This window comes from Aeromonas sp. ASNIH2 (genome assembly GCF_002934795.1).
GTDB lineage: Bacteria > Pseudomonadota > Gammaproteobacteria > Enterobacterales > Aeromonadaceae > Aeromonas > Aeromonas caviae.
The window spans coordinates 2401545-2457702 of record NZ_CP026406.1; the positions used below are offsets into that span (position 1 = coordinate 2401545).

53 protein-coding genes (1 of these 53 running past the window's edge) are annotated in these 56158 nt (G+C 62.0%); 29 read left to right on the forward strand and 24 right to left on the reverse strand.

Going from position 1 to position 56158, the window contains the following annotated elements:
* Positions 1-88 precede the first annotated feature (88 nt).
* Positions 89-304 (forward strand): hypothetical protein, encoded by a 216-nt coding sequence (locus tag C3F36_RS11260; protein ID WP_010672501.1) that lies wholly within the window; start codon positions 89-91, stop codon positions 302-304.
* Positions 301-1632 carry a DNA recombination protein RmuC gene (gene rmuC / locus C3F36_RS11265; protein ID WP_104455087.1) on the forward strand — a complete coding sequence of 444 codons (1332 nt, stop codon included), beginning with the start codon at positions 301-303 and terminating at the stop codon, positions 1630-1632. The genes C3F36_RS11260 and rmuC overlap by 4 nt, the downstream gene beginning before the upstream one ends.
* 82 nt (positions 1633-1714) lie before the next feature.
* On the opposite strand, the gene C3F36_RS11270 is transcribed toward rmuC, so the two are convergent.
* The 5 genes from C3F36_RS11270 to def form a co-directional block, all read right to left on the reverse strand.
* Complete coding sequence (locus C3F36_RS11270; protein ID WP_010672503.1) at positions 1715-3157, reverse strand: TrkH family potassium uptake protein; 1443 nt, start codon at positions 3155-3157, stop codon at positions 1715-1717.
* Positions 3158-3250: 93 nt separating this feature from the next.
* Positions 3251-4627 carry a Trk system potassium transporter TrkA gene (gene trkA, locus C3F36_RS11275; protein ID WP_010672504.1) on the reverse strand — a complete coding sequence of 459 codons (1377 nt, stop codon included), beginning with the start codon at positions 4625-4627 and terminating at the stop codon, positions 3251-3253.
* A 74-nt stretch (positions 4628-4701) separates the two neighbouring features.
* A complete protein-coding gene (rsmB, locus tag C3F36_RS11280) occupies positions 4702-5994 on the reverse strand; it encodes a 16S rRNA (cytosine(967)-C(5))-methyltransferase RsmB (protein WP_010672505.1) in 1293 nt (430 codons plus the stop codon).
* A gap of 60 nt (positions 5995-6054) precedes the next feature.
* On the reverse strand, positions 6055-6999 hold the full coding sequence (gene fmt / locus C3F36_RS11285; RefSeq protein ID WP_010672506.1) for a methionyl-tRNA formyltransferase: 945 nt from the start codon (positions 6997-6999) through the stop codon (positions 6055-6057).
* Between the two features lie 12 nt (positions 7000-7011).
* The gene (gene def, locus C3F36_RS11290) at positions 7012-7524 is read right to left on the reverse strand and encodes a peptide deformylase (protein WP_010672507.1); all 513 of its coding nucleotides are present in this window, start codon (positions 7522-7524) and stop codon (positions 7012-7014) included.
* Between the two features lie 108 nt (positions 7525-7632).
* On the opposite strand from def, the gene C3F36_RS11295 reads away from it, so the two are divergent.
* From C3F36_RS11295 to aroE, 7 genes are all read left to right on the forward strand, one after another.
* Complete coding sequence (locus C3F36_RS11295; RefSeq protein ID WP_104455088.1) at positions 7633-8721, forward strand: LysM peptidoglycan-binding domain-containing protein; 1089 nt, start codon at positions 7633-7635, stop codon at positions 8719-8721.
* Between the two features lies 1 nt (position 8722).
* Positions 8723-9838: a DNA-processing protein DprA gene (gene dprA, locus C3F36_RS11300; RefSeq protein WP_104455089.1), complete on the forward strand. Its 1116-nt coding sequence runs from the start codon at positions 8723-8725 to the stop codon at positions 9836-9838.
* Entirely contained in the window at positions 9831-10304 is a 474-nt protein-coding gene (locus tag C3F36_RS11305; protein ID WP_010672510.1) for a DUF494 family protein, read from the forward strand. Before dprA ends, C3F36_RS11305 begins: the two co-directional genes overlap by 8 nt.
* 54 nt (positions 10305-10358) lie before the next feature.
* Positions 10359-10916: a DNA topoisomerase family protein gene (locus C3F36_RS11310; RefSeq protein WP_104455090.1), complete on the forward strand. Its 558-nt coding sequence runs from the start codon at positions 10359-10361 to the stop codon at positions 10914-10916.
* A gap of 273 nt (positions 10917-11189) precedes the next feature.
* A complete protein-coding gene (locus C3F36_RS11315) occupies positions 11190-11750 on the forward strand; it encodes a Sua5/YciO/YrdC/YwlC family protein (RefSeq protein WP_039039520.1) in 561 nt (186 codons plus the stop codon).
* A gap of 100 nt (positions 11751-11850) precedes the next feature.
* Positions 11851-12759: an oxygen-dependent coproporphyrinogen oxidase gene (gene hemF, locus C3F36_RS11320; protein ID WP_104455091.1), complete on the forward strand. Its 909-nt coding sequence runs from the start codon at positions 11851-11853 to the stop codon at positions 12757-12759.
* A gap of 102 nt (positions 12760-12861) precedes the next feature.
* Positions 12862-13683 (forward strand): shikimate dehydrogenase, encoded by an 822-nt coding sequence (aroE, locus tag C3F36_RS11325; RefSeq protein WP_041214090.1) that lies wholly within the window; start codon positions 12862-12864, stop codon positions 13681-13683.
* A 979-nt stretch (positions 13684-14662) separates the two neighbouring features.
* Here the strand turns inward: aroE and yihA are convergent.
* Complete coding sequence (gene yihA, locus C3F36_RS11335; RefSeq protein WP_104455093.1) at positions 14663-15316, reverse strand: ribosome biogenesis GTP-binding protein YihA/YsxC; 654 nt, start codon at positions 15314-15316, stop codon at positions 14663-14665.
* A 143-nt stretch (positions 15317-15459) separates the two neighbouring features.
* On the opposite strand from yihA, the gene C3F36_RS11340 reads away from it, so the two are divergent.
* From C3F36_RS11340 to hemN, 4 genes are all read left to right on the forward strand, one after another.
* On the forward strand, positions 15460-16077 hold the full coding sequence (locus C3F36_RS11340) for a c-type cytochrome (RefSeq protein WP_104455094.1): 618 nt from the start codon (positions 15460-15462) through the stop codon (positions 16075-16077).
* Positions 16078-16877: 800 nt separating this feature from the next.
* Positions 16878-17459: a Der GTPase-activating protein YihI gene (gene yihI / locus C3F36_RS11345; RefSeq protein WP_039039515.1), complete on the forward strand. Its 582-nt coding sequence runs from the start codon at positions 16878-16880 to the stop codon at positions 17457-17459.
* An 11-nt stretch (positions 17460-17470) separates the two neighbouring features.
* Positions 17471-17911 carry a DUF2489 domain-containing protein gene (locus C3F36_RS11350; protein WP_104455095.1) on the forward strand — a complete coding sequence of 147 codons (441 nt, stop codon included), beginning with the start codon at positions 17471-17473 and terminating at the stop codon, positions 17909-17911.
* 28 nt (positions 17912-17939) lie between these two features.
* Positions 17940-19313 carry an oxygen-independent coproporphyrinogen III oxidase gene (gene hemN / locus C3F36_RS11355; protein WP_104456039.1) on the forward strand — a complete coding sequence of 458 codons (1374 nt, stop codon included), beginning with the start codon at positions 17940-17942 and terminating at the stop codon, positions 19311-19313.
* Positions 19314-19380: 67 nt separating this feature from the next.
* On the opposite strand, the gene add is transcribed toward hemN, so the two are convergent.
* The 5 genes from add to glnA form a co-directional block, all read right to left on the reverse strand.
* Positions 19381-20382 carry an adenosine deaminase gene (add, locus tag C3F36_RS11360; protein WP_104455096.1) on the reverse strand — a complete coding sequence of 334 codons (1002 nt, stop codon included), beginning with the start codon at positions 20380-20382 and terminating at the stop codon, positions 19381-19383.
* A gap of 141 nt (positions 20383-20523) precedes the next feature.
* Complete coding sequence (gene glnG, locus C3F36_RS11365) at positions 20524-21942, reverse strand: nitrogen regulation protein NR(I) (protein WP_010672523.1); 1419 nt, start codon at positions 21940-21942, stop codon at positions 20524-20526.
* A 9-nt stretch (positions 21943-21951) separates the two neighbouring features.
* Positions 21952-23007 (reverse strand): nitrogen regulation protein NR(II), encoded by a 1056-nt coding sequence (glnL, locus tag C3F36_RS11370; protein WP_010672524.1) that lies wholly within the window; start codon positions 23005-23007, stop codon positions 21952-21954.
* A gap of 86 nt (positions 23008-23093) precedes the next feature.
* Complete coding sequence (locus C3F36_RS11375) at positions 23094-23663, reverse strand: DUF4124 domain-containing protein (protein WP_010672525.1); 570 nt, start codon at positions 23661-23663, stop codon at positions 23094-23096.
* Between the two features lie 192 nt (positions 23664-23855).
* Positions 23856-25265, reverse strand: coding sequence for a glutamate--ammonia ligase (gene glnA, locus C3F36_RS11380; protein ID WP_010672526.1), 1410 nt, complete (start codon positions 25263-25265; stop codon positions 23856-23858).
* Between the two features lie 350 nt (positions 25266-25615).
* Between glnA and typA the strand changes: the two genes are divergently transcribed.
* The 3 genes from typA to dtd all read left to right on the forward strand — a co-directional run bounded on the left by typA (position 25616) and on the right by dtd (position 29041).
* Entirely contained in the window at positions 25616-27427 is a 1812-nt protein-coding gene (typA, locus tag C3F36_RS11385; RefSeq protein ID WP_039039512.1) for a translational GTPase TypA, read from the forward strand.
* Between the two features lie 177 nt (positions 27428-27604).
* Positions 27605-28477 (forward strand): virulence factor BrkB family protein, encoded by an 873-nt coding sequence (locus C3F36_RS11390; RefSeq protein ID WP_039039511.1) that lies wholly within the window; start codon positions 27605-27607, stop codon positions 28475-28477.
* A gap of 126 nt (positions 28478-28603) precedes the next feature.
* The gene (gene dtd, locus C3F36_RS11395; protein ID WP_104455097.1) at positions 28604-29041 is read left to right on the forward strand and encodes a D-aminoacyl-tRNA deacylase; all 438 of its coding nucleotides are present in this window, start codon (positions 28604-28606) and stop codon (positions 29039-29041) included.
* A 72-nt stretch (positions 29042-29113) separates the two neighbouring features.
* Here dtd and C3F36_RS11400 read toward each other — a convergent pair whose 3' ends face one another.
* Complete coding sequence (locus C3F36_RS11400) at positions 29114-29794, reverse strand: methyltransferase domain-containing protein (RefSeq protein ID WP_104456040.1); 681 nt, start codon at positions 29792-29794, stop codon at positions 29114-29116.
* Positions 29795-29967: 173 nt separating this feature from the next.
* On the opposite strand from C3F36_RS11400, the gene C3F36_RS11405 reads away from it, so the two are divergent.
* On the forward strand, positions 29968-30876 hold the full coding sequence (locus tag C3F36_RS11405; protein WP_010672532.1) for a bifunctional GNAT family N-acetyltransferase/hotdog fold thioesterase: 909 nt from the start codon (positions 29968-29970) through the stop codon (positions 30874-30876).
* 46 nt (positions 30877-30922) lie between these two features.
* Here C3F36_RS11405 and C3F36_RS11410 read toward each other — a convergent pair whose 3' ends face one another.
* The 4 genes from C3F36_RS11410 to C3F36_RS11425 all read right to left on the reverse strand — a co-directional run bounded on the left by C3F36_RS11410 (position 30923) and on the right by C3F36_RS11425 (position 38347).
* Positions 30923-32983 (reverse strand): AsmA-like C-terminal region-containing protein, encoded by a 2061-nt coding sequence (locus C3F36_RS11410; protein ID WP_104455098.1) that lies wholly within the window; start codon positions 32981-32983, stop codon positions 30923-30925.
* Positions 32984-33237: 254 nt separating this feature from the next.
* Positions 33238-35307 (reverse strand): ATP-dependent DNA helicase RecG, encoded by a 2070-nt coding sequence (recG, locus tag C3F36_RS11415; protein WP_199769573.1) that lies wholly within the window; start codon positions 35305-35307, stop codon positions 33238-33240.
* A 176-nt stretch (positions 35308-35483) separates the two neighbouring features.
* Positions 35484-36833 carry a CDP-diacylglycerol--serine O-phosphatidyltransferase gene (gene pssA, locus C3F36_RS11420; RefSeq protein WP_185975490.1) on the reverse strand — a complete coding sequence of 450 codons (1350 nt, stop codon included), beginning with the start codon at positions 36831-36833 and terminating at the stop codon, positions 35484-35486.
* 152 nt (positions 36834-36985) lie between these two features.
* On the reverse strand, positions 36986-38347 hold the full coding sequence (locus C3F36_RS11425; protein ID WP_223918078.1) for a GntP family permease: 1362 nt from the start codon (positions 38345-38347) through the stop codon (positions 36986-36988).
* Positions 38348-38512: 165 nt separating this feature from the next.
* On the opposite strand from C3F36_RS11425, the gene C3F36_RS11430 reads away from it, so the two are divergent.
* The 5 genes from C3F36_RS11430 (at position 38513) to C3F36_RS23835 (ending at position 42370) form a co-directional block, all read left to right on the forward strand.
* Positions 38513-39022 (forward strand): gluconokinase, encoded by a 510-nt coding sequence (locus C3F36_RS11430; protein WP_039039504.1) that lies wholly within the window; start codon positions 38513-38515, stop codon positions 39020-39022.
* Positions 39023-39082: 60 nt separating this feature from the next.
* On the forward strand, positions 39083-40879 hold the full coding sequence (gene edd / locus C3F36_RS11435; RefSeq protein WP_039039503.1) for a phosphogluconate dehydratase: 1797 nt from the start codon (positions 39083-39085) through the stop codon (positions 40877-40879).
* 9 nt (positions 40880-40888) lie between these two features.
* Complete coding sequence (locus tag C3F36_RS11440) at positions 40889-41530, forward strand: bifunctional 4-hydroxy-2-oxoglutarate aldolase/2-dehydro-3-deoxy-phosphogluconate aldolase (protein ID WP_039039502.1); 642 nt, start codon at positions 40889-40891, stop codon at positions 41528-41530.
* Between the two features lie 138 nt (positions 41531-41668).
* Positions 41669-42196 (forward strand): cupin domain-containing protein, encoded by a 528-nt coding sequence (locus C3F36_RS11445; RefSeq protein WP_233759645.1) that lies wholly within the window; start codon positions 41669-41671, stop codon positions 42194-42196.
* Positions 42197-42199: 3 nt separating this feature from the next.
* The gene (locus C3F36_RS23835; RefSeq protein WP_234888197.1) at positions 42200-42370 is read left to right on the forward strand and encodes a helix-turn-helix domain-containing protein; all 171 of its coding nucleotides are present in this window, start codon (positions 42200-42202) and stop codon (positions 42368-42370) included.
* A 55-nt stretch (positions 42371-42425) separates the two neighbouring features.
* Here C3F36_RS23835 and C3F36_RS11450 read toward each other — a convergent pair whose 3' ends face one another.
* Positions 42426-42815, reverse strand: a complete 390-nt coding sequence (locus tag C3F36_RS11450; protein WP_104452032.1) for a nuclear transport factor 2 family protein — start codon at positions 42813-42815, stop codon at positions 42426-42428.
* 109 nt (positions 42816-42924) lie between these two features.
* Entirely contained in the window at positions 42925-43932 is a 1008-nt protein-coding gene (locus tag C3F36_RS11455; protein ID WP_039039499.1) for a substrate-binding domain-containing protein, read from the reverse strand.
* A gap of 88 nt (positions 43933-44020) precedes the next feature.
* Here C3F36_RS11455 and C3F36_RS11460 point away from each other — a divergent pair, with 88 nt between their 5' ends.
* The gene (locus tag C3F36_RS11460) at positions 44021-44671 is read left to right on the forward strand and encodes a Qnr family pentapeptide repeat protein (RefSeq protein ID WP_104455100.1); all 651 of its coding nucleotides are present in this window, start codon (positions 44021-44023) and stop codon (positions 44669-44671) included.
* A 206-nt stretch (positions 44672-44877) separates the two neighbouring features.
* Here the strand turns inward: C3F36_RS11460 and C3F36_RS11465 are convergent, their stop codons facing one another.
* Positions 44878-46281 carry a peptidoglycan DD-metalloendopeptidase family protein gene (locus tag C3F36_RS11465; RefSeq protein WP_039039497.1) on the reverse strand — a complete coding sequence of 468 codons (1404 nt, stop codon included), beginning with the start codon at positions 46279-46281 and terminating at the stop codon, positions 44878-44880.
* 9 nt (positions 46282-46290) lie between these two features.
* A complete protein-coding gene (gene gpmM, locus C3F36_RS11470) occupies positions 46291-47820 on the reverse strand; it encodes a 2,3-bisphosphoglycerate-independent phosphoglycerate mutase (protein WP_104455101.1) in 1530 nt (509 codons plus the stop codon).
* Between the two features lie 348 nt (positions 47821-48168).
* Here gpmM and C3F36_RS11475 point away from each other — a divergent pair, with 348 nt between their 5' ends.
* Genes C3F36_RS11475 through gpsA form a run of 3 tightly spaced genes read left to right on the forward strand, consistent with a single transcriptional unit; the run spans position 48169 to position 50125 of the window.
* Positions 48169-48600: a rhodanese-like domain-containing protein gene (locus C3F36_RS11475; protein WP_010672546.1), complete on the forward strand. Its 432-nt coding sequence runs from the start codon at positions 48169-48171 to the stop codon at positions 48598-48600.
* A 47-nt stretch (positions 48601-48647) separates the two neighbouring features.
* Positions 48648-49118 carry a protein-export chaperone SecB gene (gene secB / locus C3F36_RS11480; protein ID WP_010672547.1) on the forward strand — a complete coding sequence of 157 codons (471 nt, stop codon included), beginning with the start codon at positions 48648-48650 and terminating at the stop codon, positions 49116-49118.
* Positions 49119-49120: 2 nt separating this feature from the next.
* A complete protein-coding gene (gene gpsA / locus C3F36_RS11485) occupies positions 49121-50125 on the forward strand; it encodes an NAD(P)H-dependent glycerol-3-phosphate dehydrogenase (protein ID WP_069784166.1) in 1005 nt (334 codons plus the stop codon).
* Positions 50126-50194: 69 nt separating this feature from the next.
* Here gpsA and nfuA read toward each other — a convergent pair whose 3' ends face one another.
* Together nfuA and C3F36_RS11495 are read right to left on the reverse strand one after the other, a co-directional pair.
* Complete coding sequence (nfuA, locus tag C3F36_RS11490) at positions 50195-50773, reverse strand: Fe-S biogenesis protein NfuA (protein ID WP_010672549.1); 579 nt, start codon at positions 50771-50773, stop codon at positions 50195-50197.
* A 148-nt stretch (positions 50774-50921) separates the two neighbouring features.
* Complete coding sequence (locus tag C3F36_RS11495; RefSeq protein ID WP_045522393.1) at positions 50922-51650, reverse strand: ComF family protein; 729 nt, start codon at positions 51648-51650, stop codon at positions 50922-50924.
* Positions 51651-51688: 38 nt separating this feature from the next.
* Here C3F36_RS11495 and bioH point away from each other — a divergent pair, with 38 nt between their 5' ends.
* The 3 genes from bioH (at position 51689) to C3F36_RS11510 (ending at position 53525) form a co-directional block, all read left to right on the forward strand.
* Positions 51689-52453, forward strand: coding sequence for a pimeloyl-ACP methyl ester esterase BioH (gene bioH / locus C3F36_RS11500; RefSeq protein WP_041212176.1), 765 nt, complete (start codon positions 51689-51691; stop codon positions 52451-52453).
* A gap of 72 nt (positions 52454-52525) precedes the next feature.
* Complete coding sequence (locus C3F36_RS11505) at positions 52526-52759, forward strand: flagellar biosynthesis protein FlgE (RefSeq protein ID WP_103858164.1); 234 nt, start codon at positions 52526-52528, stop codon at positions 52757-52759.
* Position 52760: 1 nt separating this feature from the next.
* Positions 52761-53525 carry a putative metalloprotease CJM1_0395 family protein gene (locus C3F36_RS11510; protein ID WP_104455102.1) on the forward strand — a complete coding sequence of 255 codons (765 nt, stop codon included), beginning with the start codon at positions 52761-52763 and terminating at the stop codon, positions 53523-53525.
* Positions 53526-53583: 58 nt separating this feature from the next.
* On the opposite strand, the gene C3F36_RS11515 is transcribed toward C3F36_RS11510, so the two are convergent.
* Entirely contained in the window at positions 53584-55890 is a 2307-nt protein-coding gene (locus C3F36_RS11515; RefSeq protein ID WP_104455103.1) for a Tex family protein, read from the reverse strand.
* A gap of 267 nt (positions 55891-56157) precedes the next feature.
* On the reverse strand, position 56158 holds a 1-nt sliver of the coding sequence (gene greB / locus C3F36_RS11520) for a transcription elongation factor GreB (RefSeq protein ID WP_104455104.1). It continues 473 nt past the right edge of the window; only 1 of the gene's 474 nt is visible here; its start codon lies off the right edge, out of view; only part of the stop codon is in view: it crosses the right edge, with 1 base visible at position 56158.

A 56158-nucleotide genomic window follows, 5' to 3' on the forward strand; every position in this document is an offset into this window, starting at 1 on the left:
CAAGCCAGAGAATAGCGGCGGGCAGGATCGCAAGCTGGGTTGCCCTTGTGTAAGCTAGGCGGGTCTTTTTGCGGGATTGAATGAACTCATGTGGCTATTTCTGTGGCGTGCTTCTCTGCTCTATGTCTTCCCCCTGCTGATGTGGGCCTACTGCCATCTCAAGGGTATCGAGTTCAGTGAACTGGATACCGGGGTCAACAGCCACAAGTGGGTGGTGCTGGCGGCCTATCTGCTCTATGTGCTGATCTGGTTGCTGCTCAACCGCTATCTCGAACTCTTCCTGCGCCAGCGGGGGCGCCGATGACCCCGCTGCTGACCTGGTGGCCTGCCATGCTGGTTGGCGGGCTGGCGCTGCTGTTCGGCTGGTGGTGGGGGCGACGCAGCGGCCGTGAAGAGGCGCTGCTGCTGGAGGAGCGTTATCAGGGGTTGCAGGACCGCTGGGACGCGCTGCAGGACGAGAAGATGCTGGCTCAGCAGAAGCTGGATCAGCAGCAGACCCTGCTGCTCAAGTTCACCGCCCGTCTCAAGGAAGCCGAGGCGACCCTGCGCAGCGAGCGCATCGCCAGCGCCGAGAAGTTGCAGTTGCAGCAAGAGGCTGAACAGCGCCTCAGCCAGCAGTTCGAGAACCTCGCCAATCGTATCTTTGAACAAAATGCTGGAAACTTCCGCGAACTGAATCAGAACAGCATGGATCTCCTGCTCACTCCACTCAAGGAGCAGCTCGAGGGCTTTCGCCGCCAGGTGGGAGAGACCCACGCCCAGGAGACGGCCCAGCGCCACAACCTCAAGTTCGAGCTGGAGCGCCTTGCCGAGCTCAACGCCCGCATGACCGAAGAGGCGGCGGCGCTGACCCGGGCCCTCAAGGGCGACAGCAAGCAGCAGGGCAACTGGGGGGAGGTGGTGCTGGCGCGGATCCTCTCCGAGTGCGGCCTGCGCGAGGGGCATGAGTACCACACCCAGGTCAACATCGAGGTGGACAAGGGCAAGCGCTACCAGCCCGACGTCATCGTCCACCTGCCCCAGGAAAAGGACATCATCATCGACGCCAAGGTGTCGCTGACCGCCTATGAGCGCTGGTACAACGCCGCTGACGATCTGGAGAAGGCGGTGGCGCTCAAGGAGCACGTCGCCTCGGTGCGCAACCATATCCGCGAGCTGGGCCGCAAGGATTACCAGCAGTTGCCCGGGGTGCGCACCCTGGACTATGTGCTGATGTTCGTGGCGGTGGAGCCTGCCTTCCTCGCTGCCCTGGAAGCGGACCCTTCCCTGGTGCGCTACGGGCTGGAACACAACATCCTGCTGGTGAGCCCTACCAACCTGATGGTGGCGCTGCGCACCATAGAGAACCTGTGGCGCTACGAGCGGCAGAACCAGAACTCGCGCCAGATAGCGGAGCGGGCCGGCCGCCTCTACGAGAAGCTGCGGCTGTTCGTGGAGGAGATGCAGCAGATGGGGGGCAGCCTGCACAAGGCGCAGGAGAGCTACGACAAGGCGATGGGGCGGCTGGTCAACGGTCGTGGCAACCTGATCGCCCAGGCCGAGCGCTTTCGCGAGCTGGGGGTCGAGGTGACCAAGCCCTTGCCGGACGCGCTGGTGGACCGGGCGCTGGAGCGAGAGGAGTCGGCGGACTGAGGGGAGTCGTCATTCGCCGGGACAACGAAAAGGGCAGCCATTGGCTGCCCTTTTCGTTTCATGCAACAGCCTGGACGGCTGCTTATTGCTTCCAGAAGGAGGGGAAGAAGAGCACCGCCACCGTCAGGATCTCGAGGCGTCCCAGCAGCATGCCGAACGACAGTATCCACTTGGCCGCATCCGGCAGACTGGCGAAGTTGGTGCTGGGACCGATGACAGGCCCCATGCCCGGGCCCACGTTGGCCACGGCGGTAATGGAGCCCGAGATGGCGGTCAGGGGGTCCAGCCCGATGGCGGCGAGCAGGGCGGCGATGAGCAGGATGATGGCGAAGTAGACCAGCACGAAGGAGATCAGGGAGCGGATGATGGCGTCGTTGACCGGACGGCCGTTGTACTTCTGGGGAAACACGGCGGAGGGGTGCATCAGCTGGCGCATCTGTTTCTTGAACAGGGCGAAGGCCACCTGGACCCGGAAGATCTTGAGCCCGCCCGAGGTGGAGCCGGAGCAGGCGCCGAGTGCCAGCAGGATGATGAAGATAATGGTGGTGAGCGGGCCCCAGGTGCCGAAGTCGCCGAGTCCGAAACCCGTGGTGGTGAGCACGGAGACGATATTGAAGCTGCTAATGCGCAAGGCATCCATGAAGCCGTAGATGTCTCTCACCCAGAGATAGAAGGTGACGACCAGGGTCACCCAGACGATCAGCCAGAAGAAGCCCTGCACCTGGGCATCCTTGAACAGGCTGTTGTCACGGCGGGAGAGAGCCTGCACATAGAGCAGGAAGGGCAGGCCACCGAGGAACATGAAGAGGGTGCCTATCCAGTGCGCCGCGTGGGAGAAGTGGGACATGGATTGGTCCGAGGTGGAGTAGCCGCCGGTGCTCAGGGTCGTCATGGCGTGGTTGACCGCCTCGAACAGGTTCATGCCGCTCACCCAGTAGGCGAGGAAGCAGAGCATGGAGAGTACCAGATAGACCAGCACTATGTTGTTGGCCACCGTTTTGGCGCGGGGGGCGCTCTTGTCGGACCAATCCGAGCTCTCGGTCTGGAACAGCTTCATGCCCCCGACGTTGAGGTAGGGCAGCACCGCCACCGCCATCACGATGAAACCGACCCCGCCCAGCCACTGCAGGATGGATCGCCACAGCAGGATGCTGTGGGCCATGCCGTCCAGCCCCGACAGTACGGTGGAGCCCGTGGTGGTGACCCCCGACATGGTCTCGAAGTAGGCGTCGGCAAAGTCGATATGGGTGATGAAGACGAAGGGCAGGGCCCCGAAGACGCAGGCGACAACCCAGACCGAGGTGGTGAGGAGGAACATCTCCCGCACCCCGAGGTGAAACTCCGCCTTGCGACCGTAATGGAGGCAGAGCAGTGCGGCGCCATGGGTGATCAAGACCGACTTGAGAAATTCGACGAAACCTTCCGAACCGGTCAGCAGGGCCAGCAGGGTGGGCAGCCACATGAAGAGCGCCAGCTTGGAGAGCACCAGCCCGAGCGTGAAGACGATGGGATGCAGCTTGATCATGCAAGATAACCTGGTCGTTGATTGAAAAAAGACCCGGACCTTTCCTGAGAAAAGGGGCCGGGTCCGGATACCGTTGCCAGAGACATGGCCGGCTTACAGGAAGAAGGGACTGGGCTGGAACAGACGCTCCACTTCCGGGATGTACTTCTTGTCCACCAGGAACATCACCACGTGGTCATCCTGCTGTATCTGGGTGCGATCGTGGGCGATCAGCACCTCATCACCGCGCACCACTGCGCCTATGGTGGTGCCCGGGGGCAGCTTCAGCTCGCCCACCGTCTTGCCCACCACCTTGGAGGTGTTCTCGTCCCCGTGGGCGATCGCCTCGATGGCTTCGGCCGCCCCGCGGCGCAGGCTGTAGACGTTGGCGATGTCGGCGCGGCGCACATGGGTCAGCAGGGCAGAGATGGTGGCCTGCTGGGGGGAAATGGCGATGTCGATGGAGCCGCCCTGTACCAGGTCCACGTAGGCGCCGCGCTGGATCAGCACCATGGTCTTCTTGGCCCCCATCTTCTTGGCGAGCAGGGCCGACATGATGTTGGCCTCATCCTCGTTGGTCACCGCGATGAAGACGTCGATCTGGTCGATGTGCTCCTCCGCCAGCAGCTCCTGATCCGCCGCATCGCCGCAGAAGACGATGGTGTGTTCCAGATGCTCGGAGAGCTGCTCCGCCCGCTTCTGGTTGCGCTCGATGAGCTTGACGCTGTAGCGCTTCTCTAGCTGGCGGGCGAGGCCGGCGCCTATGTTGCCGCCGCCGACGATCATGATGCGCCGGTAGGGGCTCTCGAGGCGTTGCAGCTCCGACATCACGGCGCGGATATGGCCCGCTGCGGCCACGAAGAACACCTCGTCATCGGCTTCGATGATGGTGGTGCCCTGCGGGCGGATGGAGCGCCCCTGGCGGAAGATGGCGGCGACCCGGGTTTCGATGTTGGGCATGTGTTCCCGCAGGGTGGAGAGCGCATTGCCCACCAGGGGGCCGCCGTAATAGGCCTTGACCGCCACCAGGCCCACCTTGCCGTCGGCAAAATCCACCACCTGCAACGCCCCCGGATACTCGATCAGGCGACGCACGTAGTCGGTCACCAGCTGCTCCGGGGCGATCAGGTGGTCCACGGGGACGGATTCGGGCAGGAACAGGCGATCCCGCTCCACCAGATAGGCGGGGGAGCGAATGCGCGCCACCTTGTTCGGGGTGTTGAACAGGGAGTAGGCGACCTGGCAAGCGACCATGTTGGTCTCGTCGCTGTTGGTGACGGCGACCAGCATGTCGGCATCCTGGGCGCCGGCTTCGCGCAGCACCCTGGGATGGGCGCCGTGGCCGTTCACCACCCGCAGGTCGAATTTGTCCTGCAGTTCGCGCAGGCGCTCGCTGTCGGTGTCGACGATGGTGATGTCGTTGTTCTCGCCGGCGAGGTTCTCGGCCAGGGTGCCACCCACCTGACCTGCGCCCAGAATGATGATTTTCATAAGGCCATCTTACTCAAGGTTGTTGCTTCGTAATGAGGCGGCCCGTCACCGGGCCTGCCATCCGCCGGTTCGGCCTACAGCTTGATGAGCTTGGCATAGTAGAAGCCGTCCATCTCCGCCTCGCCGGGCAGGAACTGGCGACCCGGACAGGCCGGGGTGTCTTCTGCATGCAACGGCACCAGGCGGGCATCCGGGGTATCGGCCAGGAAGGCGCGGATCTGCTCCCGGTTCTCTTCCGGCAACACGGAGCAGGTGGCGTAGAGCAGGGTGCCGCCTTGCTTCAGCTTGCCCCAGAGGGCATCGAGAATGCGGCGTTGCAGCTCGGCCAGCTCGCGGATGTCCTGATCCCGGCGCAACCACTTGATGTCGGGGTGACGGCGGATGACGCCGGTGGCGGAGCAGGGGGCATCCAGCAGGATGCGGTCGAACTGCCCCTGTGGCCACCACAGATCCGGCGTGCTGGCATCACCGTGGATCACTTGGGCCTGAAGGCCGATACGATCCAGGTTCTCCTGCACCCGCTTGAGGCGGTTGTCGTCTGCGTCGACGGCAACCACGCCGGCAAGGGCCGGCTGGCGTTCCAGCAGGTGGGCGGTTTTGCCGCCGGGGGCGGCGCAGGCGTCCAGCACCCACTCGCCCGGCTGGGGATCGAGCAGGGCGGCGGCCTGCTGGGCTGCTCCGTCCTGCACCGAGCAGTCACCCTGCTCGAAGCCGGGCAGCTTGGTCACGTCGCAGGGGCGCTCCAGCAGGATGCAATCTTCCCCTTCCACACCGGCCATGGCCGGGATGCCCGCCTCGCTCATGCGGGCCAGCATGGCCTCACGGCTCTGGCGCTGGCTGTTGTTGCGGATCCACATGGGCGGGCGCTGGTTGTTCGCCTCCATGATGAACTCCCAGTCATCGGGATAGGCCTGACGCAGGCGCTTGGTGAGCCATTCGGGGTGGCCGAGGCGGACGCTGGGGACGCGGTCGATGCGCAGCAGGATCACTTCGGCGCTGCGCTGGAAGTTGCGCAGTACGCCGTTGATGAGGCCGCGCAGGGAAGAACCCTTGAGCAGCTTGACGGCGTTGACGGTCTCGGCCACGGCGGCGTGAGCCGGAATGCGGGTATAGATGAGCTGGTAGAGGCCGACCAGGATGAGGTAGTGGAAGATGCGGCTCTTGTTCTTGAGCGGCTTGTCCATCATCTCGCTTACCGCCGCATCGAGGCGGGGCAGCCAGCGCAGGGTGCCGTAGCAGAGTTCTTGCAGGAGGGCGCGATCGCGAGGGGCGACTTTCTCCTGGGCAGCAGGCAGAACGGCGGAGAGAGATTGACCCTGATCCAGCACCTGTTGAATGACGAGAGCAGCCTGTGCGCGTGTTTTCATAGCGTTACCTTAGATGCACAAGTCGGGGCCAGGGCCCCGCTTGTGTCAATTCAATCCAGATCAAATCAGTTGCGTGCCAGGTTCAAACCAGTCGCGGCGAGAGTTGAGCAGATCCGAAACGGACATGGCCTTCTTGCCGGGAGGTTGCAGGGTCAGCAGGCGCAGCACGCCCTGACCGGTGGCAACCTCGATCCCCTGTTTGTCGGCCTTGAGCAGGGTGCCGGCTGCCTGGCCGTGATCCTGTGCGACGACCTCGGCCTGCCACACCTTGACGGTCTGTCCGGCAACGTCGAACCAGCTGATGGGCCAGGGGTTGAAGGCACGGATGCAGCGTTCGATGGCAACGGCGTCCATCGACCAGTCGATGCGGGCCTCTTCCTTGGAGAGCTTCTCGGCGTAGTTGGCCAGCGCATCGTCCTGGGGCTCGGCAGCGGTGTCGCCGGCAGCCATGGCGTCCAGGGTATCGACCAGTGCCTGCGGGCCCAGACCGGCCAGCTTGTCATAGAGGCTGGCAGAGGTCTCATCACTGGCGATGGGGCAGGTTACCTTGCGGATCATGGCGCCGGTATCCAGCCCCACGTCCATCTGCATGATGGTGACGCCGGTTTCGGCATCCCCCGCCCAGATGGAGCGTTGAATCGGGGCGGCACCGCGCCAGCGCGGCAGCAGGGAGCCGTGGACGTTGATGCAGCCCAGACGCGGCGTATCGAGCACCGCCTTGGGGAGGATGAGGCCATAAGCCACGACGACCATCAGATCGGCACCCAGAGCGGCCAGTTCGGTCTGCGCCGCTTCATTGCGCAGGGAGGCAGGCTGGTAGACCGGCAGATCGTGGGCCAGCGCCAGCTCCTTGACCGGGCTGGCGGTGAGCTTCTGGCCGCGACCGGCGGGCTTGTCCGGCTGGGTATAAACGGCGACGACCTCGTGGCCGGAAGACAACAACGCCGCCAGATGACGGGCGGCGAAGTCGGGGGTACCGGCAAAAATCAGTTTCAGCTTGTTCAATGGAGCGGATCCTCAGAGGACTTTGCGATCTTCACGGGCCATCTTTTCCAGCTTCTGACGAATGCGCTGGCGCTTGAGCGGGGACAAGTAATCCACAAACAGCTTGCCGACCAGATGATCCATCTCATGTTGTATGCAGATGGCGAGCAGATCGTCCGCTTCCAGCTCGAAGGTGTTGCCGTGGCGATCTTGCGCCCTGACCTTGACCCACTCGGCGCGCGGAACCAGAGCACGGTTGCCGGGCACGGAGAGGCAGCCCTCTTCGATGCCGGTGCTGCCGGACTGCTCCAGGATCTCCGGATTGATCAACACCAGCTGTTCTTCGCGGTTCTCGGAGACATCGATGACGATGATGCGCTGATGAATGTCGACCTGGGTCGCAGCCAGGCCGATGCCTTCCTCCGCGTACATGGTTTCGAACATATCATCTACAATGTGTTGTAACTCGGGTGTAAAGGCTTCGACAGGGGCCGCGACTGTGCGCAGACGCTCATCGGGGAAACGCAATACATCTAGAATGGCCATAATTTTTTCTTTAGTTTCATATAAACGCAGTCAATATTGACGTAATTCTAGTCATTTACGCCGACAAAAAACAGCAACACTTTGCGTGCAGAAGTAACAGGGAGTGTTATGTATCTGAAGCAAATCGTCGTCGCCTGCCTGGCGACAGCCCTGGCCGGTGGCGCCATGGCACAGCAGTTGACGCTCAAATCCGGTTACCCCGAGACTTATGTGGTGCAGAAAGGGGACACCCTCTGGGACATCTCGGGCCAGTATCTGGCCGAACCCTGGCTCTGGCCACGCCTCTGGAACATCAATCCGCAGATCGCCAATCCCCACTGGATCTATCCCGGTGACGTGCTGCACCTGAGCTGGGTCAATGGTGAGCCTCGGCTCGGCAAAGCCAGTCAGGGGGGCAAACAGGTCATCCGTCTCTCGCCCAAGAACCGCTATGAAAACAAGGCCAATCCCATACCGACCCTGCCTCTGAGCGAGATAGCGCCCTTCCTGCAGACCGACCACATTCTGGCCAACAGCCAGCAGAGCAAGGACCTGCCCTATGTGCTCGGCAACAATGACAAGCATGTCGGGATGCTGGAGGGCGACATTCTCTATGTGAAAGGAGCCCTGAACCCGGGCCAGAGTTATGGCCTCTATCGCCCGGGGGTGGCATACAAGGACAAGCATACTGGCGAGTCGCTCGGTCAGGAGGCGATTTTTGTCGGCACGGTGCGGGCAGAGGAGTACCTTGCCCACGACACCACCAAAGTGACGCTGACCCATAACCGGCGTGAGGTGTATCAGGGTGACAAGGTGATGCCGCTGCCGCCGCAGGAGAGCATTTCTGTCGTGTTCATGCCAAATGCGGCACCCTCCATTTCCCCCGGCTATGTTATCGAGCTGCCGAGCAAGGTACACGGTGGGGGCAAATTTGATGTGGTACTCATCAACAAGGGGGAGCGTGATCAGGTGGCCCCGGGCGATGTGCTCGAGATCCTGCGCCCGGGAGCCGAGATGGTGGACAAGAATGGCAAGGTGTCATACCGGGAATATTCATCCGTCTATGACAAGGCGTTCTATTCTGCCGGCAAGTCATCGCTGCCTGCCGAGGCCGTTGCCAGAGTCATGCTGTTCAAGGTCTACGACAAATTGAGTTACGGTCTTATCCTGCAGAGCCAGGATCTGGTCGGCTCTGGTTATCAGGTCAGTAATTTCTGACGTGTCCTTGCCACTGGAGCGGTTGTCGCTATGGCTGACGCTGGATGCCGTTACAGGCATAGGCCCGGTCACCGCCGCTCGCCTGTTGGCTCATGTGGGTGGTGACATCACAACTCTGTTTGACTCAGACGATGGCGCCCTGCGAGCTCTTGGTCTGCAGAGTGCCCAGATTCAGCAGATGAGATGGCCTCTTCCTGTCGTGGAGCAGGGATTGAGCTGGGCCGCCGAGCCCGGCAATCACCTCCTCTGTCCCGATGACCCCGCATATCCTGCCCTGCTTAAAGAGATTTCCGGCGCCCCGCTCTTGCTCTACTGCCGCGGGAACGTCTCATCCCTCTCCCTGCCACAGTTGGCGATGGTGGGTACCCGCCACCCCACCTATGCCGGCAAAGACAATGCGACACGCTTGTGTGCCGAGTTGGTGGGCTGTGGTCTGGCGATCACCTCCGGCCTCGCGTTGGGCATCGATGGCGTCTGCCATCAGCAGGCGCTGGCATCGGGCGGAATCACCCTGGCGGTGCTGGGATCCGGTCTGGATTGTCTCTACCCCAAGCGTCATCAGGGGTTGGCGATGCAGATCCTCGAGCAGGAAGGTCTGCTTGTCTCCGAGTTGGCGCCCCAGCAAGGCCCCCTGGCTGAACACTTCCCTCGCCGCAACCGTATCATCAGTGGTCTGTCGCTGGGGACACTGGTGGTGGAAGCGGCAGAACAGAGTGGTTCGCTCATTACGGCCCGTTATGCGCTGGAGCAGGGCCGCGAGGTCTTTGCCGTTCCCGGCGCCCCGCAAAATGCACAGGCAGCAGGGTGCAACCGTCTGCTTCAACAGGGTGCCAAGCTGGTCTTGAATGCCGCCGATATCCTGGAAGAGTTTCCAAGGCTGGTCTTGCCCCCTGGACCCGCCAACGGTTCTTCCGAGGCGCAGCATAATAGCGAATTGCCTTATGCCGATTTGTTGGATAACGTAGATTATGAGACCACGAGCGTGGATACCGTTGCCGAACGGGCCCGGCTTCCTGTCGATGTCGTACTGGGCAGGTTGGTAGAGCTGGAGCTGGTTGGTGCAGTGATGGCGGTAGCCGGTGGATACGTCAGAGCGAGGAGGGCGAATCATGTTTGATGTATTGATGTACCTTTTCGAGACCTACATCCACAGCGATGCAGATGTGATGGTCGAGCAGGATGAACTCACCGACGAACTGAGCCGGGCCGGTTTCGACAAGGACGAGATCGAGAAAGCGCTCAACTGGCTGGAGCGACTGGCCAACCTGCACGACAGCGAGCGGGAAGTCTATGTCACCGCAAGCCAGCAGGGCTCTATGCGGATCTATGCGCCGCAGGAGCTTGTTCGCCTCAGTACTGAATGTCGCGGTTTCCTGCTGTTCCTGGAGCAGGCGCAAGTGCTGAATGCCGAAACCCGTGAAATCTGCATCGAAAGGTTGCTCGAGCTGGACAAGCCGGACATCGAGCTGGACGATCTGAAGTGGGTCGTCATGATGGTGCTGTTCAATGTGCCAGGCAGTGAAAACGCCTACCAGCAGATGGAAGAGCTGGTGTTTGACGAGTCGGACGGCGTCATCCACTGACAGCCCGGTGCCGCGCTGGTAGAATTCAGGCCATCTGGATTTCAAGGCGCGGCCATGTCAAAGATCGATCACCACCTCTTCTCTGCCCACGAACATGCATTCGAGAGCGAGCCGTGCCCGCAGTGTGGTGCTGAACTGGTGATCCGCCAGGGCAAGCACGGTCCCTTCCTTGGTTGTTCAGCCTATCCCGCTTGCGATTACATTCGCTCCCTCACCCCCTCTGGCCGCGATATAGAGAAAGTGCTCGAGGGGTCGTCCTGTCCGGATTGTGGCCATCCACTGGCCATCAAGAAGGGTCGTTACGGTCTGTTTGTGGGATGTACCCAGTACCCGGCCTGTCAGCATATCGAATCCCTTCAGGAGAGTGACGATACCCAAATCCTCTGCCCGGAGTGTGGCAAGGGGCACCTCATCAGCCGAACCTCCCGCTATGGCAAGCAGTTCTACTCTTGCGACGGCTACCCCCATTGCAAATATGTGGTGAATGACAAGCCGGTTCCCATGCCCTGTCCCGAGTGTGGCTGGGGCATCATGATCGAGAAGAAGGTGCGGGGAAACCTGCGCTGGGTCTGCCCGCAAAAGAAATGCTCCCACCAGATTGAGCGGGTATAATCTCGCCGCCCGTGATCAGGCAGGCGGATTGCTGGTCAGCGTGAGGTTGTGAGCCGATGCGCATCGCCCAAGTCGCCCTGCTCCTGATCGCCATCTCAAGCTCCCTGCGGTTGCTCGGTTCACTGATGCACGCAAGCGTCTGAACCGAAATGCATGACTGAAGAGGAGCAGGGATATAGCCCATATCGCAGCAGTGATGGCCCCGATGCCGTCATGGCGGTTCAACATATAATCCAGTGATGAGAGGCGGCAGCGTGGCTGTCGCATGTGCTTATGCCAAATGAATTTGAACAAGCGGTTGCCGCCCTTCAAGGAGAAGGGGTTATCGCCTATGCCACCGAAGCCGTGTTTGGTCTGGGGTGTGATCCTGATTCCGAAGCCGCCGTGCAGCGGCTGCTGGCCATCAAGCAGCGGCCGGTGGAGAAGGGATTGATCCTGATCGCGGCAGATCTGGCGCAATTGCAGGACTACATCGACCTGAGCCAGCTCAGCGATGAGCAGCTTGCTCGCGTGCAGGCGAGCTGGCCTGGTCCCTTCACCTGGATCATGCCCGCTCGCGCGACGACGCCGTCCTGGTTGACCGGTCAGTTCGAGACCCTGGCGGTGCGGGTCACAGGCCATCCCCAGGTGCAAGGGCTTTGCCGGGCATTTGGCAAACCGCTGGTGTCCACCAGTGCCAATCTCACCGGTGAGGAACCCGCTCGCCGGGTAGCTGATATTGGCGATCTGCTGGCAAGCCAGCTGGCTTACATTCTGCCCGGCGAAGTCGGGGGGCAAGCCAACCCGTCCGAAATCAAGGACGCCCGCACCGGGGCCATCATTCGCCCATCCTGAGTTGGGCACGGCCCGGTTTCATGCAGGTTGTGCGATGAGGTCATGACAATACGAGAAGTGCAGGCAGTGCATGCATGATGCCTGTCTGACAGGAGATAAAATGAGCAAACCGGATGTGGCCCAGGTAAAAGCCTTCCTGCTGCAATTGCAGGATGATATCTGCCGTGGCCTGGAGCAGGCCGATGGATGCGGGCGCTTTGTGGAAGATGCCTGGAGTCGCGAAGGTGGTGGTGGCGGTAGAACACGGGTGCTGCGCCAGGGGGCGGTGATCGAGCAAGGTGGGGTCAACTTCTCCCATGTCTATGGCGATGCCATGCCGGCATCCGCGACCGCACATCGTCCCGAACTGGCTGGCCGCAGGTTTGAGGCCATGGGGGTGTCGCTGGTGATCCACCCGCATAATCCCTATGTACCGACCAGCCATGCGAATGTGCGGTTCTTCATCGCCGAGAAAGAGGGGGAGGAGCCGATCTGGTGGTTTGGTGGCGGCTTCGACCTGACGCCCTTCTATCCGTTCGAAGAGGACGTGAGGCATTGGCACCAGGTCTCCCATGAGCTCTGTCAGCCGTTCGGCACCGACATTTATCCCGAGTTCAAATCCTGGTGCGATCGTTACTTCTTCCTCAAGCATCGGGGCGAGACGCGCGGGGTGGGTGGTCTTTTCTTCGATGACTTGAACCGCTGGCCCTTTGCCGACTGCTTTGCCTTCATGCGTGCAGTGGGTGAGGGTTACCTGGCGGCCTACTTGCCGATTGTCGAGCGACGGAAGGAGGTTGCTTATGGGGAGCGGGAACGGGCGTTCCAGCTTTATCGCCGTGGCCGCTACGTGGAGTTCAATCTGGTCTACGACCGCGGGACCCTGTTCGGACTGCAGACGGGGGGGCGCACCGAATCCATCCTGATGTCGATGCCGCCGCTGGCGCGCTGGGAGTACGACTGGCAGCCGGAGGCTGGCAGCCCGGAGGCATTGCTCTATAGCGACTACCTCAAACCGCGCGAGTGGTTGTGACCAGAGGGGCCATGATGGCCTCTTCTTATTGCCGATATTCGGCTTGTTCCTTCATGAGAAAACCCGTTAAATCGGGATATTGCTCTCAAAAGGAACGCCTTGATGGATCGTTATCTGGTTTTTGGCCACCCCGTGCGCCACAGCAAATCTCCCTTCATTCATACCCTGTTTGCCAGGCAGACCCAGCAAGAGCTGGAGTATGGTCTGGCAGAACCTGCTGTCGATGAGTTTGCCAGCGCTCTGAACCACTTCTTCGCCGAAGGAGGGAAGGGGTGCAACGTGACCGTGCCTTTCAAGGAGCAAGCCTTCGTGCTGGTGGAGCGGCTGAGCCCCAGGGCCAAGCGGGCGGGAGCGGTCAACACCATCAAACTGACAGATGATGGTGTGCTGCTGGGTGACAATACCGACGGCGCCGGGCTGGTCGCCGATCTCAAGGCTCACGGAGTGAACCTTGCCGGTAGCAGGATCCTGCTTCTGGGGGCCGGTGGCGCAGCTCGTGGTGCCCTGGCCCCCCTGCTGGCGGAAGCGCCGGGCGAGATCGTCGTGGTCAACCGTACCCATGCCAAGGCGGAACAGCTGGCTGTGGAGTTCAGGGATCTGGGCAGCATCACTGCTCAATCCTATGAACAGCTGGTGGGGCCGTTCGATCTCATCATCAATTCCACCTCAGCGAGTCTGCAAGGAGAGTTGCCACCTTTGGCGCCAACCCTCATCCACCCGGACATCGCGATCTACGACATGATGTATGGCGCAACGGACACAGCCTTCATCGGCTGGGCCAAACAACATGGCGCGCGCCATACCATGGATGGATTGGGCATGCTGGTCGAGCAGGCTGCTGAGGCCTTTACCGTATGGCGAGGGATCCGGCCCGGCACCAAGCAGGTATTGAGAGAGTTGCAGCGCAATCTGGGCGTCGTGTGAACCAGCTTGTGCGTTCTATTGGGCTGTCGGCAGGTCTGATGTAGAGATTCTGCATCTCTGGATAAGGGCTCCCTCGTGATGCGGCACGGCACGTGTGATGTGAAACGGTCGTTCTGCGGTGGGTGTGTGGCAGAACAGGTGCCATTTTTATAAAACCATTGCATAACAATAAGTTACTTTTACTTTGCCGTCTCTCGCAGAATTTTTTTGAGTTTTTTCTCAAAGCAGCGGAACTTCTGTAACGGACTGCTGACTAACTGGATAGTTGAGGAAGTGCTAGCTAGTCACCTTTATAACTCCCCGGTATTCGTACTGGGGATTTTTTTATCTGCATGAAAATTATGAATATTTTTTTCCTTCCCTATCTTTGAAACTAAATTACATAAATTACTTTCACTTTCTGCTGCTTTGCTGTACAGTTGTCGGCGTAGGGTACAGAGGTAAGATGTTCTATCTTTCAGACCTTTTATTTCACGTAATTGAATGTGGCTGAATAGCAGCCCCGATGAGTCATCGTCGGGGCGTTTTTTTATGAGCAACATTTAGAGTAAATGCTTTAATTGTTGCCGTTCTTTGTTAGAATGAAGGCGTTTCTTGAGGAAAACCAATCGTCTTTGTTCTCGAGAACTCGCTTTTTCCCAAATTTTTGAACTCTTTTCTTCAGGCCGGTTTGCAATGGCAAGACCGGCCTCATTTTTATCCCTATATTGCCTCATCGTGTAATTAAATTTCAGTTTCGTTTGTTACAGCCTTCAATTTTGATTTTTTACTCGATATCCATGAAAACGGTATCATGTTGATGATTAGTTAATTCTTTTCGCGTCGAATATGCTATCAGTATGATTTAAATATATTTTTTGAGGTTATTCTTCAGAGATGGCGAAGGCGGGGAGGAAGGGCTCGGAGATGGGGGGATCATGAAAGCCTTTCAATCAGCGGAGGTCCAACTCCGCCAATTGCAGCCAGGGAGAGGAGTCGTTTACTCCTCGTTCTGATGATCTTCGTCGTCTGCCTGGGCGTTGTCTGCTTCGGATAGATACCAGCCGCTTAGGGTCTGGGCCAGCTTCTCGACGCCGATATTGGTCAGAGAAGAGAATGCTTCAACCTGGATCTGCGGGCCCAGTTCTGCCACCGCCTGACGAACCTTGATCACCTGGTTGTTGCGGGGCCCCGGGCTTAACTTGTCCGCCTTGGTCAGCAACAGCATCACCGGCAGTTCACGGTGTGAACTCCATTCCAGCATGTTCATGTCGGTTTCCTTGAGCGGATGGCGGATGTCCATCAGGATCACCAGCCCTTTCAGGGACTCCCGTCGCTGCAGGTATTCAGCCAGTGACTTTTGCCACTTGAGCTTCATTTCCAGCGGAACCTGGGCATATCCATAGCCAGGCAAGTCAACCAGGCGTTTGCCCGGTTCCAGCTCAAACAGGTTGATCAGCTGAGTACGGCCAGGGGTCTTACTGGTTCGCGCCAGGTTCTTGTGTTTGGTCAAGGTATTCAATGCAGACGACTTGCCAGCGTTGGAACGACCGGCAAACGCAATCTCGATACCCCCATCATTTGGCAGGTGGCGGATGTCGGGTGCGCTGGTCACAAAATGCACCTTATTGAAATTCAGAGTTTGTGTATCCAACGTAAATTCCCCATAGAGATAGAGGGTTATAGAGTTACTTTTTTGTGAAATAGTGTAAAATGGCGTCGCTTGAACGCGTTTATTTTAACATGCCTTCAGCGGCATGGGATCTGGAAGCCTAATAACGAGAAAGTTGGAACGCCATGAAGAACCTAGTCATTACACTTGCTCTGATGGTTGGCGTAACTGGGATGGCACAAGCCAAGGGCGATGCCGCTGCGGGACAAACCAAGGCTGCCGTCTGTGCGGCCTGTCATGGACCGGACGGCAACAGCCCAGTCGACATGTATCCCAAGATTGCTGGTCAGCACGCATCATATATCAAAAAACAATTAGTTGAACTGAAGGCTGCAGCTTCTGGCCAAACTGGTCGGGTTGCGCCCGTCATGGGACCCATGGCGTTGCCGTTGTCCGAGCAGGATATGGACGACCTTGCCGCTTATTTCTCCAGCCAGAAGGTGACGCCGTTTGCCGTGCCCGATGATGTGGTTGCCGCAGGCAAGGCGCTTTATATGGGGGGAGACATGGAGCGAGGCCTGGCTGCCTGTACCGCCTGTCATGGTCCACGGGGTTCCGGCGTCGAGCAAGCGAAGTATCCCAGCCTGTCAGGGCAGCATCCCGCCTATATCAAGGCCCAGCTCACCGCTTTTCGTTCGGCGACCCGCGACAACGATCCCAATGGCATGATGCGGGATGTGGCCAAGAAGCTGACGGATCAGGACATCGAGGCGCTCTCCAAGTATGTGGCGGGGCTTCACTGATATAGACTGTTAGTTATCTTGTTGAAAAGAACAGGGAACCATTGTGTTCCCTGTTCTTTTTTGAGGTTGTAGCGATCGCCCGTAAACAGCCTGCATTGCTGTAAGAGATCTTCTATATACGGGGCTGGTCGTGTCTGAAAGATTGCTCACGTATATTATTTTATTTTTTGTTTTTCAATGAATTAAGAAATAGAACATTACTTTGTACCAGTTCGAAATGTGCTTTGGTTGATTGAGTCATCCAGCGAAGAAGTTACAGTAGGCAATCAGGATTGGCCGGAGAGAGGGAGCAAGACCCGTCTTCGGTTTGACAGGATGTCTGCTCGGAGCATGCGATGAGCAATAGATGCAAAAAGCCAGGATGGTGACCGCCAGGGATGAACGGGGCTGCGGGAGGCAACCACCCCGATGGGAGGCAGGATGTCGCCGGTTTGGGTTAGACAAACAAACACACGCACACTCAGGACTGGTCAATAAGGATCAGGATGACCCAACGAAATGATGCGCCGTGGTTCGCCCAGGGATAAGGCGATTGGCTACCAGGGAATGGAACTCGCATGATGGAAAAAGGCAGCTTCGGCTGCCTTTTTTCTATTGGGTCATTAACCCGCCAAGACATTCTGTGTCAAAATACCAGCAACATGCCCAGAGGATGCCGATCCTGCGGTGTTCAGCGGCCCAAAGTGGTCGAATTGGTGCGGGATCCCACTCTTGTTCCATATTTACTGTTCCCCGCTTCAGCATCCTCCCCGGACGACACGCTCCGGGGGTTTCCATTCAGTTATTTGTCGGAGTCATTCATGTCGGCCAAACAACCCAACCGCAAGCCTACCGGCAAGCGCAAAGAATCAGATGCCAGTGCCCAGGAAGGTCGTGAGCGCAAGCGCGCCGCCAAGCGCAAGGGCCTGAAGGCGGGCTCCCGCCAACAGGTCGAGCAGGCGGGCAAAAAGAGCGGCTCCAAGCAGGCCAAGGATCCACGCATCGGCTCTCGCAAGCCCATCGCGCTGATTGCCGACGAGAAGGGCAGCAAGCCGGTGGCGACCAAGCCTGCGAAAGAGAAGCGGGTGGTGATGACCCCCGAGCAGGAGCTGGCGTCCATCGAGAATGATGATCGCCTCAATGCCTTGCTGGATCGTCTGGATGCCGGTGAAACCCTGGAGGCCGCAGAGCAGGCATGGGTCGATCAGCGGGTTGACCGTTATCAGGAGCTGATGGACGAGCTCGGTATCATCGACAACGACGATGACGAAGATGGCGACATGGATTTTGATGATGCCGATTTTGATGAGCCGAGTCAGCCTGCCTCCGAAGAGGAGTTGTGGGAGCGTTTCTCTCAGGCGGACTACCAGCCTGAAGCCAAACCCGAGCCGAAGAAAAAGTGATGAGTGGATGGATGCAGGCCGCCCTGTTGGGTGGCCTGATTTTGCTGGGGCTTGCCGTCTATGCCGGCGCCCTGATGGCGCGCCTCAAACGCCAGCAAGAGATGCAGCAGCACGCCATTGCGGCCCGCAACGAGCGGATCCTGGAGAGTGTCAGGGTGATCGCCCACGCGGTACGAGATGGTCAGTGCGACTACTCAGAAGGCGCCATCCGGCTGACCAATCTGCTGGATGCCTTGCAAATAAAGGGGGGCCGCGCCTTTGCCACCGAGTTCCCGGGGCTCTACGGCCTCTATGAGAAGGTGAAGGAGATGCCGACCCATGAGGCGAGGCGGGCACTCAAGCGCAATGAAGTGATGAAGATGGATCTCGAACGCAGCGGCTACGAGGCCGAGCTGGAGGCGCAGATCCTTGAGGATGTCGCCAGACTGAAGGATTTTCAGTTAAGCCGGTGATCCAATGACAAAGACAGAGGAAGCAAGCGTGCAAGCAGAACAGATTGTGTGGGATCAGGCCCTGATCGAAAAATACAACTACAGTGGTCCGCGTTACACCTCCTATCCCACTGCGCTGGAGTTTAACGAGGGGTTCGGCTATCCGGACTTTGTCCAGGCAGCGGGCCAGTATCCTGCACGCAATCTGTCGCTCTACGTGCATATCCCCTTCTGTCACAAGCTCTGCTACTACTGCGGCTGCAACAAGGTCATTACCCGGCACCAGCACAAGGCAGATCAATACCTCGACTACCTCGAACAGGAGATCAAGGCCCAGGCCCCCCTGTTCAAGGAGAGACTGGTCACCCAGCTGCACTGGGGTGGCGGCACACCCACCTATCTGAGCGAACCCCAGACTCGTCGCCTGATGGCCATGTTGCGGGAGCACTTCCACTTCTCCGAGGAGGGGGAGATCAGCATCGAGGTGGATCCCCGCGAGATCGAATTGTCCATGCTGGATGTGCTGCGGGAGCTCGGTTTCAACCGCATCAGCCTTGGCGTTCAGGACTTCAACAAGGCGGTCCAGGTTGCGGTCAATCGGGAGCAGGACAACGACTTCATCCGCGCCATGCTGGTTCGTGCCCGCGAGCTGGGGTTTCGCTCCACCAATCTGGATCTCATCTACGGTCTGCCGCACCAGAACCGGGAGAGCTTCCATCACACCCTGGAAGAGGTGCTCAAGACCGACCCGGCTCGCCTCTCCATCTTCAATTATGCCCACCTGCCGAGCCGTTTTGCCGCCCAGCACAAGCTGAAAGAAGCGGACATGCCGGCGCCGCAGGAGAAGCTGGCCATGCTGCAGGACACCATTGCCTTCCTGACCGGCCAGGGTTATCAGTTCATCGGCATGGACCACTTTGCCAAGCCCGATGACGAGCTGGCCGTCGCCCAGCGCGAGGGCAAGCTGCATCGCAACTTCCAGGGCTATACCACCCAGGGGGATTGCGATCTGCTGGGGCTGGGGGTCTCTTCCATCAGCATGATGGGGGATGCCTATTCCCAGAACCAGAAGGATCTCAAAACCTACTACGCCCAGGTCGAGTCACTGGGCCATGCCCAGTGGAAGGGGTGCTCCCTCAATCGGGACGATCTGATCCGTCGTGAGGTGATCAAGCGCCTCATCTGCGATTTTTCCCTGAACTTCGCCGCTGTGGAGCAGGCCCACGACCTGGTGTTCAAGGAGTATTTTGCCGAGGATCTCAAGCTGTTGCAGACCTTCATCGACGACGGTCTGGTGCGCATGACCGAAGAGGGGCTGGAGGTGGTCTCCACCGGTCAGCTGCTGATCCGCAACATCTGCATGTGCTTCGATGTCTACCTGCGCAACAAGGCGCGCCAGCAGCAGTTCTCCCGGGTGATCTAGGCCGGGCAATGTCGTTGGACAATAAAAAACCGCCTTTCGGCGGTTTTTTATTGGGTTTTACCCCTGCTCAGCGTTGAGCCGCACGGGCACTCAGCTCGGCCTTCTCGGCTTCGCTCAGGAAGGCCAGGGTCAGGCCGTTCTGCTGGGCGGTGCGGACCTCGCTCACCGTCATGCCGGCAGCCGGGGCCGCCACCTCGTATTCATGGGGCAGGTCGATCCCCTCCACCGCCGGATCGTCGGTATTGAGGCAGGCCAGCACGCCGGCTGCCAGGAACTGGCGGATCGGGTGATCGGCCAGACTCGCCACCGTGGTGGTCTGGAGGTTGGAGGTGAGGCAGGACTCGATGCCGATGCGGTGTTCGGCCAGATAGGCCATCAGGGCCGGATCCTGGATGGCCTTGACCCCGTGGCCGATGCGCTCGGCTCCCAGCTCGCGAATGGCCTGCCACATGCTCTCGGGGCCGGCGGCTTCACCGGCGTGCACGGTGACCCGCATTCCTGCATCCCGCACCCGGCGGAAGTGGTCGGTGAAGAGATCGCCCGGGAAGCCCAGTTCGTCGCCGGCCAGATCGATGGCGACCAGGCGATCGCGATGAGCCAGACAGGCATCCAGCTCCTGCTTGCACTGCTCGGTGCCGAAGGTACGGCTCATGATGCCGATGAGATTGGTCTTGATGCCGAAGTCACGGCTGCCTGCGGCCACGCCGTCGATGATGGCTTCGACCACACCCTGGGGGTGCAGTTTGTGGGTCATCGCCATGTAGGCCGGGCTGAAACGCAGCTCGGCATAGTCGATCCCGGCACGCAGCAGATCTTCCACGTTTTCGTAGGCGACCCGGCGGCAGGCATCGTAGTCGGCCAGCACGGCCACGCCCCAGTCCAGTTTCTTAAGGAAGGCCACCAGACTCGGCTCGTTCTCGACGATCTGCACGTGCGGGCGCAGGGCCTCCAGTTCATCGGCTGGCAGTCGGATGTTGTGCTGACGTCCCAGCTCGAGAATGGTCTGCGGGCGGATGTTGCCATCCAGATGGCGATGCAGGTCGGTCAGGGGGAGGGATCTGTCAATCATGGAGCACCTTCTGCGAGTCGGGTTGGAAAGCCTGCCATTCTAGGCGGGGCGCCTGAAAAAGATACCCCGTTTGCAAGCAAACGGGGTGTGATTGGTCAGGCTTTCCCTCAAGGCGTGATGGGAATCGTTTTTCCCGCAGGCTCAGGGAATGTCGAGCTCCTTGAGCTTGCGGGTCAGGGTATTGCGGCCCCAGCCGAGCAGGCGGGCAGCCTCCTGCTTGTGACCGTGGGTGTGATCCAGTGCCGTCTCCAGCATGATCCGTTCGAACTGGGGCATGGCATCCGCCAGGATATCGGTCTCCCCCAGCGCCAGCTTGGCGGCCACCCAGTCCTGCAACTGCTGCTGCCAGCCACCGGTCAGGGCGGGCTGGCCCGGCTCGGCGGTGCTGGTGATGGGCGTCAGCAGCTCGGTGGGCAGATCGCCTACCAGCACCTCCTGGCCCGAGGCCATCACCGTCAGCCAGCGGCAGACGTTCTCCAGCTGGCGCACGTTGCCCGGCCAGGGGAGGCGGCTGATGTAGGTCTGGGTATCCGGGTGCAGGCTCTTGGCCTCCACGTTCAGCTCCTTGGCGGCTCGCAGCAGGAAGTGCTGGGCCAGCTGGGGGATGTCCTCCCGGCGCTCCTTGAGGGCCGGAATATGGATGCGGATGACGTTGAGGCGGTGGAACAGGTCTTCCCGAAACTCGCCGTCGGCGACCCGCTTCTCCAGATTCTGGTGGGTGGCGGCAATGATCCGCACATCCACCTGCACCGGTTGGTGGCCGCCAACCCGGTAGAACTGCCCGTCCGCCAGTACCCGCAGCAACCGTGTCTGCACGTCCAGCGGCATGTCGCCTATTTCGTCGAGAAACAGGGTGCCGCCATCGGCCTGTTCGAAGCGGCCGTGACGAATGTTGTTGGCGCCGGTGAAGGCTCCCTTCTCATGACCGAACAGCTCAGATTCGATGAGATCTTTCGGGATGGCCGCCATGTTGAGGGCGATGAAGTTCTTGTGGGCCCGGGGGCTGTGCTTGTGCAGGGCATGGGCAACCAGCTCCTTGCCGGTACCGCTCTGGCCGTTGATGAGCACCGAGATGCTGGAGCGCGACAGCCGGCCGATGGCGCGGAACACCTCCTGCATGGCAGGGGCTTCGCCGATGATCTCCGGGGTGGTGGTGGCTTCCTGCTGGCGAGCCTTGCGCTTGGTACGTTGCTCCTTGAGGTGGTTCTCGGCCCGGCGTACCAGGGTGACCGCCTCGTCGATGTCGAACGGCTTGGGCAGGTATTCGAAGGCACCGCGCTGGTAGGCGTTGACCGCGCTGTCGAGGTCCGAGTGGGCCGTCATGATGATGATGGGCAGATCGGCCTGGCGGCGATGGATCTGCTCCAGCAGGCTCAGGCCGTCGATGCCCGGCATGCGGATATCCGAGAGGATCACGTCCGGTGAGCGCATCTCCAGTGAACTCAGCAGGGCTTCGCCGTCGGCGAAACTTTCGCATTCGAAGCCTTCGCTGCCAAGGGTGCGCTCCAGAACCCACCGGATGGAGCTGTCGTCATCGACGATCCACACTTTTGCTGTCATGAGGTTCCCTTATTTGCGAAGTGGTAGATAAATGGTGAATTCGGTGTGGCCCGGCCAGCTGATGCAGTCGATGCGACCCTTGTGCTGATCGATCAGGTTTTGGGCGATGGAGAGGCCCAGGCCCGTTCCCCCTTCCTTGCCGGTGATCATGGGGTAGAAGAGGGTGTCGCGAATGGCGTCGGGAATGCCGGGGCCGTTGTCGATGATCTTGATTTCGGCCGCCAGGCGATAGCGCTGGCCATGGATGGTGATCTGGAAGGCGGTGCGCGTCTTGATGCGGATGAGGCCGTCCTGATCCCCAAGGGCCTCGGCGGCGTTGCGCACTATGTTCAGGAACGCCTGTTGCAGCTGGTCCGATTCCATCTCGAATTCGGGGATGCTGGGGTCGTAGTCCCGCTCGATGCGGATCTGCGGCGGCAGCTCCAGGTCCACCAGACGGCGCACCTGCTCCAGCACGGAGTGAACGTTGTGCATCTGGTGACGGCCGGGACGCTGGGGGCCGAGCAACCTGTCGACCAGCACCCGTAGGCGATCGGCCTGCTCGATGATGATGCCGGTGTATTCACGCAAGGCCGGGTCGGGCAACTCCTTTTGCAGCAGTTGGGCCGCGCCGCGCAATCCCCCCAGGGGGTTCTTGATTTCGTGCGCCAGGCCGCGCACCAGCTCCTTGGCGGCCTGCTGCTGGGCGTGTTGCTGCAGCTCCTGGCTGATCTTCTTCTGCTGATCGATCTTGCGCAGTTCTACCACCATCAGTCGCTGTTCATGATCGGCCATGGGACTGACGCTGATCTCCACCAGCCTGGGCTCCCCCTCCACCACCAGGGTGACTTCGCTGTCGGTGAAGCCCTGCCCCGAAATGAGGCACTGTTTGAAACGCTGCAGATCGAGAGAGATGTGTTCCAGCAGGTGGGGCAGTTCGATGCCGATCAGTCGTCGTTCGCTGAGGGAAAGCAGCTGCTCTGCCGCCGGGTTGACGAATTGAATGCAGAGACGTTCATCCATGAGAATGACGGCGGTCAGCAGATTGTCCAAGAGTGTCTTGGCGTTGTCCGAGCGGGTTGGCACAGGTTTCTCCCTAAAACGGTGCTGTACACCTAGAATGCACCAATATAGTGCATCAAGTTTACCCGCATCGGTGCGTCACATCACCCCTAATTGGCCTTGGGGGCGGCTCTGGGAGCCTGATTCACCGACGCCCTGTGCAGGTAAAAGGTGGTTGGCTTAGATTTAGCAAGGATCGTACCGTCTTTGGCGAGCAACTCGAGCCGTGCCTCATAGGCGCCTCTATCGAGGTTTTCCACCCGTATGGCCAGGCTGTTGTGAACCAGGGGCACCGCCTTGCCGTTCAGGATCAGGCGCACATCGTATTGCACCGGGACCTGGGGAGAGATCTCGCCCTGGAAGACGATGTTGCCGGTATTGTCGCGCAATGTGCTGCCCGGTTCCGGAGAGATGAGATCGATCTCCAGGGGAGCCGCTTCCAGGGCTTTCCTGGCATCGACACCGGTCAGGCTGTTGAAGTTGTCCACCTGGACCGAGTGGGGGGCTGTGCCGATGAGCGGCGAGACCCGCAGGTCCACCTCTTTTGCGCTCTTGCCGGGAGGAGGGGCATCGGTGTAGTGGGTCACCCCCTGGGGATCGACCCAGGAGTAGACGCGGGCGGCCTGTGCGGAACAGGAGGCCATCAGCAGGAGGCTCAGCAGCCAGGGTACAGTGTTCATCCATCTCTCCTTGACGGGGTTCACCTTAATCCTATCAGAGAAAAACCACGGGGTCGGGGTGTGAACAGCCGAGGGTGGTACGGCTCCGTGAATGGGATCATCTTTCTGCACGATCGTGCCCGTTCGGCGGTATTTCCGTTGCCAGAATGAAAAAAAACCCGCCAGATGGCGGGTTTGTCATGGGAAAGCGGATTAGACGGAGTAGTACAGCTCGAACTCCAGCGGGTGCGGGGTCATGCGCACGCGGTCAACATCCTGCTGTTTCAGTTCCAGGTAGGAGTTGATGAAGTCATCGCTGAACACGCCACCACGGGTCAGGAACTCACGGTCTGCATCCAGTGCGGACAGCGCTTCGTCCAGGGAACCGGCAACGGTCGGTACTTCGGCGGCTTCTTCCGGCGGCAGATCGTACAGGTTCTTGTCCATGGCATCGCCCGGATGGATCTTGTTGATGATACCGTCCAGACCGGCCATCAGCTGGGCAGCGAAGGCCAGGTACGGGTTGGCAGCCGGATCCGGGAAGCGTACTTCGATGCGGCGGGCTTTCGGGCTCGGCACGACCGGGATACGGATGGAGGCAGAGCGGTTGCGGGCGGAGTAGGCCAGCATGACCGGTGCTTCATAGCCCGGCACCAGACGCTTGTAGGAGTTGGTGGTCGGGTTGGCGAAGGCGTTGATGGCCTTGGCGTGCTTGATGATGCCGCCGATGTAGTGCAGCGCCATCTCGGACAGACCGCCATACAGGTCGCCTGCGAACAGGTTGACGCCGTCTTTGGCCAGGGACTGGTGGCAGTGCATGCCGGAGCCGTTGTCGCCAAACATGGGTTTCGGCATGAAGGTGACGGTCTTGTTGTAGGCGTGGGCCACGTTGTGGATCACGTACTTCAGGACCTGTACTTCGTCAGCCTTCAGGGTGAGGGTGTTGAAGCGGGTTGCGATCTCGTTCTGACCGGCGGTCGCCACTTCGTGGTGGTGAGCTTCGACGACCTGGCCCATCTCTTCCAGCACCAGGCACATGGCGGCACGGATGTCCTGGGAGGAGTCAACCGGGGCAACCGGGAAGTAACCACCCTTGACGAATGGACGGTGACCCTTGTTGCCGTGCTCGTAGTCGGTACCGGAGTTCCAGGCAGCTTCTTCGGATTCGATCTTCACGAAGCTGTGGCCCATGGTGTTGGAGAAGGTGATGTTGTCGAACATGAAGAATTCCGGCTCTGGCCCGAACAGCACGGTGTCAGCGATGCCGCTGGACTTCAGGAAATCTTCGGCACGCTTGGCGATGGAGCGCGGATCGCGGTCATAGCCTTGCATGGTGGCGGGTTCAAGCACGTCACAGACGATGTTCAGAGTGGTCTCTTCGGTGAACGGGTCCAGTTTGGCGGAAGCCGGGTCCGGCATCAGCACCATGTCAGACTCGTTGATGCCCTTCCAGCCGCCGATGGAGGAACCATCGAACATCTTGCCGTCTTCGAAGAAGTCTTCGTCAACCTGGTGGGAAGGGATGGATACGTGCTGCTCTTTACCCTTGGTGTCGGTAAAACGCAGATCAACAAACTTGACTTCGTGTTCCTGGATCAGGGCCAAAACGTTCTGGGCTGACATGCTAAGTAACCTCCGGTGTTAAAACTCTTTGGGTGAATGCGTCGTCACATTCACATAAGCCAGTATCGTGCCAAGTTTGTGACAGCTTGATTTCAGGGCACTTGCACCGTTTCAGGCTGTCGCGAAACCCGTTCTCATGCCGGTTGCTGCATTAAAGTGGTGCAACCTTGGATCGTTTTGGTGCACCGAGATGGTGCGCCAGCGTATCCAGGCCATCTAAGCAGCCTTTTGCTGCGGGGTCCATGATCCTGATCCTTTGTTGTGCGTGAATGTGTTGCAATTCTGCTAGGCAGATCACAAAGGCGAGAGTACAATTAGCGCCCAATTTTACCCGGTGATTTGAGGCGAGAATGTTAGAGAATTTACGCAATATTGCGATTATTGCGCACGTTGACCACGGCAAAACGACTCTGGTTGATAAGCTGCTGCAGCAATCCGGCACTCTGGATCGCACCAGCGAAGGTCAGGAACGGATCATGGACTCCAATGATCTGGAACGGGAACGTGGCATCACCATTCTCGCCAAGAACACTGCGATCCGTTGGAACGACTACCGCATCAACATCGTGGATACCCCGGGTCACGCCGACTTCGGTGGTGAAGTTGAGCGTGTGCTCTCCATGGTTGACTCCGTGCTGCTGCTGGTCGACGCCGTTGACGGCCCGATGCCGCAGACCCGTTTCGTGACCCAGAAGGCGTTCGCCCAGGGTCTGAAGCCCATCGTGGTCATCAACAAGATCGACCGTCCGGGTGCTCGTCCTGACTGGGTAATGGATCAGGTCTTCGATCTGTTCGACAACCTGGGTGCCACCGATGAGCAACTGGACTTCAAGGTTGTTTACGCCTCTGCACTGAACGGTTGGGCCACCCTGGATCAGGACGTCCCATCCGAGAACATGGAACCTCTGTTCCAGGCCATCGTCGACAACGTGGAAGCCCCGAAGGGCGACGTTGACGGTGCCTTCCAGATGCAGATCTCCCAGCTGGACTACAACTCCTACGTGGGCGTCATCGGTATCGGCCGCATCACTCGTGGTCGCGTCAAGACCAACCAGCAGGTCACCATCGTCGGTGCCAACGGCAAACCGCGTACCGGCAAGGTCGGTCAGGTGCTGGGCTACCTGGGCCTGTCCCGCACCGAAGTGACCGACGCGCAAGCGGGCGACATCATCGCCATCACCGGTCTGGGCGAGCTGAAGATCTCCGACACCATCTGTGACAACAGTGCCGTCGAAGCCCTGCCGCCGCTCTCCGTGGACGAGCCGACCGTGAACATGACCTTCCAGGTCAACACCTCGCCGTTCGCCGGTAAAGAAGGCAAGTTCGTCACCTCCCGCAACATTCTGGAGCGTCTGAACCAGGAACTGGTCCACAACGTGGCCCTGCGCGTGGAAGAGACCGAAGATCCGGACAAGTTCCGCGTCTCCGGCCGTGGTGAACTGCACCTCTCCATCCTGATCGAAAACATGCGTCGCGAAGGTTACGAACTGGCGGTATCCCGTCCGGAAGTTATCCTGCGTACCGTGGATGGCGAACTGCAAGAACCGTTCGAAACCGTTACTGTGGACGTGGAAGAAGCGCATCAGGGTTCCGTGATGGAGCAGCTCGGCCTGCGTAAAGGCGAGATGACCAACATGACCCCGGATGGCAAGGGTCGCGTCCGTCTGGACTTCATCATCCCGAGCCGTGGCCTGATCGGCTTCCAGACCGAGTTCCTGACCATGACCTCTGGTACCGGTCTGCTGTATCACACCTTCGACCACTACGGTCCGCACAAGGGTGGCAGCATCGGTGAACGTCAGAACGGCGTGCTGATCTCCAACGCCACCGGCAAGGCTCTGACCTTCGCCCTGTTCGGTCTGCAAGACCGTGGTCGTCTGTTCATCGGTCACGCGACCGAAGTGTACGAAGGCCAGGTGATCGGGATCCACTCCCGCTCCAACGACCTGACCGTCAACTGCCTGAAAGGCAAGCAGCTGACCAACATGCGTGCCTCCGGTACCGATGAAGCCCAGGTGCTGACTCCGCCGATCCGCATGACCCTGGAGCAGGCTCTCGAGTTCATCGACAACGACGAGCTGGTCGAGATTACCCCGAAAGCCATCCGTATCCGCAAGAAACTGCTGACCGAACTGGATCGCAAGCGCGCCGGTCGTGCTTGATCGATAGCTGTTCATCGACAGACCAAAGAGAGGCCTTAAGGCCTCTTTTTTTATGGGCTCGACATGAGGGCGCATGGTGCCTGAGCTCGATGGAGGCGCATCCGGCCGGTCTGCGGGTGGCCAAATGACCACCCTATCTGACACAATGTCTGCATGATCACGCTTACGAGAAACAAGATGCAGCAGCAGATCCGCGGCCGTCTGGCCCATGCACTCTCCTTCTTGCGCCACGATGGTGCCCACTTCGCCCAGTTTGTCTGGGGCCGTTTCCAGCAGGACAGATTGACGGTGACCGCCGGTTACCTGGCCTATGTCACCCTGCTCTCCCTGGTGCCCATGATCGCCGTGGTGTTCGGCATGATGTCGGCCTTTCCGGTGTTCCAGAGCCTGAAGCAGGCGATGGAGCAGTTCGTCTATCACAACTTCGTCCCCACCGCCGGCGAGATGCTCAAGGAGTACATCGACGGCTTCGTGGCCAACGCCACCAACACCACGGCCGTCGGTATCGGTGCCCTGATCGTGGTGGCCCTGATGCTCATCTCGGCCATCGACAAGAACCTCAACTACATCTGGCGGTCCACCCGAAGCCGGCCCTTGGCCCAGGCATTCGCCATGTACTGGATGATCCTGACCCTGGGCCCCGTGCTCATCGGTGCCAGCATCGCCATCTCCTCCTACATTCTCTCGCTCAGGTTGTTCGCGGCTGACAGCCTGTTCGGTATCGGCTATCTGCTGCTGCGCAGCCTGCCGTTCCTCTTCTCCGTGCTCACCTTCCTGCTGATCTATACCGTGGTGCCCAACTGCCGCGTGCGGCTGACCCACGCCTTCATCGGTGCCCTGGTGGCGGCCACCCTGTTCGAGCTGGCCAAGCGCGGCTTTGCCATCTACATCACCAACTTCCCCTCCTACCAGGCCATCTATGGCGCCCTGGCGACCATTCCCATCCTGTTCGTCTGGGTGTATCTGAGCTGGCTGGTGGTGTTGCTGGGGGCCGAGACCACCGCCTGCCTCGGGGAGTACGAGAAGCCCGGTGCAGAGGAGCTGGCCTGACGTCGGCCGGCCATCACACCGGATCCCGCCACAAAGGCGTTGGCCCGGGCAGGGCATTTATTGGTAGCATCGACGACCGCTCATCCCGCAGGATGGGCGGTCGTGCTGTTTTGAGAGGAGAGGGATGTGATTGCACTGATTCAGCGGGTCAGCGAGGCCTGCGTAACGGTAGAGGGAGAGGTGACCGGGGCCATCGGCCAGGGGTTGCTGGTGCTGCTCGGGGTGGAGCAGGGGGATGACGAGGCCAAGGCGGACAAGCTGCTGCACAAGGTGAGCGGCTATCGCATCTTCTCTGACGAGAACGGCAAGATGAACCTCAACGTGAGCCAGGTGAGCGGCAGCCTGCTGGTGGTCTCCCAGTTCACCCTGGCGGCGGATACCGGCAAGGGGATGAGACCCAGCTTCTCCGGTGGCGCCCATCCCGCAGATGCCGAGCGACTCTATGAGTACTTCGTGGCTCGCGCCAGGGAGAGCGGCGTGCCGACCGAAACCGGCCGCTTCGCCGCCGACATGAAGGTCAGGCTGCTCAATGACGGCCCCGTCACCTTCTGGCTGCAGATATAAGGGTGACGGGCAGGGCAGGCCAGGCCTCACCGGGGGAGACTGGGAGCGATGCCTGCACACTTCGCAGGTTCTTCACCCTGCCGGTGCTCGCCCGCCCTGGCCATGCTGACGGGTCGCGTGCAGGATGACGTTGCGGTAGCCGGGCACGTCGTGGACGTGGGTCGGGCCTATCCACTCCTCTGCCAGTCGCAGAGCCTGTGCCTGTTCGAGCCGGGTGCGGGGCAGCAGATTGATGATGAGGGTTCCGCTCAGGCGGCTGGCCAGCGCCTGATAGAGCGGAGCCTGGAAGAGCAGCAGGGGGTTGCCGTCCTGGCTGAACAAATCCAGCAGCACCAGATCGTAGCTCTCCTGGCTCTGGTGCAGGAAGTGCAGCGCATCGGCGTGATGCAGCCGAGGCGAGCCCCCTGATGAGGGGAGGAAGAACTGCTGGAACAGGGTGAGGATCTCGGCATCCAGATCCACGCAGTCGTGGTGGGCATCGGGCCAGCGTGCCGCCAGGTGACGGGTGAGATCCCCTCCGCCCAACCCCAGCTCCAGGATCCGGCTTGCCTGCTTTGGCAACTGCTCCGCGATGCTCCGTTGATGAGGCAGACAGAGGCGGGCCGGCTGGTTGAGGCTCATGGCGGATTGCACCACGCCGTCCATTTCCAGCCAGCGATGACGGACATTTTCAAGCACCGAAACGCGGCGTTCGGGTTTGGCACTGAGGTGCAATAAGTGATCGGCTTGGTACGCTTGCAGATTGAAGTCCATGAATTTGCACGGCAAGATGGCTTTCGACCAGTGTAACTCAAGGATGTTGTTATGTACCGGGTGGTCACCCCCCAAACGGCAGCCTAGCTGGATACCTACTACAGGCTGCGCCGGGAGAAATGGTTGCGTCAGTTCTTCCATCTGCCAGTCGGCGCACACTCAAGGATCGCTTTATGTACCGGGTAGTCACCCCAGAAACACCAGCGGAGCTGGATGCTTACTATCAGTTGCGCTGGGAACTACTGCGCAAACCCTTCAATCTGCCCCTTGGCTCCGAGCGTGACGAGTACGATACCGTCGCCATTCATCGGCTGATGCTCTCACCCGACGGAACGCCCATCGCCGTGGGTCGCCTCTTTGTGGGCGGCGATGAAGCCCAAATCCGCTTTATGGCGCTGCGACCCGAATTTCGCGGCCAGGGGCTGGGCGCCCGCATGGTGGAAGATCTCGAGCAGCTTGCCCGCGACGAGAAGGTGAAACGGCTGGTGATGAACGCCCGCCAGGAGGCGGTGGAGTTCTATCGCCGCTGCGGCTTCCTCGAGGTAGGGGAAGGCCCCGTCTCCTTCGGTCGCATCCCTCACCGCCAGATGATCAAGTCCCTGAGTCCCATGCAGACCATCCAGTACCGTCCGGAGTGGTGCCAGGATCTCACTACCCGCTGGTCGCGGGGTATTCCCATCAGCGAGAAGATGGGGGTGCACATCACCCACTACGATGGCCAGACCTTCCATCTCAAGGCCAACCTGGCGGCCAATCTCAACGTCCACGACACCATGTTCGCCGGCAGTATTTACAGCCAGTGCGTGCTGGCGGGCTGGGGTCTCATCTGGTTGCAGCTCAAGGAGGCAGGGCTGGGAGGGGATACCGTGCTGGCCGAGGGCAACATCAAGTATTACCGGCCGGTGAGCGAAGAGCCGGAGGCGCGGGTGGCCCGGGAGGGCATGCCCGCCGTGCTCGAGCCGCTGAGGGGCGGAGAATCCGCCAAGTTCAGCCTGCGGGTGCAGCTGTTCAGCGGCCGCAAGCTGGCGGTGGAGTTTGTCGGTCAGTATGTGGTACTGCCCATCAAGCGCGGCGCACGCTGATCCCTGATGTTTACAGCAACAAGGCCTCTTCGCGAGGCCTTGTTCGTTATTGGGCGGCGGGTGGCCGTGGGCGCCAGAGCGGGCCGCTTCGTCCCTGGGCGGGGTAGCGCACACCCGCCTCCCAGCCACAGGCGTCCTGTCCCGTGGGGAAACTCCAGCCCAGGTCGGGCGCATTGAGGGGGCCGCGCCAGCGGGCGAGCAGCTCGGCGCAGCGCCCCTTGTTCAGGACCCCGAGGTCGAGCTGCCACTGGTCTGCGGCCAGGTCGACACCCCCTTGCAGCGCCAGCAGGTGGGTGATGGTGGAGGCGCCACCTTGCTCGATCCGCACCTTGCCCTGCTCCGCCCTGGCATCCAGCCTGATCTGATAGAAGGGGGTGTCTCCGCGTTGCATCGCCTGCCACAGCGTCTGCGGTGTCAGATCGGGGGGGGTCTGCTCCCTGAACCAGTCATCCAGCAAGGGGTCGATGCCGACCTTGTCCCAGAAGGGATCCTTGCTCTCCAGGCTCAGGCTGCCCTGAAGGGTCCGGCGCCAGTTGGCCGTCTGCTCGCCGGGCTGCCCGTTGAGGTCGGCCTGCAGATCTGCCGCCAGATCCACCTTGCCCGCGAAGGAGACGGGGGAGTGCAGCAACTTGCCCCACTGCTCCAGATCCAGCTGCTTGCCCTGCAACTGCAGGCGGCTCTCCTGCCCGGGCGTCCTGCCCCACTGGGCGCTCAGGTTGAGGGAGCCCTCGTCGGGCAGGGAGGTGACGAGGGTGTTGAGCTGCCAGGAGTTGGGGGTCAGCTCGCCATCCAGGGTGCCGTTGCGGGCACTGAGACCGTCCCACACCAGCTCGAACCACTTGCTCTCGATGCGGGCGCGTCCCAGCAGGGGGCTTGGCTGGTTGCCCCGCAGGGCGAGATCGTTCAGGTAGAGTTGCCAGCCGGTCAGGGAGAGGGGCAGAGTGTCGTCGAAAGAGAGCACCTTGAGCTTGTCGAAGGCCAGTTTGCGGATGTCGATCTGTTGCGGGCGCCAGCCCTGCCAATCCTGCCACCACCCCTGGGGCAAACTGATGTCCATGCCGCTCAGGGCCAGATCCTTCAGGGTGAGCTTCTGCTGCTGGGTGTCGAGGGCCAGCTCGACGTTGAACTCCCCTTCGTATGCCTTGCCCCGCAGCTCGGCATCCAGCTGCCGGGGGGAGAAGGCAAGCTTGCCCTCGACGGCCTCAAGCTGGAACAGGCCGCGGCCCATGTCGCCCAGGGTGCCCGCCAGATAGCCGCTGGGCTGGCTGCCCGCCTGCCAGTCGAAGGCGGTGAGCTGGCCGTTGAAGTTGTTGAGGGAGAGCTCCTGATCGATGGCATTGATGCTCACCTGGGCAAGTTGACCCCTGTCCAGGGTGATGCGGCGCAGGGGGAACTCGCCAGGGGGTATGTCACCAAGCTCGAGGCGCATGGCGCGGGCCTTGAGATCGTGCAGTTGCAGGCTGCGCTCTGGCCAGTTCAGCACCATGCCGGTCTCGAGCAGGCCGTCGAACAGGTTGGTGGTCAGTCTGTCGGTGCTGAGCACCTGCCCCTCCAGCCGCCCCTTGAGGCTGAGACGGGCCAGGGTGAACATGGGGCTCTCCAGCTGGTTGATGCCCAGGGTGAGGTTGGCCTGGGGCTGGCGTCTTGGGTCGATCAGTTCCCAGTCACTCAGGGACGCACTGAGGCCGCGCAGGGTCAGGGCCTCGCTCTGCAGGCTCAGGTTGTCGATGGTGCTGTCGCTGATGGTGAGGGAGTGAACCGGCAGGCTTGGCAACTGGTTGGGGAGCGGCAGCTTGATGACGGGACGGATGAGGTCCAGGTGGGCGATGCGCACATCCCGGTTCAACCAGTCGATGTGCTCGATCTCCAGATAGAGTTTTTCCAGCTGTACCGCATCCCCATAGCGCACCTGCTCCGCCAGCAGGGTGTAGGGGTGCAGCGGATTGAACACCAGTCGGCCTATGGTGACGGGCACCCCGGTCTGCTGGCTGAGCCAGTTGGCGATGGGGCCTTTGGCGCGCTCGGCATCGAACAGGCCGAGACCGACCCAGACAAAGAGCAGCAGGAAGGCAAAGGTGTAGAGCAGGCCGCGGAGCCAGGAATTCATCAGTGCTTTCCTCCTGTTTCTGTTGCTTGGTCAGGCATTCGAGTAGTGATCCCGTAGACCGAGCCAGCATCGTATCAAGGGTTCGACATGGCTCGGGTGTTTATTCATCAGGCAAGGTGACCCTCTTCTGCATCTGCCTTGGTCAAGCATTGGAGTAGTGGTCCCGCAGGCCCAGCCAGCGGCGGATCAGGGGCTCGACATGAGCCGGGTGTTTGTCCATCAGGCAAGGTGACCCTCTTCTGCATCTGCCTTGGTCAAGCATTGGAGTAGTGGTCTCGCAGGCCCAGCCAGCGGCGGATCAGGGGCTCGACATGAGCCGGGTGTTTGTCCATCAGGAAGCGCGCCATCTTCTGCACCTGAGGGATGAGCGGCTGGTCGCGCACCAGATCGGCGATCTTGAGATCGGCCAGGCCGGTCTGGCGGGTACCGAGCAGCTCGCCTGGGCCGCGCAGTTCCAGATCCCGCTGGGCGATGAGAAAGCCGTCATTGGTCTCCCGCAGTACCCCGAGGCGGCTCTGGGCGGTCTTGGACAAGGGGGCATGATAGAGCAGCACGCAGTGAGAGGCCACCGACCCCCGCCCGACCCGGCCGCGCAGCTGGTGCAACTGGGCCAGCCCCAGTCGCTCCGGGTTTTCGATGATCATCAGGCTGGCATTGGGCACGTCCACCCCCACCTCGATGACGGTGGTGGCGACCAGCAGTTGCAGTATGCCCGCCTTGAACTCCTCCATCACCCGCTGTTTCTCGACGGGGCGCATCCGGCCGTGTACCAAGCCGATGTGCAGGCCGGGCAGCAGGGTTTGCAGCTCGGCGGCGGTGTCTTCGGCGGCCTGGCACTCCAGCACCTCCGACTCCTCGATCAGGGTGCAGACCCAGTAGGCCTGTTTGCCCTCCTCGCAGGCGAGCCTCACCCGCTCGATCACGTCCTGGCGGCGACTGTCCGGCAGGGCGACCGTGGTAATGGGAGTGCGGCCCGGCGGCAGCTCGTCGATGATGGAGGTGTCGAGGTCGGCATAGGCGGTCATCGCCAGGGTGCGGGGGATGGGAGTGGCGGTCATGATGAGCTGATGGGGATGCACCCCTTCCCGCTCTCCTTTTTCTCGCAGGGCGAGACGCTGATGCACGCCGAACCTGTGCTGTTCATCGATGATGACCAGGGCGAGGCGCTGGAATACCACCTGCTCCTGGAAGATGGCATGGGTGCCCACCACCATCTTGACGCTGCCGTCCGCGATGGCGGCCAGCGCCTCTTCCCGCGCCTTGCCCTTCTGCTTGCCCGCCAGCCAGCCCACCTTGATGCCGAGCGGATCCAGCCACCTGGCGAAGTTGATGGCGTGCTGTTCGGCCAGCAGCTCGGTCGGCGCCATCAGCCCCACCTGGCAGCCGTTGCCGATGGCCTGCAGGGCGGCCAGCGCCGCGACCAGCGTTTTACCTGAGCCCACGTCCCCCTGCACCAGCCGCATCATGGGGTGGCCCTGCTGCAGATCCCGGCCGATCTCCGCCACCACCCGGCTCTGGGCGCCGGTGGGGGTGAACGGCAGGGCGCCGAGCAGCTGCCGGACCAGCTCGGGAGCGGGTTTGAGGGCACGGGCCAGCTGGGTCTGTGCCTGGGCGCGCACCTTCAAGACCGAGAGGTTGTGGGCCAGCAGCTCTTCCAGTATCAGCCGCTGCTGTGCTGGGTGCTGGCCGCTCTCGAGCAGGGCCAGCGCCACCGAGGGAGGCGGGCGGTGCAGCAGCTTCAGGGCGGCGGCAAGATCGATCTGCTGGGGATAGAGGCCGGCAGGCAGCAGCTCCTCGACCCCGTAGAGGTCGAGCTGGGCCAGGGCCTGATCCGTGAGGCTGCGCAGGGTGAGCTGGCGCAGCCCCTCTGTGGTGGGGTAGACGGGGGTGAGGGCCTCTTCGGTCTGGCCGGCCTGCTCCTCGCCGAGCAGCTTGTACTCGGGGTGGGCCATCTCCAGGCCGTACTTGCCGGGACGGGTCTCGCCGAAGCAGCGGATAAGGCGGCCCTGGGCCAGGCTGTTTTTCTGGGCGGCGGTGAAATTGAAGAAGCGAAGGGTCAGGCTGCCGGTGCCGTCGCTGATACGGCACACCAGCATGCGGCGGCGCCCCATCACCAGCTGGGTGTCCTGGATCTCGCCCTCGACGGCACCGTGCAGGCCGGGCGGCAGATCGCCGATGGGCCACACCTGGGTGCGGTCCTCGTAGCGCAGGGGGAGGTGGAACAGCAGATCCTGTACCGTGGCCAGCCCCAGCCGCTCGAGCTTCTCCAGCATCTTGCTGCCGACACCCTTGAGGCTGTCGAGAGAGATTTTATCCAATTTCATCAATTAGATGCCCGAAAACACTGTAAATATGTCCAGATGATAGGGGTTGTTGCGGCCTCGATGCAAGCCGCGTTGTGCCGTTCCGGGCTGGTGGGCAAGGGAGCGGGGGGAGGGCCATCCATGAAAAAGGCCTGCCGGAAACGGCAGGCCTTTTCACTGACGGGGCGCCCTGGCGGTCAGATGATGCGCTTGAGCAGGAGGTGAGCCTTGACCCTGTGGATCCGGGCCAGCAGCTTGCGCACCTGATCCGGGTAATCCTTGATCTGCTCTATCTGGTCGAAGTGACTGATGCGGCGGGTGTGGGCCAGGATGTTCTCCCGCTCCGCACTGAACTGCTCGCGCAGGTGATGGTGCTGGTCGTGTACCAGCAGGCCGTTCTCCAGATCCAGCGCCCAGGCTCGGGGATTGAGGTTGTTGCCGGTGAGCAGGGCCCACTCCTCATCCACGAAGATCCCCTTGAGGTGATAGGAGTTCTTCTCGCAGCACCAGAGCATGAGGTTGAGCCGGCCGTTGTCGATGTAGTGCTGGTTGCGCTCGGCAAACTTGCGCAGATTGGTCTCGTAGAGATAGGGCAGGCCGCCGATGGTGGAGAACTTCTCCTCCGGCGGGATGAAGAAGTCGTTGGCGGTCTTGTCGCCCACGACGATGGTCACCTTGCAGCCGCGTCTGAGCAGCCCTTCCACGTCCTTGTTCAACTCCTTGGGGGGGTTGAAGTAGGGGGTGCAGATGAAGATCTCCCGCTCGGTAGCCCGCACCAGGTTGCGGATCATCCGGTTGAGCTGGTTGCCTCGCTTGCCCAGGCCCACCATGGGGGTCACGGCGACCTCCCGGGCGTTGGCAGGGATGCTCTCGAAGCGGTACTGGCTGGTGCGCAGGCGCTGCTTGAAGCGGCGGATCTGCCCTTTGAGCTGCTTGGCGCCAGGGATGCCGGTGCGATCCAGCCGTTGGACGGCCTCGCTGCCGAGGAAGACGTCATCCACGTAGTTGACCATGCTGCGGGTCAGCGCCGGGCTGTGGATCTGGTGATAGCGATCGAAGCGGTAGCGCTCCTGCTGGTGCAGGTAGATGTCGTTGAGGCTGGCGCCGGAGTAGAGCAGGGTGTCGTCGAAGATGAAGCCCTTGAGGTGCAGCACCCCGAGCAGCTCGCGGCCCTTGACCGGCACGCCGTAGATCTCGATCTGGTGTTGGTGGCTGGCGGCCATGGCCTGGTACATCAGGTGGTTGCCTCCCTGCTTGCCCTTGCCGATCAGGCCGCGCTGGGCGCGGTGGAAGTCGACGAATACCTTGATGTCGAGGGCGGGGTTGCGCTGCTTGGCGGCATAGAGGGCGGAGAGGATCTCCCGTCCCGCCTCGTCATCCTGCAGGTAGAGGGCGATCAGGTAGATGCGCTGGGTCGCATGGGCGATGAGCGACAGGATCCGGCTCTTGAAGTCCTTGGCGCTGCTGAGCACCTGAAACTGATCCGCGGCGACCGCGATCTGGGGTAAGCGGGTCAGCAACTGTCGATAATGTGCCGATGAATGCATAGAGAAGCCTGAAATCACGGGATGAAGCGTTCCACTCGGGGCGAAGAATAGGCAATTCTAGCAATCTGTGGCGATGGGCCCAAGCAAGAATCCGTAAAAAGTCGGTGCAGAGTCACATCGGGGCCGACGGATGTGGCCCCGATGTGTTTCCGTCAGAGGATGGCGCTGGCCGTGGCCACGATGAGGAAGGCGATGGTGCCGAGCAGCGTCTCCATCACGGTCCAGGTCTTGAGGGTGGTCTTCTCGTCCATGTTCAGGAAGCGGCTGACCAGCCAGAAACCGGAGTCGTTGAAGTGGGAGAGTACGGTCGCGCCCCCGGCGATGGCGATGACGATGAAGGTCAGGTCCAGCTCGCTCAGGCCGGTGGTGGCGGCCACGGTCGGCGCCATCAGGGCGGCGGTAGTGGTCAGGGCCACGGTGGCGGAACCCTGGGCGACCCGCAGCGCGGCGGACACCAGGAAGGCTGCCAGGATCACCGGCATGCCGGTATCGGAGAGGACGTCGGCCAGCGCGGTGCCGATGCCGCTCGCCCGCAATACGCCGCCGAACATGCCGCCGGCACCGGTGACCAGGATGACGGCGCAGACCGGGGCCAGGGCGTCGTTGCAGAACTTCTCGAGCTGCACCTTGCCCTGGCTCTGGCGGAACATCCAGAGGGCGTACAGCACAGTGATGAGCAGGGCGACCGGGGTCTTGCCGACCATGCGCAGCACGTTGACCCAGTCCGCACCCTTGTCGATGACGCCCATGACGCTCAGGGTATTGAGGCCGGTATCCATGAAGATGAGCACCAGCGGCAGCAGCAGGATGGAGATCACCTGGCCGAAGCTCGGCGCCTTGTCGGAGAGCTGCTCGGCACTGGCAGTGAAGCTCGGGGGCAGGGGCAGCTCAAACTTCTTGCCGGACCAGAGCCCGAACAGGTAAGCACCCAGATACCAGGTGGGCAGCGCGACCAGCAGGCCCACGATGGTGAGCAGACCGATGTTGGCACCCAGCAGCTCGCTGGCGGCCACCGGGCCCGGGTGGGGCGGCAGGAAGGCGTGCATCACCGCAAAGGCACCGGCGGAGGGCAGGGCATACTTGAGGACGGAGCCGCCGAACTGCTTCGCCACGCTGAAGATGATGGGCAGCATGACGATGAGACCGGCGTCGAAGAAGATCGGGAAGCCGAACAGCAGGGAGGCCACACCCAGCGCGAAGGGGGCGCGGTGGGAGCCGAAGCGGTTGATCAGGGTATCGGCCAGTACCTTGGCGCCCCCCGTCATCTCCAGGATCCGGCCTATCATGGCGCCGAGGCCGACCAGCAGCGCGACCGAGGCCAGGGTGCCGCCGAAACCGGTCAGCATGGTGGGGATCACCTGGTCATAGGTGACCCCGGTGGCCAGGGCCGTCAGCATGCTGACCAGGGTCAATGCCACGAAGGCATGTACCTTGAATCGCATGATCAGCACCAGCAACATGACAATGGCTCCGCCCGCTACCGAGAGCAGATAGGCGACATCGGGTGTGTTCATTGCTCCGTCCATAAAATTGTCCTCAAATGGTTCTAGTTGTTGTTCTGCACATTTCTGTGCTGCACTTCACATTGCGAAACGTTACCGGTAACATGTTACCGGTAACGTGGTAGCTTAGAACCCATCAGGCGAACGTTTTTTGAAAAGTGAGAGAGAGGTCAAATAATGGCGGGCAAGTGCATTATCGTGATGGGTGTGTGTGGCAGCGGCAAGTCCAGCATCGGCCTCAAGGTGGCCAATGCCCTGGGGGCCAAGTTCATCGACGGCGATGATCTGCACCCTCGCGCGAACATCCAGAAGATGGCGGCGGGCAACCCGCTCAACGATGAAGACAGAGCCCCCTGGCTGGAGCGGATCCGCGATGCGGCCTACAGCCTGGAGCGTAAGAACGAGCTCGGTGTCATCGTCTGCTCGGCCCTCAAGAAGCAGTACCGCGACCAGATCCGCGAGGGCAATGACTCGGTGAGTTTCCTGTTTCTGGATGGCAGCCAGTCCCTCATTCTCGAACGGATGCGGGCACGGCAGGGCCATTTCATGCGCGAAGCCATGGTACAAAGCCAGTTTGATACCCTGGAGCGACCGGATGGCGAGCCCGGCGTGTTTCGCATCGATATCGACGGGACCTTCGAACAGGTGGTCGACCGTGCCGTCACCGCGCTGACGCAGGCGCAATGAGCCATGTCGCGCGCCCGGCTGAGGCCGACCGCGCCCGTATATAGAGTTGGAGAGAAAGCTATGACCCATCCCGTGATCACCCAGGTGACCAACCGCATCCGCGAGCGCAGCACCGCCCGCCGTGCCCGCTTCCTGGCCCGCATCCAGCGCCAGGCCGATCAGGGCAAGACCCGCGCCTCCCTCTCCTGCGGCAACCTGGCCCACGCCGTGGCCGCCTCGAGCTGTGACGAGAAGGGGCGGATCCTCGACATGACCCGCGCCAACGTGGCCATCGTCACCGCCTACAACGACATGCTGAGTGCCCATCAGCCCTATCAGGGCTACCCGGACATCATCAAGGGCGCCCTGGCGGAGCTCGGCCACAGTGCCCAGGTTGCCGGCGGCGTACCCGCCATGTGCGACGGCGTGACCCAGGGTCAGCCGGGGATGGACATGTCCCTCTTCTCCCGGGATCTCATCGCCCAGGCCACCGCGGTCTCCCTCTCCCACAACACCTTCGACGCCACCCTGCTGCTCGGTATCTGCGACAAGATTGCCCCGGGCCAGATCATGGGGGCGCTTTCCCACGCCCACCTGCCCACCGCCTTCGTGCCTGCCGGCCCCATGGCGAGCGGCATCAGCAACGACGAGAAGGTGAAGGTGCGCCAGCAGTACGCTGCCGGTGAAGTGGGCCGCGACGCCCTGCTCAAGATGGAGTGCGGCGCCTACCACGCGGCGGGCACCTGCACCTTCTACGGCACCGCCAACACCAACCAGCTGGTGTTCGAAGCCATGGGCCTGATGCTGCCGGGCTCCGCCTTCGTACATCCGCACAGCGAGCTGCGCCACGCCCTCACCGAGGAAGCGGCCCGCCGCATCAGCGCCATGATCCCGGGCTCCCCGGCCTATCGCCCCCTGAGTGCGGTGATCGACGAGCGCGCCCTGGTCAACGGCCTGGTGGCCCTGCTCGCCTCCGGCGGCAGCACCAACCACAGCATTCACATGGTGGCGCTGGCCCGCGCCGCCGGGCTGGAGCTGACCTGGGACGACCTGAGCGATCTCTCCGACGTGGTGCCGCTCCTGGTGCGCATGTACCCGAACGGCCCGGCGGACGTCAACGCCTTCGAACAGGCGGGGGGCGTGCCCGGCCTGATGCGTCGTCTGGCCGAAGAGGGGCTGATCCACATGGATGCAACCCCGGTCTTCGGCGAGATGCAGGACTACCTCAGCCGTCCGGCACTGGTGGATGGCAAGCTGGTGTGGCAACCGGTGGGCGAGAGCGCGGATCCGAGCGTGCTCTCCCCCTCTGGCAGCGAGTTCCAGGCCACCGGCGGCACCAAGCTGCTGGCGGGCAACCTGGGCCGCGCCGTGGTCAAGGTTTCCGCCGTCGCGCCCGAGTATCGGGTCATCGAGGCCCCGGCCCGGGTCTTCTCCTCCCAGCATGCGGTGGAGGCGGCCTACAAGGCTGGTGAGTTGAACCAGGACGCCGTCATCGTGGTGCGCCACAACGGCCCGGCCGCCAACGGCATGCCGGAGCTGCACAAGCTGATGCCGGTGCTTGGCAACCTGCAGAAGGCGGGTCACAAGGTGGCCCTGGTCACCGACGGCCGCCTCTCCGGCGCCTCCGGCAAGATCCCGGCCGCCATCCACGTCACCCCGGAAGCCCTGCACGGCGGGGCCATCGGCCTGCTCGCCGATGGCGACCTGCTGCGGGTGGATGCCGAGTCTGGCCGCCTCGACTGCCTGACCGATTTGAGCGGCCGTACCCAGGCCGAGATCGACCTCACCCTGGAACAAGAGGGGTGGGGCCGTGAACTGTTCAGCGTGATGCGTCGCGCGGTATCGAGCGCCGAGTGCGGCGCCACCATCTTTGACTAAGGAAGAGCTATGCAGAACTGGAAAGTGACCCCTGCCGAGGTGTTTGCCGCCTCCCCCCTGGTACCCGTGATGGTCATCAACGACCTGGAGCAGGCCCTGCCGATGGCCAAGGCCCTGCTGGATGGCGGCATCTCGGTGTTCGAGATCACCCTGCGCACCCCGGTGGCGCTGGACGCCATCGCCCTCATCGCCAAGGCGATGCCGGATGCCATGGTCGGTGCCGGTACCGTGCTCAACTGCGCGCAGTTTGATGCCGCCGTCGCTGCCGGTGCCCGCTTCGTCATCTCCCCGGGCATGACCCCGGCCCTGCTGGCCCACGCGGCCAAGAGCACGGCGCCGCTGATCCCGGGCGTGGCCACCCCGTCCGAGGTGATGCAGGCGCTGGAAGCGGGCTACGACCACCTCAAATTCTTCCCGGCCGAGGCGAACGGCGGCACCAAGGCACTCTCCGCCATCGCGGCGCCCCTGCCCCAGGTGAAATTCTGCCCCACCGGCGGCATCGGCCCGAAAAACGTGGCCGACTACCTGGCGCTGAAATGTGTGGCCACCGTCGGCGGCTCCTGGATGCTGCCGGCAGACGCCGTCAAGAGCGGCAACTGGGAGGAGGTGACCCGCCTCTCCCGGGAAGCGGTTGAATTGGTTAAACGCTAAGCAAATATCGTTTAGAAAAATTAAACAGGCCACCCCCGGGTGGCCTGCTGTTTTTCCGCCCCCGGAGGGGGTGGGCCGTTTGCTTCCGGCCTCGCCCTGGCTTAAGGTCGGGGGCCGCCCCTCTCCCCTGGAGCCTTCATGTCCTGTCTGCATCCATCCTACCCGCAAGGGCACTTCACCGCGCTGCACTGCCACCCCCATGCCCAATACTGCTATCTGCACGACGGGGGCGGCATCATCACGGGGCGAGGGGAGGGAGAACTGCTGGTGGCGGGCCAGATCTGCTTTATTCCGGCGGGGTGGGAGCACGAGTTTCGCGTGCTGCGCCGCTCCCGACTCTCCCTCCTCTATGTGCCGACGCCGGCCCGTACCGCCTTCGGCCCCTTGCAGGCCAGCCCGCTGCTGGCGGGCCTCTTCGCCCGCCTGTCCGAGCTGGCCGAGGAGGAGGTGAAAGGGGCCTATCTGACGGTGCTTGGCCAGGAGCTGGAGCGCGCCGACCCGCTCGCGGCGCGCATTCCCCTCGCCGGGGCGCTGGACCCGCGCCTGCTGCGGGTGCTGGACAGGGTGTGCCAGGCACCCGCCATCCATCTGACGCTGACGGCGCTGACGGCGCTGGCGGCAGATTGCGGCGCCTCGGTGCGTACCCTCAACCGGCTCTTCCTCTAGCAGCTGGGGTGCAGCTTTCGCCAGTGGCGGGAGCAGGTGGTGCTGGGACGGGCGCGCCAGTTGCAGCACCGGGGGCTCACGCTGGCCCAGATCGCCGATCGGCTCGGCTACGAGGATCCCGGCGCCTTGTCCCGCGCCCTCCAGCGCCTTGCCCGGCGCGAACCGGCGGCCTGAGGGCGCATTATCTGCCTTCCTGCCCGCCATGGCGGTGTCTGCGGGTTGCCGGCAGTCAGCGCCGCGAGCCGATATCCGCATCCTCCTTGCTGCCTGCCAGCAGACAGGTCACCTCGTCGGTGTGGCAGATCCGATCGCCGCGAAAGGTGAAGAGGCCGCTCACCTTGCAGACCAGGGTGCCGCCGTCCTGGCGGGTGGCCCGCACCACATGGGTCGAGTGCACCCGCTCCCCCTGCGCCAGGGTGGCGACAAACTCGATGCTCGCCCCGGCCAGATGGCGGCGCAGTGTGGCGATGTGCTGGTGAAACGCCGGGTAGTCGAGCCGCTCGCCGTTCACCTCCTGGCAGTAGTCGGGGGTGAACCAGGCGTTGAGCTCCGCCAGGGGGAAGGCGGGATCGCAGATGACGCGCTGCAGGCAGGCTTTCAATCGTTCGGTGTGGTGCATGGTCTGCTCCTGACAGGGTGGATGGAGGAGCCAGCATAGGCCAGGGGAGGCGAGGGGAGAGGGGAGAAGGCGCCATCATGGCGGTCGAACGCGCCATGATGGCCGGGGATCAGCCGAGGCTTTCCCCCTCATAGAGGGAGAAGCCGATGTCCTTGCACCTGGTCGCCAGCGGCTGGCCGCCGAGGCGGGCTAGCAGCATGATGGCGGCTTCGCGACCTATGGTCTCGCGGGGGGTGACGATACTGGCGAGCTTGGGGGTCATGGCGTGGCCGATGTCGAGGGCGTTGCTGCCGGCAATGGCCACCTGCTGGGGCACCGGGATCCACCTGGCCTGGCATTGCAGCAGGGCCCCCACCGCCAGGTCGTCGTTGGTGCAGAACAGGCCGTCGAGGTCGGGGAAGCGCGCCATGGCCTGGGCCAGTAGCTCTCCCCCCAGGGTGAAGCTGGAGGATTGCTCCGTCAGCAGGTGCTGGCCGGTCAGACCGAAATCGGCCATCGCCTGGTAGTAGCCTTCCATTCGCAGCTGGGTGCGCACGTCGAGCCGGGCGCCGAGGTAGATCACCTTGCGCCGTCCCCGGCGCAGCATCTCTGTTACCATGGCCCGGGCGGCGGCCCGGTGATCCATGCCCACCACCATGTCGATGGGGGAGAGGGGCAGATCCATGGTCTCCACCACCGGGATGCCGGCGGTGGCGATCATCTTGCGGGTGCGCTCGGTGTGCTGGGTGTCCGAGAGGATGAGCCCGTCCACGTTGTAGGAGAGGAGGGAGGCGACCTGCTCCTCCTCCCGCTCCGGGCTGTAGCCGTAGTGGGCGAGCAGGGTCTGGTAGCCGGCGGGCCGGGTCACCGCCTCGATGCCGTGGATCACCGCTGAGAAGACCTGGTTGGAGAGGGAGGGGATCAGGATGCCGATCGCCTTGCTGGTGGCGTTCGACAGCATGTCCGGCGCCCGGTTCGGGATGTAGCCGAGCTCCTCCACCGCGGCGGCGATGCGCTCGCGGGTCCCTTCGGCCACGGCGGACGGGTCGCGCAGGTAGCGGCTGACGGTCATCTTGGTGACACCGGTCAGGTCGGCAATGTCCTGCAGGGTAGGGCGGCGCTTGCGGGTGTCGTTCATCTGGGGATCCGGCAAAAAATGTTACACGTAACATTACCGTTTTTGCACGGCAATGTCAGCATATGACGCCATCAACAGGGGCCAGGGGATGATCAAGGGCAGGTGTTTCGAGGGGGTCCACTTCGAGCAGCAAGAGGTGGAGGGGGAGCAGTTCCAGGGGTGCCGCTTCATCGGCTGTCACTTCTCCTGGCTCGATCTCGGGGAGAGCCGTTTCGTCGACTGCAGCTTCTATGACAGGGAACGGGAGCTGGGATGCCTGTTTCAGGGCTGCGATCTGAGGGAGGCGAGCTTCCTGCGCTGCGATCTCACCCTGGCAGACTTCGGCCGCAGCCAGTGTCTTGGGCTGGAGATGCGCGACTGCCAGGCCATGGGGATCAACTTCGCCCATGCCAGCTTCGCCAACCGGATCACCGCCAAAAGCTACTTCTGCGAAGCCCACCTCACCGGCAACAACTTCAGCTACGCCAACTTCGAAAGCTGCCTGCTGGAGCGGTGCGAGCTTGCCGGCAACCGCTGGCAGGGGGCCAACCTGCTGGGCGCCTCCCTGGCGGGCTCGGATCTCAGTGGCTCCGAGTTCGGGCAAATCGACTGGACCAGCTTCAACCTGCAAGGCTGCGATCTGCGCCAGTGCGATCTGCCCGGCCTGGATCTGCGCCGGGTCAACCTCGCCGGGGTGCAGATCACTGAAGATCAGCAGCAGGGGCTGCTGGAGCAGATCGGGCTGGTGGTCTTCCCCTGAGCGGGGTGGAAAAGAGGTAAGTTTTCATCATCGGGGCGGGCGGTGTGGTGCCTCCCCTGCCAAGCAAAAAGTCTGAGCGATGCAGACTTTTTGTCAGGTGAAGTGGTAAACGACGCGGTGTTGCTGTCTTTTGCTCCCTGCTCCCCTCGCGGGAGAAGGGCTGGAGATGAGGTAGCGGACTCCACTCGGGCACCGCCAAGGCGGGCTTAGCGTCTGGCCAGCCACTTGGTCGGGTTGATGGCCTCGCCCTGATAGCGGATCTCGAAGTAGAGGCCGGAGCGCTCCTGTCCGCCGCTGTCGCCGACCAGGGCCACGGGCTCACCCTGCTCCACCTTTTGTCCCACCTGTCGCAGCAGCGACTGATTGTGGCCGTAGAGGCTCATGTAACCCTTGCCGTGGTCGATGACCAGCAGCATGCCGAAGCCGTCGAGCCAGTCGGCGTAGACCACCTGTCCCGGTGCCACCGCCTTGACCTGGGTCCCTTCGCTGGCGCCGATCAGGGTGCCCTTCCACTTCAGCTCGGCGGTACGTGGCGAGCCGTAGGAGATGAGGATGGGGCCCTGCACCGGCCAGCGCAGGTTGCCACCCGTGCTCAGACCGCCGTAGCCGTTGCTGCTTGCCTTGGCGCTGTTGCGGGCGGCTGCTTGCTGCTGCGCCACCTTGGCCTGCTGTTCGGCGACGCGTTGCTGCTGGGCCGCCAGCCGCTGCTGTTCGCCGACCTGGCGCTGTTGGGCGGCGATCCGCTGCTGCTCCTCGATGCGTTTCTGTTCGGCTGCCAGGCGCTGGGCCTCCAGACGGCGCTGGCGCTCCTGCTCGGCCTTGATCTTGGCGAGGCGCTCCCGCTCGGCCCGTTCGCGGCGTTCCTTTTCTTCCTGCTGACGACGCAGCTCTTCCAGCCGCGCCTTGAGCGCCTTCTCCGCCTTGACCAGCTTGTCGAGCTTCTGCTCGTCGGCCTGCACCGATTGCTGCAACTGGTTGCGCACCTTGGCACGGCTCTGCTGGCTGGCCAGCAGGCTCTGGTGATGCTCCTGCTGCTCGCCGAGCAGGGTCTGGAGGCGGTTCTCGGTCTCCCTGGTGGCCTGCTGGTTCTTGGCCAGCTTGTCACGGGTGGCGCGCAGGGCTTCGATGGCCTCGATACGGGCCTTGTTGAGGTAGTCGAAATAGTCGAGGGCGCGGCTCAGTTTGGCCGGATCCTGCTGGTTGAGCAGCAGTTTGAGGTAATCGTGGTTGCCCGCCTGGAAGGCGCTTTCCGCCTGCTTGGCCAGCAACTGCTTCTGGTGTTTTGCTTGCTGCTCCAGTGCCAGCTTGTCTTGCTGCAGGGACGCCAGCTTCTGCTGGTTCTGCCGGAGTTGCTGTCTGGTCTGCTCGAGTTTGGCGGCGGCAGCCGAAATGGCCTGCTCGTCAGCCTTGAGCTGGGTGTTGAGCTTGGCAAGCTCCTGCTTACTGAGCTTGAGGGTCTGTTGCTGTTCCTTGATCTGGGACTGCATGGCCCCCAACTGCTGGTTCGCAGCCTGGGCTGTGCCGGTACCGCCGATCAGGCAAAAAAACAGCGCGCCGGCCAACAGGCCGACGCGACTGGTTTTCTGTGAAATAATTTCGCATCCCCGCATGGGGCAGGATTATTTCAGAATCATCAGGGGCTTGCCAGTCATTTCCGGCGGCACCGGCAGACCCATCAGGGTCAGCATGGTGGGGGCCAGATCGGACAGTTTGCCACCTTCGGCGACCTCGGCTTTACGACCGAAGTAGATGAGGGGAACCGGCAGATTGGTGTGGGCGGTGTGGGCCTGACCAGTCTCTTCGTCCATCATCTTCTCGGCGTTGCCATGGTCGGCGGTGATGAGGCACTCGCCACCCACTTCCGCCAGGGCGTCGGTGACGCGACCGATGCAGTGGTCGACCGCTTCACAGGCTTTGACGGCCGCATCGAACACGCCGGTGTGGCCAACCATGTCGCCGTTCGGGTAGTTGCAGATGATGACGTCGTACTTGCCGCTCTTGATGGCCTCAACCAGCTTGTCGGTCAGCTCTTCGGAGCTCATCTCCGGCTGCAGGTCATAGGTAGCCACTTTCGGGCTCGCCACGATTTCGCGATCTTCGCCGCTGAAGCAGGCCTCTTCGCCACCGTTGAAGAAGAAGGTGACGTGGGCGTACTTCTCGGTCTCGGAGATGCGCAGCTGGGTCTTGCCCTGCTTGGCCAGCCACTCACCCAGGGTATTGACCAGGGCGGTGGGCGGATAGGCGCAGGCGGTTTTGATGTCGGCCGCGTATTCGGTCAGCATCACGAAGTGCAGGGCCGGGGTGGCGGTGCGGGCGAAGCCGGTGAAGTCGGTATCGACAAAGGCGCGGGTGATCTCGCGGGCGCGGTCGGCACGGAAGTTCATGAAGATCAGCGCATCGCCGTCGATCATCGGTACAGCGTCGCCGATGCGGGTGGCTTTGACGAACTCGTCGTTCTCGTCGCGGGCATAGGCGGCGGCCAGCGCGTCGGTGGCGTTGTCGGCGGTGAATTCGCCCTTGCCCAAGGTCATCAGATCATAGGCCTGCTGTACGCGATCCCAGCGGTTGTCGCGGTCCATGGCGTAGTAGCGGCCGATCATGGAGGCGAAACGGCCCTTGCCCAGTTTGGCAAACAGGGCGTCGAACAGCTCGATGGAGGACTGGGCACTGCGCGGCGGCACGTCGCGGCCATCCAGGAAGGCGTGGAAGTAGATCTTCTCGGCGCCACGCTTGGCGGCCATCTCGATCATGCCCATGATGTGCTCTTCGTGGCTGTGTACGCCACCCGGGGACATCAGACCCATGATGTGCACGGCCTTGCCCTTGGTCACGGCGGCGTCGACAGCCTTGCCGATCTCGACGTTCTGGAAGAAGACGCCTTCCTGGATGTCCTTGGAGATGCGGGTCAGCTCCTGATAGACGACACGACCGGCACCGATGTTGGTGTGGCCCACTTCGGAGTTGCCCATCTGGCCGTCCGGCAGACCCACGTCCAGGCCGGAGCCGGAGATCAGGGTGCTGGTGTAGTCACGGGCCAGGCGATCCAGGTTGGGGGTCTTGGCGGCAGCGACGGCGTTGTACTCTTGCTTGGTGCTGTAGCCCCAACCGTCCATAATGACCAGAACCAGCGGTTTCTTAGCTGTTGACATAAGGCTATGTCCTCTCGGATAGGAATGAATTGCGGGAAGTGAAACTAGCGTAATATTACTACATCTGCCGAAATAGTCACCTGATAGCCAAGTCCCTATCCAGCCTCGGTTTTTAACTGTTATCCCGCTGTTTTAGGCATGTTGCCGGCTTGTCTGCCGCGGTGGGTTTTCCTCTGTTTCCCTCCTCTTTTCGACATGGCTCAGCCTCTCGTCCGGCCCGGTTGGAGGAGGAAGAATCGGGGGCAATCCCTGATGGGAGCTTGCTCTCGCTTTGCCGCCAAGATGGCTGATCTTATGCAGGGCCCCATGTATACTCGGGCCCTTGTCTTGGTCCCTGGATAGTAGAAGATGCAAGAGTATTTGGATTTCGCGGCCCGCAACCCGCTGCTGACCGCAGCCTGGCTGGGCCTGGCAGGCACCCTGGTGTATACCACTGTGCGTGCTCGTTTTTCTCCGGTGAAGGCGGTCAACAACCACGCCGCCACCCTGCTTATCAACCGTGAAAATGCCACCGTCGTGGACATCCGCAGTCAGGATGAATTTGCCAAGGGCCATCTGGCCGGGGCCCATCACCTGCCGCTCGCCCAGATCCAGGCGAATAATCTGGGTCCGGTTGAAAAGCACAAGGATGCCCCCATCATAGTGGTGTGCGAGTCGGGGATGACCGCTGGTGGCGCGGGTCGCCAACTGAGCAAGGCCGGTTTCAAGCAGGTGTATGTGCTCAGCGGTGGCATGGCCCAATGGCGTGCAGACAATCTGCCGGTGACCAAAAAACGCTGATTTAAGGGCCTGCGCCCACTCATTATCTTAAAAAGGAATCAAACGAAATGGCTGACGAAATCAACAACCAGGAAGTGCAACCGGAATTCCACATCCAGCGTGTCTACACCAAGGATGTCTCCTTCGAAGCCCCGAATACTCCGCACATCTTCCAGAAAGAGTGGCAGCCGGACGTCAAGCTGGACATGGACACCAAGACCAATGTCCTGGCCGACAGCGTCTATGAAGTGGTGCTGACCCTGACTGTCACCTGCAAGCTGGAAACCGAGACCGCCTTCCTGTGCGAAGTGCAGCAGGCCGGCATCTTCACCATCGGCAACCTGCCGGAGCCGCAACTGGCCCACTGCCTGGCGGCCTTCTGCCCGAACATCCTGTTCCCGTATGCCCGCGAAGCGGTGTCCAACCTGGTGAGCAAGGGTTCCTTCCCGCAACTGAACCTGGCTCCGGTCAACTTCGACGCCCTGTTCGCCCAGCACATGGCGCAGGTACAGGCCCAGCAGGCGACTGCGGAAGCCTGATAATGGCCGACCAGATCACAATCTCGGTCCTGGGGGCGGGGTCTTATGGCTCCGCCCTTGCCATTTCTCTGGCGCGCAATGGTCATCCGACCCTGCTGTGGGGTCACGACCCTGCCCATGTCGCCGAGCTGGAACAGGATCGCTGCAACAAGGCATTCTTGCCGGATGTCCCCTTCCCGGCCGATCTGCAACTGACGTCGGATCTACAGGCGGCGGTGCAAGCCGCTCCCGTGCTGCTGCTGGTGGTGCCGAGCCATGTGTTCGGCCAGGTACTGGCCCGGGTCAAACCCTTCCTGCGCCCGGATACCCGGATCGCCTGGGCCACCAAGGGGCTGGAGCCGGACAGCGGCCGTCTGCTGCAAGAGGTGGCGCGGGAGGTGCTGGGGGATGCCATTCCACTGGCGGTCATCTCGGGCCCGACCTTCGCCCGCGAGCTGGCTGCCGGTCTGCCGACCGCCATCTCGGTGGCCTCGACCCACGACGACTTTGCCGACGATCTCTCCCACCTGCTGCACTGCGGCCGCTCGTTCCGGGTCTATACCAATCCGGACTTCATCGGTCTGCAGCTGGGCGGGGCGGTCAAGAACGTCATCGCCATCGGTGCCGGTCTCTCTGACGGACTCGGCTTTGGCGCCAACGCCAGAACCGCGCTCATCACTCGGGGTCTGGTGGAGATGCAGCGCCTCGGCGCCGCCCTCGGGGCCGATGCCAAGACCTTCATGGGGATGGCGGGGCTCGGGGATCTGGTGTTGACCTGTACCGACAACCAGTCGCGCAACCGCCGTTTTGGTCTGGCGCTGGGAGCGGGCAAGTCGGTTGACACCGCCATGGCCGAGATAGGCCAGGTGGTGGAAGGCTATCGCAACACCAAGGAAGTACATCTGCTGGCGGCCCGCTGTGGCGTCGAGATGCCCATCTGCGAACAGATCTTCAAGGTGCTCTACGAGGGCAAGAATCCGAAAGAGGCGGCCATCGCCCTGCTGTCGCGAGACAAGAAGGACGAGTGATCTGCCAGCCGCAGAATGCAAAAGGCCCCGCCAGCTGGCGGGGCCTTTTCTTTGCCGCAAGGGGGCAAATCAGTAGTAGGAGTGGTCGCCGCGCTGGTGCTCGGTGGCATCCTTGACGCCGTTGAGCTCGCCCGGGAATTTCTCCAGCAACTGCTTCTCGATCCCCTCTTTCAGGGTGTAGTCGACCATGGAGCAACCGTTGCAACCGCCGCCAAACTGCAGGATGGCCAGTTTGTCGTCGGTCAGCTCGACCAGGGTGACCTTGCCGCCGTGACCGGCCAGCATGGGGTTCACCTCGGACATCAACACGTACTCGATACGGTCGATCAGCGGGGCGTCATCGGCCACCTTGCGCATCTTGGCGTTCGGGGCTTTCAGGGTGAGCTGGGAGCCCATCTGATCGGTGACGAAATCGATGGTGGCATCCACCAGGAAGGGGGCGCTCAGGGGATCGACCAGGCAGTCGAAGCCGCTGAACGGCAGGTGCTGATCTTCCGGATCGACCGCGTCGGGTGGGCAATAGGATACGCCGCACTCGGCATTCTGGGTTCCCGGATTGACCACAAACACCCGGATGTTGGTGCCATCAGGCTGCTTCTCCAGCAACTTGCGGAAGTGGGCCTGGGCGGTGTCGGAAATGCTGATCATCACTATCCTCATAAACCTGAGTGTACGACTAGGGTATTCATGATAACTCGCTTGGCGGGGCTTGGGTAGCGTGCCGATGGCGAGCCTGTGAGCCCGGGCGTATCGGAATCATGCCGCCAGCGGACTCCCGGGCCGGATCCCTGCCCGGTTATTTCAGGTGTCGGAGGGTACGGCAGATGGCCCACACCTCTACCGTGGTGACGCCGTGCTCATGGAGCAACCGGGTGAGTTGACCTGCGGTGGCGCCCGTGGTGACCACATCGTCGAGCAGTGCCACATGCCGGTAGTGGTGAGGTTCTATTTCGAAGGCGCCACGCAGATTGCGTCGCCGCTGGCCGGCACTGAGCCGGGTCTGTTGCGGGGTCGACCTTGTCCGGCGCAGTACGCGGGTGTCGCAAGGAATGCCGGTGAGTGCGCTCAGGGCATGGCCGATTTCTTCTGCCTGATTGAAGCCGCGCCACCACTGGCGCCACCAGTGCAGGGGAACCGGAATGATGACCTGCGGCGGACTGGCGAGGTCCAGATGGTCTGCCAGCAGGCGGGCAAGCAGCGGCGCGAGCAGGATCTGACCGGAATACTTCAACCGGGGGATGAGCTGGGCATAAGGTGCCTGATAATCGCCGATCACCTGCAAACGCTCCCAGGGGGCGGGTCTGCGCTGGCATCGTCCGCACAGCAGTTCGCTCTCGCGATGTTGCTCCGGCAGCGGTGCTGCACACATCAGGCATCGTCTGTCGTGTTGGCGCTGGGCGTGGCGGCACCAGGAGCACAACAAAGGCGTCTCGTCACAGGGCTGGCGACAGAGCAGGCACAGACCGAGCCAGTCGGACTGGGTGCCAAGGATCGGACTTGCTTTGGCGAGCAGCCGCTTTAACATGCAGGCTCCAAGCAGATAAACAGGGATCTTGAGTCTAGATGAGCGTATCGGTTGAGCGGTTTGGCCAGGGCCCGGACCTGGTGTTGTTGCATGGCTGGGGCATGAACGGGGCCGTCTGGCACGGTATTGCCCAAGAACTGGCTGCCCACTATCGGCTGCATCTGGTGGACCTGCCCGGCTTTGGCAACAGCCCCCTGCAAGCAGGAACAGACTACACCCTGCCCTGGCTGGCAGAGCAGGTGGCGGCCATATTGCCTGAAAAATGCCATCTGCTCGGCTGGTCCCTCGGTGGTCTGGTGGCGAGTCAGTTGGCGCTGACCATGCCTGAACGCCTTCACTCTCTCATTACCGTAGCCAGTTCTCCCTGCTTCATGGCCCGCGACGAGTGGCCCGGGATTGCCCCCAAGGTGCTGGCGGGGTTCAACCAGATGCTGGCCGGCGACTTCATGCAGACCATAGAGCGCTTCCTCGCGATCCAGGCCATGGGCAGCGAGCACGCCAGAAACGACATTCGCCAGTTGCGTCACTGGCTGGCGGAGCGACCCGCTCCCCGGCTTGCGGCCTTGGAGGCTGGTCTGGGCCTGCTGGCCGAGGTCGATCTGCGGGATGAACTGATCGGCCTGGATCTGCCCTGGCTGCGTCTTTACGGCAGGCTGGATACCCTGGTGCCGAAGGCCGCCATTCCCTTGCTGGATGCGCGTTACCCTGCCAGCCACAGTCTGGTGCTGGAGAAGGCATCCCATGCCCCCTTCATCTCCCATCCAGAGCAGTTCATCACCCTCCTGCGGCAGTTCATTGACTGAGATTTGAGCGGCAGGCTTCAATAACTCGTCAGGTTGATGGATAATTAGCCAACCCTATAGAGGAGTGTGCCAATGCGTATCGAATCAGCCATGACGGCGGGCGTGAAGGGGTTCCAACGGGCCGAGCAGTTAGCGGGCCAGGCGTCCAGCCAGATCGCCCGTCTCAATACGCCAGCGGGTGATCAGGTGCAGTTGCCGGATGAACTGGTGAATCTCAAGGTGGCCGAGCTGCATGCCGGGGCATCCGCCAAGGTGATCCAGACGGCCAGCGACATGCTGGGCACCCTGATCGATATCCGGGTGTGACATGAACATCAACGTCAGTCTGCCGACCATCATTCCGAATCAACTGCAGCCGCAGACGGAATCGGCGCAGACTGACAACCGCCGTGCAGAACTGGTGCCCCCCAGCCGCCAGAGCGAAGCGTCCAACGCCGAGTCCGGTGTCGGTTCCCAGAAAGAGAGATCCCGGGCCGCCCAGGCCAATCCCGCCACCCCATCCTCGTCCACGAAAGAGAACGGCCAGACCGGCCCCGTGATGGTGGCGCACCGTTTTGTCGAGGCAACGGGGGAGGAGGGGGAGCGTCGACAACGTCAGGAGGGTGAACAGCAGGAGCAGCAAAAGCAGCAGCAGCGTCAGGTGGCTGCGCTGGTCGAACGGGATCTCGAAGTTCGCAAGCATGAGCAGGCTCACCAGGCAGCCGGCGGCGAGCATGCGGGGAGCCCTACCTACCAGTTTTCCCGTGGGCCGGATGGCAAGCGTTATGCCACCGGGGGGGAGGTGGTCATCGACATGGGGACCATTCCCGGGGATCCCGCCGCGACCATCGCCAAGATGCAGCAGGTGCGTGCCGCCGCACTGGCTCCCGATGAACCATCATCACAAGACATGAGTGTGGCCCGTGCCGCCTCTGGCAAGGAGGCACAGGCCCGCAAGGATCTGATGACCCTCAGGCAGGAAACCACAGGCCCGCTCGGTGCTTATATGGACAATCGAAACCAGGTGATTGCCAGGCACTATCAGCAAGCGGTGAGGCCAGCCTCCCCGCATAGCCTGAGTCAGGACGTTTGATCCCGCTCCGTGCAGGCATGAAAAAGCCCCTTTCGGGGCTTTTTTGCATTCTGGGGGCTTATTTCTTCAGTTTCGACAGGGCAGCCGCGAAGGCGTTGCCCATGGCACCCTCGGTCGGAGCGCTCTGACGGGGCGCCTGTTTCGGTCGGGCGTTGCCGGTGTGACGCGGCTCGGCCGGTTTGCGTGCAGGCTGGCCGGCTTTTTCATCCAGACGCATGGTCAGACTGATGCGTTTGCGCGGTACGTCGACTTCCAGCACCTTGACCCGGACGATGTCACCGGCCTTGACCACCTCGCGGGGATCCTTGACGAAGCGATCGGTGAGGGAAGAAATGTGCACCAGCCCGTCCTGATGGACGCCGATGTCGACGAAGGCGCCGAAGTTGGTGACGTTGGTGACCACACCCTCCAGCACCATCTCGGGCACCAGATCGCTGATTTTCTCCACCCCTTCCTTGAAGGTGGCGGTCTTGAACTCGGGACGCGGGTCGCGGCCAGGCTTGTCCAGTTCGCCGATGATGTCGGTGACGGTAGGCACCCCGAACTGCTCGTCGGTGTAGTCGGTGGGCTTGAGGGTGCGCAGCAGGCTGCTGTTGCCGAGCAGGCTGTCCACGGTCTGCTCCAGCTTGGCGAGGATCCGCTCCACCACCGGGTAGGATTCCGGGTGCACCGCCGAGCCGTCCAGCGGGTTGCTGCCGCCCCGAATGCGCAGGAAGCCGGCGCACTGCTCGAATGCCTTGGGCCCGAGTCGGCTTACTTTCAGCAGCTGCTGACGATGCTGGAAGGCGCCGTTCTCGTCGCGGTAGGCGACGATGTTCTGGGCCAGGGTCTGGGAGAGGCCGGAAACCCGGTTGAGCAGGGCGACCGAGGCGGTATTCACATCCACCCCCACCGCGTTCACGCAATCCTCGACCACCGCGTCGAGGCGGCGGGCCAGCTGGCTCTGGCCGACGTCGTGCTGGTACTGGCCCACACCTATGCTCTTGGGATCGATCTTGACCAGCTCTGCCAGGGGATCCTGGAGACGGCGGGCGATGGAGACAGCGCCACGAATGGAGACGTCGAGATCCGGGAATTCCTGGGAGGCGAGCTCGGAGGCGGAGTAGACCGATGCCCCCGCTTCACTGACCACGATTTTCTGCGCCTTGGTGGCCGGGTAGCGCTCGAACAGATCGCTCACCAGGCGGTCGGTTTCCCGGGATGCGGTGCCGTTGCCGATGCTGATGAGCTCGACCTTGTGCTTCTGGCACAGCTCGTTCAGGGTCTTGAGGCTCTGATCCACATGACGCTTGGGTTCGAACGGATAGATGGTCGCGGTATCGACCAGCTTGCCGGTGGCATCCACCACCGCCACCTTGACCCCGGTGCGGATGCCGGGATCCAGCCCCATGGTGCAGCGCATGCCAGCCGGTGCCGCCATCAGCAGATCCTTGAGGTTCATGGCGAACACCTTGATCGCTTCCTCCTCTGCTGACTCGCGGATGCGGCCGATCAGCTCGGTTTCCATCTGCAAGGAGAGCTTGATCTTCCAGGTCCAGCTCACCACCCCCTGCAGCCACTTGTCGGCCGGGCGGTGTTGCAGATTGAGTCTGAGGTGATGGGCGATGATCCCTTCGCAGGGGCTGGTACCCTCATCCTCGCCGGTGACCAGCGCCAGGTTGAGGATCCCCTCGTTGCGACCGCGCAACATGGCCAGCACCCGGTGGGAGGGGGCCTTGTGCAGGGGTTCGTCGTGTTCGAAGTAGTCCTTGAACTTGGCCCCTTCCTGCTCCTTGCCGGCCACCACGCGGGCACGCAGGGTGGCGTTCTGCCACAGGTAGTCCCGCAGCTTCTCGAGGAGATCCGCCTGCTCGGCGAAACGCTCCATCAGGATGTAACGGGCACCGTCGAGGGCGGCCTTGCCGTCGGTGATCCCCTGCTCGGCATTGAGGAAGCGAACCGCCTCCTGTTCGGGATCCTTCATGGGGTCACCCAGCAGCAAATCCGCCAGTGGCTCCAGCCCCGCCTCGATGGCCATCTGTCCCTTGGTGCGGCGCTTGGGCTTGTAGGGGAGGTAGAGGTCTTCCAGACGGGTCTTGCTGTCGGCCTCGTTCAGCTCGCGGGCCAGCTCGGGGGTCAGTTTGCCCTGCTCTTCGATGGAGCGCAGGATCACCTGGCGGCGATCCGCCAGTTCACGCAGGTAGCCGAGGCGGCTCTCCAGGGTACGCAGCTGGCTGTCGTCCAGACCGCCGGTCACCTCTTTGCGGTAACGGGCGATGAAGGGAACGGTCGCGCCTTCGTCCAGCAGGCGAACGGCTGCCTGCACCTGTTCCGGGCGGGCATTCAGCTCACCGGCGATCTGATGTTCTATTACGTGGCTTTGCATGGAGGGTCTCTTGGTCGGGTCCTGTCTAACTGGCCAGCGTGGGGCTATGTCGCCGAACAGGGGGTCTGTCCTGGCGATACTTTAGATACCTGCCAGGCCACTGCCGCGCGGGCCGGTTGGCGCCGCAAGGCGCCGGGTGTGAGCACTATATGGGGTCGGGCAGCGGGATGCCACCCTGGCCGACAAGGCTGGGAGGGGGTCTTCAGCTCGCCGGGTTGGCTCTCCTGCCCGCCCTGGGCGGTGACCGCCGGTATGACGGTGGCTGGCT

Bases quoted from the DNA above. Each gene is read 5' to 3' on its own strand.
- edd (WP_039039503.1), top strand. From the start codon at position 39,083: ATGACCCATCCCGTGATCACCCAGGTGACCAACCGCATCCGCGAGCGC.
- C3F36_RS11390 (WP_039039511.1), top strand. From the start codon at position 27,605: ATGCAGCAGCAGATCCGCGGCCGTCTGGCCCATGCACTCTCCTTCTTG.
- hemF (WP_104455091.1), top strand. From the start codon at position 11,851: ATGAGCAAACCGGATGTGGCCCAGGTAAAAGCCTTCCTGCTGCAATTG.
- C3F36_RS11510 (WP_104455102.1), top strand. From the start codon at position 52,761: ATGAACATCAACGTCAGTCTGCCGACCATCATTCCGAATCAACTGCAG.
- C3F36_RS11305 (WP_010672510.1), top strand. From the start codon at position 9,831: ATGTTTGATGTATTGATGTACCTTTTCGAGACCTACATCCACAGCGAT.
- C3F36_RS11295 (WP_104455088.1), top strand. From the start codon at position 7,633: ATGTATCTGAAGCAAATCGTCGTCGCCTGCCTGGCGACAGCCCTGGCC.
- secB (WP_010672547.1), top strand. From the start codon at position 48,648: ATGGCTGACGAAATCAACAACCAGGAAGTGCAACCGGAATTCCACATC.
- C3F36_RS11515 (WP_104455103.1), bottom strand. From the start codon at position 55,890: ATGCAAAGCCACGTAATAGAACATCAGATCGCCGGTGAGCTGAATGCC.
- C3F36_RS11270 (WP_010672503.1), bottom strand. From the start codon at position 3,157: ATGATCAAGCTGCATCCCATCGTCTTCACGCTCGGGCTGGTGCTCTCC.
- C3F36_RS11430 (WP_039039504.1), top strand. From the start codon at position 38,513: ATGGCGGGCAAGTGCATTATCGTGATGGGTGTGTGTGGCAGCGGCAAG.
- yihI (WP_039039515.1), top strand. From the start codon at position 16,878: ATGTCGGCCAAACAACCCAACCGCAAGCCTACCGGCAAGCGCAAAGAA.
- nfuA (WP_010672549.1), bottom strand. From the start codon at position 50,773: ATGATCAGCATTTCCGACACCGCCCAGGCCCACTTCCGCAAGTTGCTG.
- glnG (WP_010672523.1), bottom strand. From the start codon at position 21,942: ATGACAGCAAAAGTGTGGATCGTCGATGACGACAGCTCCATCCGGTGG.
- C3F36_RS11310 (WP_104455090.1), top strand. From the start codon at position 10,359: ATGTCAAAGATCGATCACCACCTCTTCTCTGCCCACGAACATGCATTC.
- C3F36_RS11475 (WP_010672546.1), top strand. From the start codon at position 48,169: ATGCAAGAGTATTTGGATTTCGCGGCCCGCAACCCGCTGCTGACCGCA.
- aroE (WP_041214090.1), top strand. From the start codon at position 12,862: ATGGATCGTTATCTGGTTTTTGGCCACCCCGTGCGCCACAGCAAATCT.
- C3F36_RS11505 (WP_103858164.1), top strand. From the start codon at position 52,526: ATGCGTATCGAATCAGCCATGACGGCGGGCGTGAAGGGGTTCCAACGG.
- add (WP_104455096.1), bottom strand. From the start codon at position 20,382: ATGATTGACAGATCCCTCCCCCTGACCGACCTGCATCGCCATCTGGAT.
- typA (WP_039039512.1), top strand. From the start codon at position 25,616: ATGTTAGAGAATTTACGCAATATTGCGATTATTGCGCACGTTGACCAC.
- glnA (WP_010672526.1), bottom strand. From the start codon at position 25,265: ATGTCAGCCCAGAACGTTTTGGCCCTGATCCAGGAACACGAAGTCAAG.
- pssA (WP_185975490.1), bottom strand. From the start codon at position 36,833: ATGCATTCATCGGCACATTATCGACAGTTGCTGACCCGCTTACCCCAG.
- C3F36_RS11495 (WP_045522393.1), bottom strand. From the start codon at position 51,650: ATGTTAAAGCGGCTGCTCGCCAAAGCAAGTCCGATCCTTGGCACCCAG.
- def (WP_010672507.1), bottom strand. From the start codon at position 7,524: ATGGCCATTCTAGATGTATTGCGTTTCCCCGATGAGCGTCTGCGCACA.
- C3F36_RS11400 (WP_104456040.1), bottom strand. From the start codon at position 29,794: ATGGACTTCAATCTGCAAGCGTACCAAGCCGATCACTTATTGCACCTC.
- C3F36_RS11450 (WP_104452032.1), bottom strand. From the start codon at position 42,815: ATGCACCACACCGAACGATTGAAAGCCTGCCTGCAGCGCGTCATCTGC.
- C3F36_RS11405 (WP_010672532.1), top strand. From the start codon at position 29,968: ATGTACCGGGTAGTCACCCCAGAAACACCAGCGGAGCTGGATGCTTAC.
- C3F36_RS11375 (WP_010672525.1), bottom strand. From the start codon at position 23,663: ATGAACACTGTACCCTGGCTGCTGAGCCTCCTGCTGATGGCCTCCTGT.
- C3F36_RS11440 (WP_039039502.1), top strand. From the start codon at position 40,889: ATGCAGAACTGGAAAGTGACCCCTGCCGAGGTGTTTGCCGCCTCCCCC.
- C3F36_RS11465 (WP_039039497.1), bottom strand. From the start codon at position 46,281: ATGCGGGGATGCGAAATTATTTCACAGAAAACCAGTCGCGTCGGCCTG.
- C3F36_RS11410 (WP_104455098.1), bottom strand. From the start codon at position 32,983: ATGAATTCCTGGCTCCGCGGCCTGCTCTACACCTTTGCCTTCCTGCTG.
- C3F36_RS11340 (WP_104455094.1), top strand. From the start codon at position 15,460: ATGAAGAACCTAGTCATTACACTTGCTCTGATGGTTGGCGTAACTGGG.
- C3F36_RS11350 (WP_104455095.1), top strand. From the start codon at position 17,471: ATGCAGGCCGCCCTGTTGGGTGGCCTGATTTTGCTGGGGCTTGCCGTC.
- C3F36_RS11445 (WP_233759645.1), top strand. From the start codon at position 41,669: ATGTCCTGTCTGCATCCATCCTACCCGCAAGGGCACTTCACCGCGCTG.
- recG (WP_199769573.1), bottom strand. From the start codon at position 35,307: ATGAAATTGGATAAAATCTCTCTCGACAGCCTCAAGGGTGTCGGCAGC.
- C3F36_RS11425 (WP_223918078.1), bottom strand. From the start codon at position 38,347: ATGAACACACCCGATGTCGCCTATCTGCTCTCGGTAGCGGGCGGAGCC.
- C3F36_RS11455 (WP_039039499.1), bottom strand. From the start codon at position 43,932: ATGAACGACACCCGCAAGCGCCGCCCTACCCTGCAGGACATTGCCGAC.
- bioH (WP_041212176.1), top strand. From the start codon at position 51,689: ATGAGCGTATCGGTTGAGCGGTTTGGCCAGGGCCCGGACCTGGTGTTG.
- rmuC (WP_104455087.1), top strand. From the start codon at position 301: ATGACCCCGCTGCTGACCTGGTGGCCTGCCATGCTGGTTGGCGGGCTG.
- C3F36_RS11460 (WP_104455100.1), top strand. From the start codon at position 44,021: ATGATCAAGGGCAGGTGTTTCGAGGGGGTCCACTTCGAGCAGCAAGAG.
- rsmB (WP_010672505.1), bottom strand. From the start codon at position 5,994: ATGAAAACACGCGCACAGGCTGCTCTCGTCATTCAACAGGTGCTGGAT.
- C3F36_RS11315 (WP_039039520.1), top strand. From the start codon at position 11,190: ATGCCAAATGAATTTGAACAAGCGGTTGCCGCCCTTCAAGGAGAAGGG.
- trkA (WP_010672504.1), bottom strand. From the start codon at position 4,627: ATGAAAATCATCATTCTGGGCGCAGGTCAGGTGGGTGGCACCCTGGCC.
- gpsA (WP_069784166.1), top strand. From the start codon at position 49,121: ATGGCCGACCAGATCACAATCTCGGTCCTGGGGGCGGGGTCTTATGGC.
- C3F36_RS11260 (WP_010672501.1), top strand. From the start codon at position 89: ATGTGGCTATTTCTGTGGCGTGCTTCTCTGCTCTATGTCTTCCCCCTG.
- gpmM (WP_104455101.1), bottom strand. From the start codon at position 47,820: ATGTCAACAGCTAAGAAACCGCTGGTTCTGGTCATTATGGACGGTTGG.